General features: G+C 64.7%; 52 protein-coding genes and 2 tRNA genes (2 of these 54 only partly in view). 17 read left to right on the forward strand and 37 right to left on the reverse strand.

Annotated elements, in window-relative coordinates:
* Nucleotides 1-2,402: the 3' portion of a glycerol-3-phosphate 1-O-acyltransferase PlsB gene (gene plsB / locus F0A17_RS10720; RefSeq protein ID WP_149328344.1), read on the forward strand. The gene continues 40 nt to the left of window position 1, outside the view; 2,402 of the gene's 2,442 nt are visible here — the last part of the coding sequence; the start codon falls outside the window, past its left edge; it ends in the stop codon at nucleotides 2,400-2,402.
* 127 nt (nucleotides 2,403-2,529) lie between these two features.
* Here plsB and F0A17_RS10725 read toward each other — a convergent pair whose 3' ends face one another.
* The 6 genes from F0A17_RS10725 to ampD form a co-directional block, all read right to left on the reverse strand.
* A complete protein-coding gene (locus F0A17_RS10725) occupies nucleotides 2,530-3,201 on the reverse strand; it encodes a class I SAM-dependent methyltransferase (RefSeq protein ID WP_228716906.1) in 672 nt (223 codons plus the stop codon).
* Between the two features lie 47 nt (nucleotides 3,202-3,248).
* The gene (gene tsaB / locus F0A17_RS10730; protein ID WP_149328346.1) at nucleotides 3,249-3,953 is read right to left on the reverse strand and encodes a tRNA (adenosine(37)-N6)-threonylcarbamoyltransferase complex dimerization subunit type 1 TsaB; all 705 of its coding nucleotides are present in this window, start codon (nucleotides 3,951-3,953) and stop codon (nucleotides 3,249-3,251) included.
* Nucleotides 3,954-4,079: 126 nt separating this feature from the next.
* Nucleotides 4,080-4,736 carry an adenylate kinase gene (adk, locus tag F0A17_RS10735; protein ID WP_149328347.1) on the reverse strand — a complete coding sequence of 219 codons (657 nt, stop codon included), beginning with the start codon at nucleotides 4,734-4,736 and terminating at the stop codon, nucleotides 4,080-4,082.
* A gap of 238 nt (nucleotides 4,737-4,974) precedes the next feature.
* Nucleotides 4,975-7,011, reverse strand: a complete 2,037-nt coding sequence (aceF, locus tag F0A17_RS10740; protein ID WP_149328348.1) for a pyruvate dehydrogenase complex dihydrolipoyllysine-residue acetyltransferase — start codon at nucleotides 7,009-7,011, stop codon at nucleotides 4,975-4,977.
* 60 nt (nucleotides 7,012-7,071) lie between these two features.
* Nucleotides 7,072-9,744, reverse strand: coding sequence for a pyruvate dehydrogenase (acetyl-transferring), homodimeric type (aceE, locus tag F0A17_RS10745; protein ID WP_149328349.1), 2,673 nt, complete (start codon nucleotides 9,742-9,744; stop codon nucleotides 7,072-7,074).
* A gap of 337 nt (nucleotides 9,745-10,081) precedes the next feature.
* The gene (ampD, locus tag F0A17_RS10750; protein WP_149328350.1) at nucleotides 10,082-10,636 is read right to left on the reverse strand and encodes a 1,6-anhydro-N-acetylmuramyl-L-alanine amidase AmpD; all 555 of its coding nucleotides are present in this window, start codon (nucleotides 10,634-10,636) and stop codon (nucleotides 10,082-10,084) included.
* 78 nt (nucleotides 10,637-10,714) lie between these two features.
* On the opposite strand from ampD, the gene nadC reads away from it, so the two are divergent.
* On the forward strand, nucleotides 10,715-11,569 hold the full coding sequence (gene nadC, locus F0A17_RS10755) for a carboxylating nicotinate-nucleotide diphosphorylase (RefSeq protein WP_149328351.1): 855 nt from the start codon (nucleotides 10,715-10,717) through the stop codon (nucleotides 11,567-11,569).
* A 38-nt stretch (nucleotides 11,570-11,607) separates the two neighbouring features.
* On the opposite strand, the gene F0A17_RS10760 is transcribed toward nadC, so the two are convergent.
* Nucleotides 11,608-12,135, reverse strand: coding sequence for a GNAT family N-acetyltransferase (locus F0A17_RS10760; protein WP_149328352.1), 528 nt, complete (start codon nucleotides 12,133-12,135; stop codon nucleotides 11,608-11,610).
* A gap of 92 nt (nucleotides 12,136-12,227) precedes the next feature.
* Between F0A17_RS10760 and tsaA the strand changes: the two genes are divergently transcribed.
* Both tsaA and F0A17_RS10770 read left to right on the forward strand, forming a co-directional pair.
* Nucleotides 12,228-12,992: a tRNA (N6-threonylcarbamoyladenosine(37)-N6)-methyltransferase TrmO gene (tsaA, locus tag F0A17_RS10765; protein WP_228716877.1), complete on the forward strand. Its 765-nt coding sequence runs from the start codon at nucleotides 12,228-12,230 to the stop codon at nucleotides 12,990-12,992.
* 49 nt (nucleotides 12,993-13,041) lie between these two features.
* Nucleotides 13,042-13,383, forward strand: a complete 342-nt coding sequence (locus tag F0A17_RS10770; protein ID WP_149328353.1) for a hypothetical protein — start codon at nucleotides 13,042-13,044, stop codon at nucleotides 13,381-13,383.
* An 89-nt stretch (nucleotides 13,384-13,472) separates the two neighbouring features.
* On the opposite strand, the gene purC is transcribed toward F0A17_RS10770, so the two are convergent.
* The 4 genes from purC to dapA are packed head-to-tail and all read right to left on the reverse strand — an operon-like array spanning nucleotide 13,473 to nucleotide 16,947.
* The gene (gene purC / locus F0A17_RS10775) at nucleotides 13,473-14,186 is read right to left on the reverse strand and encodes a phosphoribosylaminoimidazolesuccinocarboxamide synthase (protein ID WP_149328354.1); all 714 of its coding nucleotides are present in this window, start codon (nucleotides 14,184-14,186) and stop codon (nucleotides 13,473-13,475) included.
* A gap of 45 nt (nucleotides 14,187-14,231) precedes the next feature.
* A complete protein-coding gene (locus F0A17_RS10780; protein ID WP_228716878.1) occupies nucleotides 14,232-15,044 on the reverse strand; it encodes an MBL fold metallo-hydrolase in 813 nt (270 codons plus the stop codon).
* Nucleotides 15,044-16,012, reverse strand: a complete 969-nt coding sequence (locus F0A17_RS10785) for an outer membrane protein assembly factor BamC (protein ID WP_228716879.1) — start codon at nucleotides 16,010-16,012, stop codon at nucleotides 15,044-15,046. The genes F0A17_RS10780 and F0A17_RS10785 overlap by 1 nt, the downstream gene beginning before the upstream one ends.
* A 50-nt stretch (nucleotides 16,013-16,062) precedes the next feature.
* Complete coding sequence (gene dapA, locus F0A17_RS10790; RefSeq protein ID WP_149328355.1) at nucleotides 16,063-16,947, reverse strand: 4-hydroxy-tetrahydrodipicolinate synthase; 885 nt, start codon at nucleotides 16,945-16,947, stop codon at nucleotides 16,063-16,065.
* A 228-nt stretch (nucleotides 16,948-17,175) separates the two neighbouring features.
* On the opposite strand from dapA, the gene F0A17_RS10795 reads away from it, so the two are divergent.
* A complete protein-coding gene (locus F0A17_RS10795) occupies nucleotides 17,176-17,652 on the forward strand; it encodes a peroxiredoxin (RefSeq protein WP_149328356.1) in 477 nt (158 codons plus the stop codon).
* A gap of 34 nt (nucleotides 17,653-17,686) precedes the next feature.
* On the opposite strand, the gene F0A17_RS10800 is transcribed toward F0A17_RS10795, so the two are convergent.
* A complete protein-coding gene (locus F0A17_RS10800) occupies nucleotides 17,687-18,796 on the reverse strand; it encodes an AI-2E family transporter (protein ID WP_149328357.1) in 1,110 nt (369 codons plus the stop codon).
* The gene (locus tag F0A17_RS10805; RefSeq protein WP_149328358.1) at nucleotides 18,793-19,041 is read right to left on the reverse strand and encodes a sulfurtransferase TusA family protein; all 249 of its coding nucleotides are present in this window, start codon (nucleotides 19,039-19,041) and stop codon (nucleotides 18,793-18,795) included. Before F0A17_RS10805 ends, F0A17_RS10800 begins: the two co-directional genes overlap by 4 nt.
* Nucleotides 19,042-19,182: 141 nt before the next feature.
* Between F0A17_RS10805 and F0A17_RS10810 the strand changes: the two genes are divergently transcribed.
* Nucleotides 19,183-20,646, forward strand: coding sequence for a M48 family metalloprotease (locus F0A17_RS10810; RefSeq protein WP_149328359.1), 1,464 nt, complete (start codon nucleotides 19,183-19,185; stop codon nucleotides 20,644-20,646).
* A gap of 115 nt (nucleotides 20,647-20,761) precedes the next feature.
* On the opposite strand, the gene nadA is transcribed toward F0A17_RS10810, so the two are convergent.
* From nadA to F0A17_RS10845, 7 genes are all read right to left on the reverse strand, one after another.
* Entirely contained in the window at nucleotides 20,762-21,790 is a 1,029-nt protein-coding gene (gene nadA / locus F0A17_RS10815; protein ID WP_149328360.1) for a quinolinate synthase NadA, read from the reverse strand.
* 234 nt (nucleotides 21,791-22,024) lie between these two features.
* Nucleotides 22,025-22,100 (reverse strand) — tRNA-Lys (locus tag F0A17_RS10820).
* Between the two features lie 16 nt (nucleotides 22,101-22,116).
* A tRNA-Lys gene (locus tag F0A17_RS10825) sits at nucleotides 22,117-22,192 on the reverse strand.
* Nucleotides 22,193-22,270: 78 nt separating this feature from the next.
* Complete coding sequence (gene rluB, locus F0A17_RS10830) at nucleotides 22,271-23,128, reverse strand: 23S rRNA pseudouridine(2605) synthase RluB (RefSeq protein ID WP_149328361.1); 858 nt, start codon at nucleotides 23,126-23,128, stop codon at nucleotides 22,271-22,273.
* Nucleotides 23,125-24,030, reverse strand: a complete 906-nt coding sequence (gene scpB / locus F0A17_RS10835) for an SMC-Scp complex subunit ScpB (protein ID WP_149328362.1) — start codon at nucleotides 24,028-24,030, stop codon at nucleotides 23,125-23,127. The genes rluB and scpB overlap by 4 nt, the downstream gene beginning before the upstream one ends.
* The gene (locus F0A17_RS10840) at nucleotides 24,027-24,977 is read right to left on the reverse strand and encodes a segregation and condensation protein A (RefSeq protein WP_228716880.1); all 951 of its coding nucleotides are present in this window, start codon (nucleotides 24,975-24,977) and stop codon (nucleotides 24,027-24,029) included. Before F0A17_RS10840 ends, scpB begins: the two co-directional genes overlap by 4 nt.
* A 93-nt stretch (nucleotides 24,978-25,070) precedes the next feature.
* On the reverse strand, nucleotides 25,071-25,607 hold the full coding sequence (locus F0A17_RS10845) for a bactofilin family protein (protein WP_149328363.1): 537 nt from the start codon (nucleotides 25,605-25,607) through the stop codon (nucleotides 25,071-25,073).
* Between the two features lie 236 nt (nucleotides 25,608-25,843).
* Here F0A17_RS10845 and F0A17_RS10850 point away from each other — a divergent pair, with 236 nt between their 5' ends.
* Nucleotides 25,844-26,383: a bactofilin family protein gene (locus F0A17_RS10850; RefSeq protein ID WP_228716881.1), complete on the forward strand. Its 540-nt coding sequence runs from the start codon at nucleotides 25,844-25,846 to the stop codon at nucleotides 26,381-26,383.
* 69 nt (nucleotides 26,384-26,452) lie between these two features.
* Here F0A17_RS10850 and F0A17_RS10855 read toward each other — a convergent pair whose 3' ends face one another.
* The gene (locus F0A17_RS10855) at nucleotides 26,453-28,246 is read right to left on the reverse strand and encodes a DEAD/DEAH box helicase (protein WP_149328364.1); all 1,794 of its coding nucleotides are present in this window, start codon (nucleotides 28,244-28,246) and stop codon (nucleotides 26,453-26,455) included.
* Nucleotides 28,247-28,765: 519 nt separating this feature from the next.
* Here F0A17_RS10855 and F0A17_RS10860 point away from each other — a divergent pair.
* Nucleotides 28,766-29,260, forward strand: a complete 495-nt coding sequence (locus F0A17_RS10860) for a hypothetical protein (RefSeq protein ID WP_149328365.1) — start codon at nucleotides 28,766-28,768, stop codon at nucleotides 29,258-29,260.
* A gap of 139 nt (nucleotides 29,261-29,399) precedes the next feature.
* On the opposite strand, the gene purL is transcribed toward F0A17_RS10860, so the two are convergent.
* The gene (gene purL, locus F0A17_RS10865) at nucleotides 29,400-33,362 is read right to left on the reverse strand and encodes a phosphoribosylformylglycinamidine synthase (RefSeq protein WP_149328366.1); all 3,963 of its coding nucleotides are present in this window, start codon (nucleotides 33,360-33,362) and stop codon (nucleotides 29,400-29,402) included.
* A gap of 153 nt (nucleotides 33,363-33,515) precedes the next feature.
* Between purL and mltF the strand changes: the two genes are divergently transcribed.
* A complete protein-coding gene (gene mltF / locus F0A17_RS10870) occupies nucleotides 33,516-34,982 on the forward strand; it encodes a membrane-bound lytic murein transglycosylase MltF (RefSeq protein ID WP_149328793.1) in 1,467 nt (488 codons plus the stop codon).
* 20 nt (nucleotides 34,983-35,002) lie between these two features.
* Here the strand turns inward: mltF and tadA are convergent, their stop codons facing one another.
* The gene (gene tadA, locus F0A17_RS10875) at nucleotides 35,003-35,491 is read right to left on the reverse strand and encodes a tRNA adenosine(34) deaminase TadA (RefSeq protein ID WP_149328367.1); all 489 of its coding nucleotides are present in this window, start codon (nucleotides 35,489-35,491) and stop codon (nucleotides 35,003-35,005) included.
* Nucleotides 35,492-35,553: 62 nt separating this feature from the next.
* Here tadA and F0A17_RS10880 point away from each other — a divergent pair, with 62 nt between their 5' ends.
* On the forward strand, nucleotides 35,554-36,375 hold the full coding sequence (locus F0A17_RS10880) for an acyl-CoA thioesterase (RefSeq protein WP_149328368.1): 822 nt from the start codon (nucleotides 35,554-35,556) through the stop codon (nucleotides 36,373-36,375).
* A 365-nt stretch (nucleotides 36,376-36,740) separates the two neighbouring features.
* On the opposite strand, the gene F0A17_RS21010 is transcribed toward F0A17_RS10880, so the two are convergent.
* The 5 genes from F0A17_RS21010 to F0A17_RS10905 form a co-directional block, all read right to left on the reverse strand.
* Nucleotides 36,741-37,154 (reverse strand): con-10 family general stress protein, encoded by a 414-nt coding sequence (locus F0A17_RS21010; RefSeq protein WP_149328369.1) that lies wholly within the window; start codon nucleotides 37,152-37,154, stop codon nucleotides 36,741-36,743.
* Between the two features lie 161 nt (nucleotides 37,155-37,315).
* Entirely contained in the window at nucleotides 37,316-37,801 is a 486-nt protein-coding gene (locus F0A17_RS10890; RefSeq protein ID WP_149328370.1) for a helical membrane plugin domain-containing protein, read from the reverse strand.
* Nucleotides 37,801-40,773 (reverse strand): formate dehydrogenase subunit alpha, encoded by a 2,973-nt coding sequence (gene fdhF, locus F0A17_RS10895; RefSeq protein ID WP_149328371.1) that lies wholly within the window; start codon nucleotides 40,771-40,773, stop codon nucleotides 37,801-37,803. The genes F0A17_RS10890 and fdhF overlap by 1 nt, the downstream gene beginning before the upstream one ends.
* A 201-nt stretch (nucleotides 40,774-40,974) precedes the next feature.
* Nucleotides 40,975-42,252 (reverse strand): Y-family DNA polymerase, encoded by a 1,278-nt coding sequence (locus F0A17_RS10900; protein WP_149328372.1) that lies wholly within the window; start codon nucleotides 42,250-42,252, stop codon nucleotides 40,975-40,977.
* Entirely contained in the window at nucleotides 42,249-42,707 is a 459-nt protein-coding gene (locus F0A17_RS10905; RefSeq protein WP_149328373.1) for a LexA family protein, read from the reverse strand. Before F0A17_RS10905 ends, F0A17_RS10900 begins: the two co-directional genes overlap by 4 nt.
* Nucleotides 42,708-42,855: 148 nt before the next feature.
* On the opposite strand from F0A17_RS10905, the gene F0A17_RS10910 reads away from it, so the two are divergent.
* Entirely contained in the window at nucleotides 42,856-44,133 is a 1,278-nt protein-coding gene (locus F0A17_RS10910; RefSeq protein WP_149328374.1) for an MgtC/SapB family protein, read from the forward strand.
* A gap of 14 nt (nucleotides 44,134-44,147) precedes the next feature.
* On the opposite strand, the gene F0A17_RS10915 is transcribed toward F0A17_RS10910, so the two are convergent.
* Complete coding sequence (locus F0A17_RS10915) at nucleotides 44,148-45,353, reverse strand: RNA polymerase sigma factor (protein WP_228716883.1); 1,206 nt, start codon at nucleotides 45,351-45,353, stop codon at nucleotides 44,148-44,150.
* A gap of 10 nt (nucleotides 45,354-45,363) precedes the next feature.
* Entirely contained in the window at nucleotides 45,364-45,723 is a 360-nt protein-coding gene (locus F0A17_RS10920; RefSeq protein WP_149328376.1) for a YciI family protein, read from the reverse strand.
* A 195-nt stretch (nucleotides 45,724-45,918) separates the two neighbouring features.
* Here F0A17_RS10920 and F0A17_RS10925 point away from each other — a divergent pair, with 195 nt between their 5' ends.
* Complete coding sequence (locus F0A17_RS10925) at nucleotides 45,919-46,230, forward strand: cupin domain-containing protein (RefSeq protein WP_149328377.1); 312 nt, start codon at nucleotides 45,919-45,921, stop codon at nucleotides 46,228-46,230.
* 13 nt (nucleotides 46,231-46,243) lie between these two features.
* Here F0A17_RS10925 and F0A17_RS10930 read toward each other — a convergent pair whose 3' ends face one another.
* Together F0A17_RS10930 and F0A17_RS10935 are read right to left on the reverse strand one after the other, a co-directional pair.
* Nucleotides 46,244-46,885, reverse strand: a complete 642-nt coding sequence (locus F0A17_RS10930; RefSeq protein WP_149328378.1) for a nitroreductase family protein — start codon at nucleotides 46,883-46,885, stop codon at nucleotides 46,244-46,246.
* The gene (locus tag F0A17_RS10935) at nucleotides 46,882-47,862 is read right to left on the reverse strand and encodes a DMT family transporter (protein WP_149328379.1); all 981 of its coding nucleotides are present in this window, start codon (nucleotides 47,860-47,862) and stop codon (nucleotides 46,882-46,884) included. Before F0A17_RS10935 ends, F0A17_RS10930 begins: the two co-directional genes overlap by 4 nt.
* Before the next feature lie 69 nt (nucleotides 47,863-47,931).
* Here F0A17_RS10935 and F0A17_RS10940 point away from each other — a divergent pair, with 69 nt between their 5' ends.
* Complete coding sequence (locus F0A17_RS10940) at nucleotides 47,932-48,426, forward strand: MarR family winged helix-turn-helix transcriptional regulator (protein ID WP_149328380.1); 495 nt, start codon at nucleotides 47,932-47,934, stop codon at nucleotides 48,424-48,426.
* 33 nt (nucleotides 48,427-48,459) lie between these two features.
* Here the strand turns inward: F0A17_RS10940 and ogt are convergent, their stop codons facing one another.
* Together ogt and F0A17_RS10950 are read right to left on the reverse strand one after the other, a co-directional pair.
* Nucleotides 48,460-48,984, reverse strand: coding sequence for a methylated-DNA--[protein]-cysteine S-methyltransferase (gene ogt, locus F0A17_RS10945; protein ID WP_149328381.1), 525 nt, complete (start codon nucleotides 48,982-48,984; stop codon nucleotides 48,460-48,462).
* Complete coding sequence (locus F0A17_RS10950) at nucleotides 48,968-50,461, reverse strand: DNA-3-methyladenine glycosylase 2 family protein (protein ID WP_149328382.1); 1,494 nt, start codon at nucleotides 50,459-50,461, stop codon at nucleotides 48,968-48,970. Before F0A17_RS10950 ends, ogt begins: the two co-directional genes overlap by 17 nt.
* A 209-nt stretch (nucleotides 50,462-50,670) precedes the next feature.
* Here F0A17_RS10950 and F0A17_RS10955 point away from each other — a divergent pair, with 209 nt between their 5' ends.
* From F0A17_RS10955 to F0A17_RS10965, 3 genes are read left to right on the forward strand one after another with little or no spacing between them, the layout of a single operon-like run.
* A complete protein-coding gene (locus F0A17_RS10955) occupies nucleotides 50,671-51,135 on the forward strand; it encodes a GNAT family N-acetyltransferase (protein WP_149328383.1) in 465 nt (154 codons plus the stop codon).
* Between the two features lie 16 nt (nucleotides 51,136-51,151).
* Nucleotides 51,152-51,754, forward strand: a complete 603-nt coding sequence (locus tag F0A17_RS10960) for an FMN-binding negative transcriptional regulator (protein WP_149328384.1) — start codon at nucleotides 51,152-51,154, stop codon at nucleotides 51,752-51,754.
* On the forward strand, nucleotides 51,751-52,488 hold the full coding sequence (locus F0A17_RS10965; protein ID WP_149328385.1) for a GNAT family N-acetyltransferase: 738 nt from the start codon (nucleotides 51,751-51,753) through the stop codon (nucleotides 52,486-52,488). Before F0A17_RS10960 ends, F0A17_RS10965 begins: the two co-directional genes overlap by 4 nt.
* A 6-nt stretch (nucleotides 52,489-52,494) precedes the next feature.
* On the opposite strand, the gene pdxR is transcribed toward F0A17_RS10965, so the two are convergent.
* From pdxR to F0A17_RS10985, 3 genes are all read right to left on the reverse strand, one after another.
* Nucleotides 52,495-54,033, reverse strand: coding sequence for a MocR-like pyridoxine biosynthesis transcription factor PdxR (gene pdxR, locus F0A17_RS10970; protein WP_149328386.1), 1,539 nt, complete (start codon nucleotides 54,031-54,033; stop codon nucleotides 52,495-52,497).
* Nucleotides 54,034-54,280: 247 nt separating this feature from the next.
* The gene (locus F0A17_RS10980; RefSeq protein WP_149328388.1) at nucleotides 54,281-54,787 is read right to left on the reverse strand and encodes an SRPBCC family protein; all 507 of its coding nucleotides are present in this window, start codon (nucleotides 54,785-54,787) and stop codon (nucleotides 54,281-54,283) included.
* A 24-nt stretch (nucleotides 54,788-54,811) separates the two neighbouring features.
* Nucleotides 54,812-55,435, reverse strand: a complete 624-nt coding sequence (locus tag F0A17_RS10985) for a LolA family protein (RefSeq protein WP_223111530.1) — start codon at nucleotides 55,433-55,435, stop codon at nucleotides 54,812-54,814.
* Nucleotides 55,436-55,555: 120 nt separating this feature from the next.
* Between F0A17_RS10985 and nfo the strand changes: the two genes are divergently transcribed.
* On the forward strand, nucleotides 55,556-56,054 hold the 5' portion of the coding sequence (gene nfo, locus F0A17_RS10990) for a deoxyribonuclease IV (RefSeq protein ID WP_149328389.1). Its footprint extends 347 nt past the window's final position; the window shows 499 of its 846 coding nt (coding positions 1-499); the start codon lies at nucleotides 55,556-55,558; its stop codon lies off the right edge, out of view.

The raw sequence follows: 56,054 nt of genomic DNA on the forward strand, positions 1-56,054 counted from the left end.
CGTTGAGAGGCCTGATCGAAGCCTGGGTGGAAACTCGGCTGGTCGAACCCGAGCCCACTGAACTGGCACTCGACCCGACACTCCCCACGCTCTATGTGCTGCCCCACCCCGCGCTCTCCGACGCGCTGCTGCTGGCCAGCCTGAGCCAACGGCATGGCTTGCCACCGGTTCGAGGACACTACCGTCTCGGCGACCGGGAATTGCCGGCCTGCGTGGCCCTGCCCGCGCAGCAGCGGCGACTTTGGCGACGTGCCGCCAAGCGCGAGGCCCCCTTTCGCCTCGCCCTGGAGCACTTGGCGGCACATCCTGAAGCCGACGTACAACTGGTGCCCGTCAGCATATTCTGGGGACGCGCCCCGGGGAAGCGTTTCGGCTTCTGGCGCATGCTGGCCGCCGACAGCTGGCAGTTGACCGGGCGGCTACGTCGGGCGCTATCGGTCCTGGTCAACGGCAAGAGCGTCGAGGTGCACTTCGGTGCCCCGCTGCGCCTGCGCGACCTACTCGATGCGCGCGGCCCCGCCGTGGCCAACCGCAAGGGTGCCCGCCTGCTGCGCGTCCACTTCCGTCGCATGCGCACCCGAGTGCTGGGCCCCGATCTCTCCCATCGCCGCACCCTTATAGAGGGCGTGGCGACAAGCCCCGAAGTGCGACGGGTGATTCGCGAGCAGGCCGAACGCGAGAAACGTTCACCCGAACGACTGCAGCGGCGTGCCCTGCGCTATGGACGCGAGATCGCCTCCAACATGACCTACCCGGTGCTGCGTTTTCTCGACGGCGTGCTGCGGCGACTGTGGAACCGCCTGTACGACGGTGTCGAGGTGCGCGGCCTGGAGCGGGTCAAGGCACTCGCCGGCGACCATACGCTGGTTTACGTACCCTGCCATCGCAGCCATATCGATTACCTGCTGCTTTCCTACGTGCTTTACCGCGATGGCCTGATGCCACCTCACATCGCCGCGGGGCGCAACCTGAACATGCCGCTGATCGGCCCGCTGTTGCGCCGTGGCGGAGCCTTCTTCCTGCGCCGCAGTTTTCGCGACAAGCCGCTCTATGCCGCGGTCTTCAACGAGTATCTGCATCGCCTGCTCGAGCGTGGCCATCCGCTGGAATATTTCATCGAGGGCGGCCGTTCACGAAGCGGTCGCATGCTGGAGCCACGCCCCGGCATGCTGGCGATGACGCTGCGCTCGTTTCACCGCAGCGCCACCGGCACCAGTCCGTCTCGGCTGGCCTTCATCCCGGTGTATGTCGGTTACGAGCGTATCATCGAGAATGCCAGCTATCAGCGTGAACTGCGGGGCGGAAAGAAACGCAAGGAATCGCCGTTGGCGCTGCTTCGCGTCCTCGGTCAACTGCGTCAGCCCTTCGGCCGGGTAGCGGTCAATATCGGCGAGCCGCTGTCGCTTGGCTCGTGGCTCGACGACACCGAACGCGACTGGCGTGCTTCTTCGGCCGAATCGAAACCGCCCTGGCTGAATACGGCAGTTTCGCGACTCGGCAACGAACTGGCGCAGAGGATCAACGCGGCAGCGGCGCTGAACCCGGTCAATCTCGTGGCTCTGGTGCTGCTCACCGCCCCCCACCGCGCCATCGAGGCGAGTCTCATGCGTCGCCAGCTCGCCCTGCTGGTTACCCTGCAGCGGCGCCACTCGGGAGGGCAACACGCCAGCCTACCGAAAGGGGAGCCGGAGGAATGGATCGAGCACGTCGTGGCGTTGGGCATGGTCCAGCGCCGCCAACATGCGCTGGGCGACATACTGATGGCCACGCCGGAGCAGGCCAACCTACTGGTCTGGTATCGCAACAACGTGCTGCATCTCTTCGCCCTGGCCGGTCTGACGGCCTTCGCTTTTCGCCATACGCCACGCCACGATCTCGCCAGCCTGCGTGCCCGTCTCGCGCCGCCCTGGCCGATCCTCTCTCGCGAACTGTTCCTCGAAGCGATGCCGCTGGAACAAGCCCTCCCCGACATGCTGGCGGCCCTCGAGGCGGAAGGCCTGCTTCACCGTAACGAAGCCGGCTGGCAACGCCCCGAGGCGCTGGGAGATGCGGAACGGCTCGATCTGCTGGGTCGCTCGATGCAGCCATCGCTCGAACGCGGTTACTTGCTGCTGTCGAGCCTGCTCGGCCAGCCACCCGGTGAGCTGGGCCGTGAAACCCTCACCGAGCGTAGCCAGCAGTTGACCGAGCGCCTGGCAATGCTGTCGGGGCGGGATGCGCCGGAATTCTTCGACCGCAAGCTGTTCGCCAGCCTGATCGGCAACCTCGAGGCCGAAGGCTGGCTGTGGGAGCGTGACGATCGGCTATGGTACGACGAGCGGCTGCGCACCGCCGCGCAACAGTCGCGTGAGCTGTTCGACCCGACACTTCGGCACAGGCTACAGCTCGTCAGCCATGGTTAGGAAAACATTGACGCAGTGCCTGCGCGAGCGAATCGCTGCACTATCGCCGTCATCGCCGGCGGCTACCCGTCGGGTCAGCCGAAATCTGTGCAGGTCATTCCCCCACGAATTCGTGCGCGAATTGGCATCATGCCTTGAGGGAGCGGTGGACGTAGAGGTCATAGCGGCTGGTCTTGCCGTCGATGACATGATGGGGCGCCGGCCCTTCGATGGGCGGCGCCTTGCGCGGCCGCTTGACCACCACGCGGTGGGTGGCGACGTCCAGCGCTGCCTCGAGCAACCGAGGGGCATCGCTGTCATTTCCCGCCAGCTCGCGGAACAGGCGCATCTCTTTTTTCACCAGCGCCGACTTTTCGCGATGGGGAAACATGGGGTCGAGATGAACGACTTGAGGGGCCACCGTGCTGGCGGCGACCAACGCGGCGAGTTCATGGGTGGCATCGCCATGGGCCAGGTGCATGCGGGCGACAATCGCTGCCGTCTCCGGATCCCGGGCGGCGCGCGCCAGGCCATCCGCCAACAGGGCGTGGATCGACGCGACGCGCTCGATCAGCAGTACCTCGGCCCCGAGGCTCGCCAGCACGAAAGCGTCTCGCCCCAGGCCGGCGGTGGCATCGATCACGCTGGGGGTGATGCCCGCGGCAAGACCGCAGGCCCGTGCGACGAGTTGGCCGCGACCGCCACCGAAGCGCCGCCTGTGGGCGGCGCGCCCCTCGACGAAATCGACTCTCAGCGGCTTGCCGTAGCGGGCGGGGTCGCCGGCCAGCACCAGGCCGCCCGCCTCCCGCCGCAGCGTCAGCTCGCCACGACCGAGCGCACCGTCACGAAGCGAAGCGTCCGCCCCGCTCACCCGCCTTTCTGCCACGCCACCTGGTCGCGCAGATAGATCGGCTGGACCTCGTGGGCCATATGCCCGCCATTCGCCGCGTAGTCGCGTGCCGCCAGTACCACCATTTCTTCGGCAGCCGGCTCGGATTCGGCGTCGCGCTGCGTAACGCCTGCCTGTACCTCGGCCGGCATCGCCTCCCATAGCCACCAACCGGAACCGATGCCATACCACCCCGCTTGGCTTGCCTTTTCAGGCAACTGCAGGCGCTGCGGCGGCATCACCGCCTCATCGAGCAGCGCCTCGGTGATACCATCACGGCAGCGCCAGGCGGCGGCGTAGACCTCACCCATGCGCGCATCCATGGCCGTGACGACGTGCTCGACGCCGTGACGGCGATGCGCCGCGAGAGCCAGCGCCTCGAGTGTGGAGACGCCCAGCAACGGTCGATCCAGACCATACGCCAGCCCTTGGGCCACCCCGGCGGCGATGCGCAGCCCGGTGAAGGAACCCGGGCCGCGACCGTAGGCCACGGCGTCCAGATCGGCAGGCGACACGCCTGCCTCGGCCAATACCTCGTCGACCATCGGCAGCAAGCGGCGAGTATGCTCACGGGGCGTCAGGGCAAAACGGGACACGAGCCGCTCTTCGACACCGTCGCGCTGGAGCAGCAGAGCGGCGGAACAAGCGCTGGAAGAGGCATCGAGGGCCAGCAGTATCGGCATAGGGAATATCGCGTCTGAGCATGGACGGACCATTATACGCCGCCGCGCGATGCGGGACGATGACCAGCCTACAACGAGCATGGCCCGCCGAAGCGGGCCATTGCCGGGCTTAACGGGACGAGAACCTCACTCCCCCAGCGCCTCGATCACCTTCTGCGTGATCGCGTCGACGCTGCCCACGCCTTCCACGCGGTGGTAGGCGGGCGCCGCTTCCGGCTCCTGCTGGGCCCACTTCCGGTAGTAGTCGACCAGCGGCGCGGTCTGCTCGTGATACACCGATAGGCGGTTGCGCACGGTGGACTCGCGGTCGTCGTCGCGCTGAATCAACGCCTCACCGGTGACGTCGTCCTTGCCCTCCTGCTTGGGCGGGTTGTACTCGACGTGGTACACCCGGCCGGAGCCGGGGTGCACGCGACGACCCGCCAGGCGCTTGACGATCTCCTCGTCCGCCACGGCGATCTCCAGTACATGATCGATTTTCACCCCTGCGTCCTTCATGGCATCGGCCTGGGGGATGGTGCGCGGAAAACCATCGAACAGGAAGCCGTTCTCGCAGTCGGGCTGGGCGATGCGCTCCTTGACCAGGGAGATGATCAGGTCGTCGGACACCAGGCCGCCGCTGGTCATGATCTCCTTGACCTTCACGCCCAACTCGCTGCCCTCCTTGACGGCCGCACGCAGCATGTCGCCGGTGGAGATCTGCGGAATCTTGTACCGCTCGCAGATGAACTGGGCCTGGGTGCCCTTGCCAGCCCCCGGCGCGCCCAACAGGATCAAACGCATCTCGCTGCTCCTTGAGAGAGTGAAAATTCTTGTGAGTAAACGGAATGTCATGAACGATAACCGCGGCGACGGCACCAGACAACCACAGGCTGCCGGGCGAGCCCCACGCACCCAACCAAAGCTGCTGCCTTTTCAGTCAATTAAGGCCAGGTTGCACTTTGGTCTCCCACCCTAAAGTGGGGGTCGTAAACACCGACGGCGCCCCGGAGGGCGCCGCCGATGCTGTTTCCGGCAATCGTCACATCAGCAAGCGCCGGATGTCACTCAACGCCGCCGCCAGGAAGGCGGTGAAGCGCGCCGCGTCGGCGCCGTTGACGGCCCGGTGGTCGTAGGAGAGGGACAGCGGCATCATCAGCCGCGGCTCGAAATCGGCGCCGTTCCACACCGGTTTCATCTGCGCCTTGGAGACCCCCAGGATGGCAACCTCCGGAGCATTGACGATCGGCGTGAAGGCGGTGCCGCCGATGGAGCCCAAGCTCGAGATGGTGAAACAGCCACCGGTCATCTCCTCGCGCTTGAGTTTCTTCGACTGCGCCTTGCCCGCCAACTCGACACTCTCCTTGGCCAGTTCGATCAGCGACTTGCGATCGGCGTCGCGGATCACCGGCACCATCAGCCCGTCCGGCGTATCTACGGCGACACCGATATGGACGTATTTCTTCCATACCAGGGTCTCGCCATCGCTCTTCAGGCTGACGTTGAACTGGGGGAACCTGCGCAAGGCGAAGGCGCACGCCTTGATCAGGAACGGCAGCGGCGTGAGCTTGGCGCCCTGGGCCTCGGCCTCGGCCTTCATCGACTTGCGGAAGGCTTCCAGCTCGGTGATGTCAGCCTCGTCGAACTGGGTGACATGAGGCACGTTGAGCCAACTGCGATGCAGGTTGGTCGCGCCCATCTTGAGCAGGCGCCCCATCGGCTTCTCTTCCACCTCGCCGAACTGGCTGAAGTCCTGGTCCGGCACCGGCGGGATGCCGGCCCCACCGGTCGCCGCCGGCGCGGCGGCTGCCGGCGCTTTCGCCTGGCCCGCCATGACCTGCTTGACGTAGGCGTGAACGTCTTCCTTCAGCACCCGTTCCTTAGGCCCGCTCGGCTTGACCAGACCCAGGTCGACACCCAGCTCGCGCGCCAGCATGCGCACGGCGGGGCCGGCGTGGACCAGCTTGCCGTCACGCGGCTTGTGCGCCGCCATCTGTGCCTCTGGACTCGGCGTACCGGCCGGCGTCGGCTCGGCCTGGGAGGGCGAAGCCGGCTTCTCACTCGGCTCGCTCGGTGCCTTGCTGGCTTTCGGCGTCGCCGCTCGGGGCTTGGCGCCGGCCACCTCGACATAGCCGATCAGGTCGCCCTCGGAGACGGTGTCACCCTCCTTCACGGTGAGTTCGATCAGCTTGCCCTTGTAGGGGCTCGGCACATCCATGGAAGCCTTGTCGGACTCCAGCGTGATCAGCGGATCTTCCTCGTCGATCTCGTCGCCGGCGCTGACCGCGATCTCGATGATCGGCACGTCGCTCGAGCCGGAGAGATCGGGCACGCGGATCTCCCTGCGCTCGGGCTCGCCACTCGTCGCCTCCTCCTCGGCCGGGGCCTCGGCCTGTTCGGCGGGCCCTGCGGTAGTCTCGACGGCTTCGGGTTCGGTCTCGTCAGGCGCCTCGCCACCTTCTCCGTCAATTTCCATGGAGCCGATCACGTCGCCTTCGGAAACGGTGTCGCCCTCCTTGACGTTGAGCTTGACCAGTTTGCCGCTGTAGGGGCTCGGGACATCCATAGAGGCCTTGTCGGACTCCAGGGTAATCAGAGGATCCTCTTCGCTCACCTCGTCGCCTTCGGAGACGGCGACTTCGATCACCTCGACGTTTTCCGAACCGCCCAGGTCGGGCACCCTGACTTCGACGGTACGCCTGCCGCCGCCGGGGGCCTTCTTCGCCGCCGGCGTCTCCTCGTCATCCCGGGACGCTTGGCGGGGAGCCTCCTCGCGCTTGGCACCGGGCTTCTCCTCGGCTTTCTCTTCCTCTTCGCTACCGGCATCCTCGCTGCCACCGCCCTCCACCTCGAGTTCGACGATGTCGTCGCCTTCGGAAACGGTGTCGCCTTCCTTCACCAGCACGCGGACGACCTTGCCCCCCTTGGGCGATGGCACGTCCATGCTGGCCTTGTCGGACTCCAGCGTGATCAGGGTGTCTTCGGGCTCGATGACATCCCCTTCGGATACGGCGATTTCGATGATTTCGACATCTTCGCTGCCGCCGATGTCGGGAACTTTGATGATTTCGCTACTCAAGGTCGCGCTCCTTCCAAATCGTGCCTGGAACAGGCGGGCCCACGCCCGCCTGGCACCGGATCAGCTCATCAGCGGATTGGGCTTGTTGGGATCAATGTCGTATTTCTTGATCGCCTCGGCGACGACCTTGCGATCCAGCTCGCCGCGGTCGGCCAGTGCCTTGAGTGCCGCTACGGTGACGAAGTAACGATCGACCTCGAAGAAGTGGCGCAGCTTCTCGCGCGTGTCGGAGCGGCCATAGCCGTCGGTCCCCAATACATGGTAGTCGGTCGGCACCCAGGCACGAACCTGATCGGCGAACAACCGCATGTAGTCGGTCGAGGCGATCGCCGGCCCCTTGCGGCCTTCCAGGCAGCGCGTGACGTGTGGCTTGACCGGCTCGTCGGCCGCGTTGAGAAACGCCTCGCGCTCGAGCAACAGCGCCTCGCGGCGCAGCTCGTTGAAGCTGGTGACGCTCCAAACGTCGGCACCCACGCCCCACTCGTCAGCGAGAAGTTGAGCGGCGGCCTCGACCTCGCGCAGGATGGTGCCGGAGCCAAGCAGCTGCACATGCCCCTTGTCGCCCTGATGCTCGCGCAGCAGGTACATGCCCTTGATGATGTCTTCGGCCGGCACTTCCTCGAGTTCGGGGTGCTCGTAGTTCTCGTTCATCACCGTCAGGTAATAGAAGCAGTTCTCCTTGTCGGCGAACATGCGTTTCAGGCCATCCTGCACGATTACCGCCAGCTCGTGGGCGTAGGTGGGATCGTAGCTGCGGCAGTTGGGAATGGTCGCCGCCTGCAGGTGGCTATGACCGTCCTGGTGCTGTAGCCCCTCGCCGTTCAGCGTGGTGCGTCCCGCGGTCCCCCCCACCAGGAAACCGCGCGCCTGCAGGTCGCCGGCGGCCCAGGCCAGGTCGCCGACGCGCTGGAAGCCGAACATGGAGTAGTAGATATAGAACGGCAGCAGCGTCAGGTTGTGGTTGCTGTAGGAGGTGGCAGCCGCCATCCAGGCCGACATGGCGCCCGCCTCGGTGATGCCCTCCTCGAGGATCTGCCCCTTCTTGTCCTCGCGGTAGAACATGATCTGGCCTTTGTCGACGGGCTCGTACTTCTGGCCTTCGGAGGTATAGATGCCGAGCTGGCGGAACATTCCCTCCATGCCGAAGGTACGCGCCTCGTCGGGCACGATGGGCACCACCTGCTTGCCGATCTTCTTGTCCTTCACCAGGCCGTTGAGAACACGCACGAAGGCCATGGTCGTGGAGATCTCGCGCCCCTTGGAACCGGCCAGTTGGGTGGCAAAGGTCTTGTCCTCGAGCGAGGGAATCGGCAGCGCCTCGAAATCGCTGCGACGCTGGGGCAGATAGCCGCCCAGGCGCTCGCGCTGCAGGTGCATGTACTTCAGCTCGGGCGAGTCGTCGTCCGGCTTGTAGTAGGGCACTTCCTTGAGCTGCTCATCGGTCAGCGGAATGCCGAAGCGATCGCGGAATTTCCGCAGCGCCTCGTACTCCATGGTCTTGACCTGGTGGGCTTCCATGGAGGCTTCGCCCTCGCCGCTGCCCATGCCATACCCCTTGACGGTATGCGCCAGGATCACGGTGGGACGGCCGTTGGCGTTGTTGACCGCCTCGTGATAGGCCGCGTAGACCTTGAACGGATCGTGCCCGCCACGGTTGAGACGCCAGATATCCTCGTCGGACATGTCCTTGACCATCTCGGCGGTTTCCGGGTACTTGCCGAAGAAGTGCTCTCGGGTGTAGCTGCCATCGATGGCCTTGTAGTTCTGGTATTCGCCGTCGACCGCCTCGTCCATGCGCTTCTGCAGGATGCCTTTCTTGTCCTTCTCGAACAGCGGATCCCATAGCCGGCCCCAGACCACCTTGAGCACGTTCCAACCGGCACCGCGGAAGACGCCCTCGAGCTCGTCCATGATGCGGCCATTGCCGCGCACCGGCCCGTCGAGGCGCTGCAGGTTGCAGTTGACGACGAAGATCAGGTTGTCGAGCTTCTCACGACTGGCCAGATGAATGGCACCCAGCGACTCCGGCTCGTCGCACTCGCCGTCGCCCATGAAGCACCAGATCTTACGATCGTGCATCGCCCTGAGCTCGCGTGAATCGAGGTATTTCATCACATGAGCCTGGTAGATCGCCTGAATCGGCCCGAGCCCCATGGAAACCGTGGGGAACTGCCAGAAATCCGGCATCAGCCAGGGATGGGGATAGGACGACAGGCCATCGCCGTCGACTTCCTGGCGATACTTGTCCATCTGCGCTTCGGTGAGGCGCCCTTCCAGGTAAGCACGAGCATAGATGCCGGGCGCCACATGCCCCTGGATGTAGACCAGATCGCCTTCGAAGTCGCCATTGGGCGCCCGGAAGAAATGGTTGAAGCCCACATCGTAGAGCGTGGCGGCGGACATGAAGCTGGCGATATGGCCGCCTAGCCCCGGGTTGGCCCGATTGTTGCGAATGACCTGGGCGATCGCGTTGTAGCGGATCAGCGAGCGGATGCGCCGCTCCATGAACAAGTCACCCGGCATCGGCGCTTCGCGGTGCACCGGGATGGTGTTGCGATGCGGCGTGGAAATCGAGAAGGGTGCCTGCATGCCGTCGCGGCGCAACCGGTCGGCCAGGCGTGTCAGCAGGTACCGAGCGCGTTCCTCGCCCTCGCGATCCAGGACCGACTCCAGGGAATCCAGCCATTCCGTGGTTTCGATCGGATCGAAATCTTCTCTTGCCTCCAGACTCATAGACGTCTCTCCGAGTGACAATGTGATGTCAGATGGCCCCAGGCGTAGCGATGGGGCGTGTCTCACTACTGACGATCAGGGGAATGCCAGGCCGCGACGCGGCTCTTGTAGTCATTTTACAGAAGCATATGCAACGAATGGCGTAGAACATACCGTAAAGTGGCTTCCCTGCCAATCGGGAAGGAATGGAATTTTTTTCCATATTTGCTACATTGCATTGCAACACAAGCTGTTACGTCACCTCGTACCGTTCCTCTACCTCATATGCCTTGTATGTAATAAAACTACTGTATGAATTATCCGAGTGAGCGATTGAAGCACTCAGCGAAGGGACGACCTAACGCCCCAGCCAGTATCGGAAATAGGCCCAATCGAAGACGGGCCCCGGGTCGGTCTTGCGCAGCGGCGCCACGCGTGCATGGCTGGTGATACGCGCCGGATCGATGGCCGGATACGTCGCCATCAGCGCCTGCACCGCCGCTGCCAGCGCTCGATACTGTGCGTCACGATAGGCACTGATCTCATCGCCTTCCAGTTCGATACCCACGGTGAAATCGTTGAGCGCACGACGCGCCTGCCCCCTGTCGATCCAGCAGGAACGCCCCGCGTGCCAGGCTCGTCGTTCGAAGGGCACGAACTGCACGCACTCGCCATCGCGGCGAATCAAGAGGTGTGCGGAAACACGCAGTCCGGCAATAGCCGGAAAGTACGGATGGGCGCCCGGATCGAGCGAGTTGGTGAAAAGTTGCTCGATGTGCGCCCCGCCGAACCGACCGGGCGGCAAGCTGATCGAATGCAGCACGATCGCCGAGACTTCGCCGGCGGGACGCTTGTCCTGGTTGGGCGACGGCACGCGGCGCGCCGCATCCAGCCAGCCCTTGTCGATTCGCATGGTATTCCCCTGACGTCCTCACTGATGTTTCCCTATAATGGCGATCTCGATGCTCCATGAACATTGAAAAGGCCTGCCATGCATTATCAGGACGCCCTAGTCGAAGCGATCCGCGAAGCTGCCGCCCACTTGCTGGCCGAGGATGTGGGTCCCGGCGACATCACCGCGCAGCTTATCCCCGAATCGCAGCGAGCCATGGCGCGCGTCATCACGCGCGAGGATGCCATCCTGTGCGGCATGGCCTGGGTCGAAGAGATTTTCCGCCGCCTCGATCCGAGCGTCCGCCTGCGCTGGAACGCCGCCGACGGCGACCGCTTGGAAGCCGGCCAGTGCTTCCTCGAAATCGAAGGCTCCGCCCGCTGCCTGCTCACCGGAGAGCGTGCCGCCCTCAACCTGCTGCAGACGCTCTCCGCCACTGCCACTCGGACCCGCCGCTACGTCGACCTGCTCGACGGTACCGGCGTGCGCCTGCTCGACACCCGCAAGACGCTGCCCGGCATGCGCCTGGCACAGAAGTACGCGGTGACGTGCGGCGGGGGCCACAACCACCGAATCGGCCTCTACGACGCCTTCCTGATCAAGGAGAACCACATCGCGGCCTGCGGTGGCATCGCGGCTGCCGTCAAGGCGGCACGCCGCATCGCCAGCGACCTGCCAGTGGAACTGGAAGTCGAGAATTTCGATGAGCTCGACCAGGCCCTGGCGGCGGGTGCCGACATCGTCATGCTGGATAATTTCTCGCTCGACGACATGCGCGAGGCGGTGCGGCGCAACGCCGGTCGGGCCACGCTGGAAGCCTCCGGCAACGTCGACGAAACCACCCTGCGCCAGATCGCCGAAACCGGCGTCGACTGCATCTCCAGCGGCGCCCTGACCAAGGACATCAACGCGATCGATCTGTCGATGCGTATCGTCGAGCTGCACGATCTCTGAACGCATCGGCCGGTGCCTGTCGCCGGCACGCAACGGTTTCAGGTTTCGATAACCGTCAGGCGTCTCTCGAGGCGTCTCCTCTCGAGCCGCGCCCCCTGCCGCATCACCCCTTCGACGCCGAGGTCACGCCAGCCGCGGCGCAGCAAGGTTTCGGCCAGTAACAGGCTGGCGTCGACGGTCACCCTGTCGACGCCGTGCTCGATCAGCATCCGCTCGGCGTGCACCAGCAGCGTAGAACCGATGCCCCGCCGTACGAGTGAAGGCCACACGTAGAGCGACTCGATGTGCCCCTGGGGAAGGTCGAGCTCCAGGAACCCCACGCAACGTCCGTCACAGGTTGCCACCAGCGTCATATAGAACGCCTGGCGCGCCGCCCAGGCGCTGGCCTCCCGTGGCATTGAGCCGGCCCACGCCTCGCGCTCGGGCATGCTGTAATGGGCCGCGGCGCCCTGCATCACGGCGTGATGGAAGACCTCCGCCTGATCGGCACCGTCACGGGCCTGAGCCTGGCGGTAGCGAATCCGCGGCGTCCGAGCCTGCTGTGACGAGACGTCACTTGTCGTCATCGATTCCATCTCGTTCATGCCCTGAGTGAACTACCCCGCCTGCAGGGTACACAAGCTCGCCGCCGCGGCCAATGGCGGGCATAATCGTCGCCATGACACCCTCTTCTCTTCTTGCCGCCCACTATACGATGCAGCCCATCGGTCATATCGCGAGCGACTTTCCCGACAAGTTCGGCGTACCTCGTCAACCCGGCCTGGCACCGGCCGCCCGTGCTTCGCTGGTCCTCGTCCCGCCGTTCGACGACCCCTTGGCGATACGCGGCCTGGACACCTTCAGTCACCTGTGGCTGACCTTCATCTTCCATCTGAGCCCCGAGCCGAGCACGGCATGGACGCCGCTGGTGCGTCCGCCGCGCCTCGGCGGCAACACCAAGGTCGGCGTGTTCGCCAGCCGCAGCACCCACCGGCCCAACCGGCTGGGGCTATCGCTGGTGGAACTTCGCGATATCGACACCCATCGCGGCATACGCCTGGTGCTGGGCGGCTGCGACCTGGTCGACGGCACCCCGGTGCTCGACATCAAGCCCTATCTGCCTTGGGCCGAGGCCCGCCCAGAAGCCCGAGCCGGCTATGCGCCCGAGGCGCCCCCACAACTGGCGGTGCGTTTCTCCGACGAGGCCGACGCGGCACTGGATGAACGGGACGATGGCGACTCACTGCGTGAACTGATTCGTCAAGTGCTGGCTCAAGATCCCCGTCCGGCCTATCACAGGAGAACGGCGGAGCGAATCTATGGCGTCCGGCTGCGTGACGTGGATGTACGTTTCCAGGTCATGGAGGCTGCTTTGGGGCAAACCGTTCTGCGAGTCGTCGAAATCGCGCCTTCCCCGCCGCGCTGTGATACCCGGCCCGTTTGACCTACGCTGAGCTGCATGAACCCGATCACAAACGCGAGGGGAACTGGCCATGCCTTTGATACTGGAAGGCTTCGTCGCCCTGAGAGTCAGCGGCGGCGGCAAGGAGAGCATTCGCATCGATGCCGATGATTTCACTTACCGTGAAGGCGGCATGAGAGTTCTGGGCGATCAATGCACCAAACACGAATTTCTCTATACCTACGACGAAGATCCTCGCTTCGGGTTGACACTCACGGCGACGGCACTGAACGGTGACGTGGAGGAAAGCAGCCTGCTCATCGATGCGAGGGATGACATCGAAGTCGAAGAGGAGCAGAACACGATCGTCGCCACTTTCGATCATGATCCGGATCAGGACGACGAACCGCTGACGCCGGTGTCCAGCAACTGAAACGGCGCACTCCCCGCCTCCGAGTCAGCGACTCGTCAGGCTCCGGAAAGGCGCCGTTGGCTCAGCCTGGACAGTGACCGCCGCTCCGGTCAGTCGAAGCCGATCCCAATGCGTCGGCCCACTTCCTCATAGGCCTCGATCACGCCGCCCAGGCCTTGGCGGAAGCGATCCTTGTCCATCTTGTTGCGCGTCTCGGCGTCCCACAGGCGACAGCCGTCCGGCGAGAACTCGTCGCCCAGCACGATCTGGCCCTGGAACAGGCCGAACTCGAGCTTATAATCCACCAACAGCAGGCCGCCGTCGGCGAAGAGCTGCTTGAGCACCTCGTTGACCTTGAAGGTGAGCGCTTTCATCTCGGCGAGCTGCTCGGACGTGGCCCAGCCAAAGGTCTCGGCCAACGATTCGTTGATCATAGGATCGTGCAGCGCATCATTCTTGAGGAACAGCTCGAAGGTAGGCGGCACGAGCTCCTTGCCCTCCTCGACACCAAGGCGTTTGACCAGGCCGCCGGCCGCGAGGTTGCGCACCACGCACTCCACCGGAATCATCTCGAGCCTCTTGACCAGGCTTTCGGTGTCGGACAGGCGCTTCACGAAATGGGTGGGAATGCCCGCCCCCTGCAGCGTTTCCATGATGAAGGCGTTGAAGCGGTTATTGACCATGCCCTTGCGCGCCAGGGATTCCATGCGCTCGCCGTCGAAGGCGCTGGTGTCGTCGCGAAAGTGCAGCACGAGCAGGTCGGGGTCGTCGGTGGCATACACCGACTTGGCCTTGCCGGCGTAGAGTTCTTGGCGCTTTTCCATGGGTGTCTCCAATAAGGATGAAGGCATGACCTGAAGGGTGGCAATTCAGTTGATCGCCTGCCAGTGCAGCCCGCGATCCTGGGCGGCGACGATCAGGCGCGACGCATCGCCGTCGAGCAGTGGCGACAGGGCCTCAAGGGCAAGCTCGGGACGGTTGTTGTGTTCCGAAAGGTGCGAACAGACGATACGCTGCAGGCGATCCAGGCCCAGGCGCTGGAGCAGCGCCGCCGCCTGGACGTTGGCCAGATGCCCCCAATTGCCGCCAACGCGGCGCTTGAGCCGTGGTGGATAGGGCCCGATTTCGAGCATGTAGCGGTCGTGGTTGCATTCGAGTATCAAGGCATCGCAGCCGCTGAAGGCTTCGATCACGTGCTCGGTGGGGTGCCCCAGGTCGGTCAACACCCCTAAGCGACGATCACGCGATTCGAAGCGGAACTGGACGGGCTCGCGAGCATCGTGGGGCACGGTGATCGGATCGATCACCAAGCTCCTGATGGCGAAGCGCGACTGAGGGATGATCCAGTGTCGCTGCGGCACCTCACCAAGCCTCCCCGAGAGCCAGGTGCCCGGGGTGAGGTAGACCGGCATCCCGTGGCGACGGGCCAGCGGCCCTACCCCGCGCAGGTGATCGCCGTGTTCATGGGTGACCAGCACCGCATCGAGCTGACGCGGATGCACGCCAAGCCTGGCCAGCCGACGTTCGGCCTCGCGCAGACCGAAACCGCAATCCACCAACACTTGCGTCTCGCCGTCGCTGATCAGCGTGGCGTTGCCCTTGCTGCCGCTACCCAGCGAGGCGAAATTGAGCTTGCCCATGTCCGCGGTCGATGCCGTCTTGACGGTTTGCAGCAAATGCATCAGCGCAACAGGCCCGACACCCGCTCGAGCAGATCGCGTGCATCCTCGTCGGAGAAGGCGCGCTCGCTTTCGTTGACGGCCCGCAGTACGGTGCGCTGCGGCCCTTCGGATTCGAGTACCAGGCGGATGTTCTGCGACATCTGGCGAACGTCCGGGCTGAAGATGATTTGCAACGGATTGCGGTCGCGCTCGGTGAGCGTCATGTAATCGACCAGGAAGTCATGCCGTGCGGGGTTCTGCTCGAGCAGTTCGCGACGCCCCTCCACGGTGAAGTCGGCTTCGAGCTGATGGCTCAGCTCGGCCCAGACGCGGTCGATGTCGAGCGGAATGATGACGCCCCACTCGCCGTCGGGAAGCCGCTCGATGCGCAGGCGATCCTCGCTCGCGATCTGCTGGCCGGCCAGCGAAGCGGCGCTTGCCGTGGCAGTGCGAGCGCTGAAGTGCTGCTCCAGCGCATCGAGGCAGGCTGTCACCGAGCGACCATTCTGGTCGCAACGCACCTCGCTGTCGCCGGCACGCAGTCCGGGGCGGACACTCAGTTGGCCTTGGGCGGTTTCCAGCACGCCACGGCGATCGTCGCTCGCTTGTACCTGCAATCCCCGAGCGCGGGCGAAATCCTGCAGCTGCGGCCAGACCATGCTCGGATCGGCGCCCACCACCAGCCAGCGGTCGTTACCGATCTCGCGCCGCTCGACGAAATCACGCTCCGCGCCGCCCGACATCAGGCGTTCGGGGCTCGGCGCGCGAAAGCGCTTGTCGCTCCGATGCAGATCACTGCTGGCTTCCGGTACCGGCATGGCGTCCCGGTAACGCTGCTCGTTGCGCCCCTCCGGCAGGACCAGGGGCGCACTGCGCTGGGCCTCCACATAATCGATGTTGCGATCGTCATAGAAGCCTTCTCGGGCACAGCCGGCGGTGGCCAAGGCAACGGCCGCCACCAGCGGCATCCATTTCAGCGCAGAATTCATGCTTCCACCTTGCAGTCAGTTATCGGGACCTCGGGGTCGACCCGCGAGCGTCAGTCTTCGATGACGCCGGCCAGTTGCAGGGCCTCATCTACCGTCGCATGATACTTCTCGGACAGCCATGTGAGTGGCAGGCGTATGCCCGGCTCGATCAGCCCCATGCGATGCAGTGCCCACTTGACCGGGATCGGGTTCGATTCGATCCCCAGGTTGGTATGCAGCGGCATCAGTCGGGTATTGATCTGATGAGCACGGTCGGCGTCTGCCGCCACCGCGGCAACGCAAAGTTCATGCATGGCCTTGGGAGCGACGTTGGCGGTCACCGAGATATCGCCGTTGCCCCCCATCAGCATGAACTCGCAGGCGGTGCCGTCATCGCCGGAGTAGAGCATGAAGCCGCTACCTTTGAGACGAGCGATGAGGTCCTCGGCGCGCTCCAGGTTGCCGGTGGCGTCCTTGAGCCCGACGATGCCGTCGACCTCGGCCAGGCGCATGACGGTCTCGTTGTAGAGGTCGGCGCAGGTGCGGCCGGGCACGTTGTAGAGAATGACCGGCAGTCGGCTGCCTTCGGCCACGGCCTTGAAGTGACGATAGAGGCCTTCCTGGGTCGGCTTGTTGTAGTAGGGACACACCGATAGACAGTAGTCGGCCCCCACTTCGCTGGCATAGCGCGCCAGCTCCACGGCTTCGGATGTCGCGTTGGCACCGGTACCGGCGATTACCGGAATGCGTCCATCGACCTCTTCCACCACGGCCCGAATCACATCGAAGTGTTCGGCGAACGACATGGTGGTGGGCTCACCGGTGGTGCCCGCCGCAACGATGCCGTCGGTGCCGTTGTCCAGATGGAAATTCACCAAGCGGCGCAACGCCTCCCAGTCGATGTCGCCATTGGCCTTCATCGGCGTCGCCAGGGCGACGATACTGCCAGTGATCATCCTGTCGTTCCTCTACGCATGAGCCGCTCTGCTGCACCAGGGCGCCGCTCGCCAGCACACCCTCGATGCAAAGGGTAAATGGTACTCAGGCGGCACAAGCGTGTACAGCACGGCGGATAGCTCTTTGACAGCTCGGACCGGGTTGCGTGTAATCGGGCCTCGCGAGCCGGCACCTCCGCGCCGGCCTTCCCGTCCGTCCCACATGGGCCATCACCGAAAGGAGCCCCCATGACGCTTGTCATCGGCCAACCCGTACCCGACTTCACCGCCCCCGCCACCGGCGACAACACGATTACGCTCTCCGACCTGAAGGGACGCCAGGTGGTCGTCTATTTCTATCCCAAGGCCAGCACACCCGGCTGCACGACCGAGGGAGGCGACTTTCGCGATCGCAAGGCGGATTTCGATGCGGTCAATACGACCGTGCTGGGCGTCTCCCGCGACGGCATACGCGCCCAGGAGAATTTCAAGGCCAAGCAAGGCTTCAACTTCGAACTGATCTCCGACAAGGACGAAACGGTTTGCCGGCTGTTCGATGTCATCAAGCTCAAGAAGCTCTACGGCAAGGAGCACCTCGGCATCGAGCGCAGCACTTTCCTGATCGACGCCGAAGGCAGGCTGGTCCGCGAATGGCGCGGGGTCAAGGTGAAGGGGCACGCCGACGAAGTGCTGCAGGCCGCCCAGGCACTGCACGCCGGCAGCTGATTCCGTCACCCGGCCGGCAAGAGACGCGCCCTGCCTATTTGCCGGCCGGCTCCTCCAGCTCGATCACCTCGCGCGAATCATGATAATGCCGAATCCCCCGCGGCCAGGCATACACTAACGCCTTGAGCAGGGTGGCCAGCGGGATGGCGAAGAAGATACCCCAGAAGCCCCATACGCCGCCAAAGAACAGCACCGCCAGGATGATCGATACCGGATGCAGGTTGACCGCCTCCGAAAACAGGATCGGTACCAGCACGTTGCCATCGAGTGCCTGGATCACGCCATAGGCGATCAGCACGTAGAGGAACTGCTCGGACATGCCGAAGTGGAAGCCGGCCACCGCCGCCACCGGCAACGTGGCCACCGCGGCGCCAATGTAGGGCACCAGCACCGAGAACCCCACCAGTACCGCCAGCAGCGCCGAGTAGGGCAGACCGAAGAAGGCGAAGGTGAAGAACGACACCGTGCCGACGATGAAGATTTCGATGAACTTGCCACGTACGTAGTTGGCGATCTGAGCGTCCATCTCCTGCCAGATGCGCGTCATCAGGGTGCGCTGCTGTGGCAAAAGCGAAAGCGTGAACCCCACGAGTTGCTGACGATCCTTGAGCAGGAAGAAGACCAGGATCGGCACCAGCACCAGGTAGATGATCAGCGCCAGAATATTGCCCAGCGACGCCAGCGATAGGGTCAGGGCACGCTGTCCGAACTGGGTGAACTCGCGCCCGGCCACGGCGATCCACTCCTGGACCTGGTCGGGTGTCACCAGATTGGGGTAACGCTCCTGTACCTCATCCAACCAGCGCTGACCGCTGGCGAACATGCGTGGCGTCTCCTGAACCAGCCCCACGAGCTGATTCCAGATCAAGGGCATCAGGATGAAGGCCAACGCCAGCAGGACGCCGATGAAAGCGAGAAAAACGATGATCACCGCCAGCAGGTGCGGCACGCCCCGCCGCGTCAACGCATTGACCGCTCCCTGCAGCAGGAAGGCAATCACCAGAGCGGTGAAAAACGGTGCCAGCATGTGGCCGAACAGGATCACCGCGGCGAACCCCAACACCAGCAGCACCAGTAGGATGACCGCCTCTTCATCGGAGAAATAGTGGTCGATCCAGCCCTTGAATACCTGGCGTAGGGTCATGTGGTGGGCTCCGCGCCCTTGCGTAGCCAGTAGTGGTAAACCTCGCCGCGCTCCTCGCGCGCCACCAGCTCGTGAATGCTGTTCTCGGCGAAGGTTTCGAAATCCCGCCAGGAACCGGCATCGGTCGCCCTGATTTCAAGCAACTGCCCGCCACTCAGACGGGCCAGCGCCTGTTTGGCCTTGAGCAGCGGCAGCGGGCAAGGCAGGCCGCAGGCATCGAGCACGTCATCTGGTTGCAGCGCCATGGTGTCCCCCGGAGAAAGAATGAACTGCCGCGATGACCCTTTGTGCTTGCACAAAAGGGTGAAACCCCTGAGATTTAAAGGCACTTTGCAGGCCGAATCAATGTCGGATGGATAACCGACGCCGCTTCGAAGAGACAGCACATGCTGCGCAACCCACGAACCCATCTGAGCCGCGGCGCCATCGCGCTGACCCTGAGCTTGGCGCTGGTCGTCCCCGCCCCCGTCGTCGCGGTGGATGACTATGGCCTGCCAAGCCTCACCGGCAGCAGCCAGGCCGTGACCGGCGAAGAATTCCGCCTCGGACGTGCCTGGCTGCGCCAATTCCGCGCCCGGGCTCCTCTCTGGCAGGATGCCATTGCCCAGGATTACCTCGAGTCGCTGGTGACGCGACTGATGCCTTACAGCGAGCTCACCGATACGCGCACGGTGGTGACCCTGGTGGATAGCCGCGCCCTGAACGCCTTCGCCGTGCCGGGTGGCGTGATCGGCGTCAATGCCGGGCTGTTCGCCTTCGCCGATGAAGAGGATGCCGTCGCCTCGGTACTGGCGCACGAACTCGGCCACCTGTCACAGCGCCACTATGCGCGCGGTCAGGCGCGCGCCGAGCAGACCCAGCTGCCCGCCATGGCGGCCATGCTCGCCGGCATGCTAATCGCTGCCGGCGGCGGCGGCGATGCCGGCATCGCCGCCGCCATGGGCTCCCAGGCTGCTTTCATTCAGGATCAGCTGGCCTATTCGCGGCGCTTCGAGCAGGAAGCCGACCGCATCGGGCTGCAAGCCATGGCGCAGGCCGGGTATGACCCACAGGCCATGGTACGGATGTTTCGCGCCATGCAGCGTCAGGTCAGCCTGCAGGGAGGCAACCCGCCGGAGTTCCTGCTCACGCACCCGCTTACCGAATCGCGTATCAGCGACGCCGAATCGCGCGCCTCCCAGATCGAACCCGCCCAGGCCCGCGAAGACGATCCGACCTATCACCTGATCCGCGCGCGGGCGCTGCTGACGGTTCACGAACGTGACCCGCAGCAAGCCGCCACGCGCCTGGCTCAAGACGACGCCCCGGAAGCGGCCAGGCGCTACCTGGATGCCCTGATCGCCGCCGAGCGAGGTCAGGTCGACAGCGCGCTCGACGAGCTCGATACGCTGGCCCGGGAGCTACCCGATCTTGCCATGATCCCGGCCAGCGCGGCCGAAGTCGCCTTCGATGCAGGACGCTACGACGTTGCCATCGAGCGCAGCCGGCGCCTGCTGCGGCTCATGCCGGGCTATGTGCCCGCTACCCAGCTGCTCGGCGAGGCGATGCTGCAGCGCGACCCCGATGAAGCATACCGCCTGCTGCGCGAGCTGGCCGATCGACGCCCCGAGGATCCACAGGTTTTCACCTTGCTGGCGGAAGCCGCCGGGCGCAGCGGTCGCGAGGCTTGGGGACATCTGGCCCGGGCCGAGCACATGCAGCTCACCGGCGAGATCGACCGCGCCATCCGCCAGCTCGACGTGGCCCGCCGAGTTGCGGAGCAGAGCGGAGCCACCAACGCCGCGGCACGCATCGAGCAGCGGCGGGAGGATTTCGTGGGCTATCGCGAAACGATGGAGAAGTTTCAGTAGCTGAAAGCGGGAAGCTGGAAGGCTGCATCATGCGACCAGCGCTGACATCAAGGGCTGTCTTCCAGCTTCAGGCTTACAACCACGAAGCGGGCGACCTTCCCGCGCTAAGCAACGCCTAGCGCTGAAAGTTGAGCATGCGCTCCAGCGGCTTGAGCGCGCGAGCACGCAGCTCGGCGTCGACGAAGATCTCGCCGCTGCCCTCCCGCAGAGCGCCGGCCAGATTGTCCAGCGCGTTCATCGCCATCCACGGGCAGTGCGCGCAGCTGCGGCAGGTGGCACCATTCCCCGCAGTGGGCGCCTCGAACAGTGTCTTCTCGGGCACCATCTGCTGCATCTTGAAGAAGATGCCGCGGTCGGTGGCAACGACCAGCTTGTCGTTGGGCAGTTCTCTGGCCGCCCTGATCAGCTGTGAAGTCGAGCCAATCACGTCGGCGAGCTCCACCACCGAGGCGGGCGACTCCGGATGTACCAGCACGGCGGCGTCAGGATAGAGCGCCTTTAGATCCTCGATACCCTTGGCCTTGAATTCTTCGTGCACGATGCACGCGCCGTCCCACAGCAGCATGTCGGCGCCTGTCTTCTGCTGAATATAGCCGCCGAGATGCTTGTCCGGCGCCCACAGAATCTTCTCCCCACGGGCCTGCAGATACTCGATGACGTCCACCGCGATGGAAGAGGTCACCACCCAGTCGGCACGCGCCTTCACCGCCGCCGAGGTGTTGGCATAGACCACCACGGTACGGTCGGGGTGCTGATCGCAAAAGGCACTGAACGCGTCGGCGGGACAGCCAACATCGAGCGAACAGGTCGCTTCCAGCGTCGGCATCAGCACACGTTTCTCGGGAGATAGAATCTTGGCCGTCTCGCCCATGAAGCGCACCCCCGCCACGACCAGGGTATCCGCCTCGTGGCGAGCGCCGAAACGGGCCATCTCGAGGGAGTCGGCCACGCAGCCGCCGGTTTCCTCGGCCAACTGCTGGATGGCGTCTTCGGTGTAGTAATGCGCCACCAGCACCGCATTGTTGGCCTCGAGCAGGCGCTTGATCTCGTCGATGCGAGCCTCGTCCTGGGCAGGAAGGCGGGTGGGGCAATAAGCGCGGGCCAGGTGCTCTCGCACCTCGACTCGGGAAGTCATGATCGTCATCGTGTCTACCACTGCGACTGGCAGGGGCTCCCCCTGCATGTACCGGGTGCATCGCGGCTCGCGCGCTCCGCACGGACGATGCGCCTTGGGCCGGACGGCGTCTCTCGCCATCGTGCCCGTGGGATTATCTTACACCATACGCACGGGGCCTTGGATACCCGTCTGATTCGCCAACGTTGGCATCAGCCCCAAACGCAAGACGCCCCCGCCTCGAAGAGGCGGGGGCGCAGAAGCTGGTGGGTCGTGTAGGATTCGAACCTACGACCAATTGGTTAAAAGCCAACTGCTCTACCAACTGAGCTAACGACCCGAGCACAGGCCCGGAATGGTGGGTCGTGTAGGATTCGAACCTACGACCAATTGGTTAAAAGCCAACTGCTCTACCAACTGAGCTAACGACCCTTCCGAACGGGTGCAGATATTACTGATCGCACCTTTGGCTGGCAAGGATTTTTTTGACCCACGGCCTATGACGCTCCGTTATCGCCCCTGGGTATTCTTGGGCTTGCGCATCGCCTGTACCGGGCGACGCTTGTTCTTGTCGCGGCTCCAGCGGTTCTTCTCGTTGGGGGTCAACTCGGGCACCTTACGCGGCGCCAGACCGGCGGAAAGAGCCAGGTCGTCGATCTCGTCCTGGGAAAGCTCCACCCATTCCCCCGCCTTGGCCCGCTTATCGAGGAAGATATTGCCGTAGCGTACCCGCTTGAGCCGACTGACGGTGAGCCCTTGGGATTCCCACAGCCGGCGCACCTCGCGATTGCGCCCTTCCATGATCACCACATGAAACCAGGTATTGATGCCCTCGCCGCCGAACTCCTGCACGTCGGTGAAACGCGCCGGACCATCATCGAGCATCACGCCCTCGACCATGGCTTTCACGTGTTCCTTGCGCACTTCCCCCATCACGCGCACGGCGTATTCACGCTCGATCTGGGTGGAAGGATGCATCAGCCGGTTGGCCAGCTCGCCGTCGGTGGTGAACAGGAGAAGCCCGCTGGTATTGATGTCCAACCGGCCAATGGCGATCCAGCGCTCGCCCCTCAGGCGCGGCAGGCGCTCGAATACGGTGCGCCGCCCTTCGGGGTCCTTGCGCGTGCACAACTCACCTTCCGGCTTGTTGTACATGATCACGCGGCGCGGCGTTTCCTCGGCCCCACGCAGGGCCACCGGGCGGTCGTCGAAGGTCACCTTGTCGCGCATCTCGATGCGATCGCCGAGCGTGGCGACTTTGCCATTGACCTTGACGCGGCCGGCTTCGATGGCCGCTTCCATCTCGCGGCGCGAACCCAGTCCGGCACGGGCCAGGACCTTCTGCAGTTTTTCGGTATTGCTCGTCATGTGTTGTCGGGTTTCTCATCATCGGTGGATTCCGCCCCCGCTCCGCCGTCATCGTCGACGCTGGTGCGGGCACGTTCGGCCAGGCGCGCTTCGAGATCGGCGAAGCTCAGCCCTGGCCTGTCGGACGCCTTCCCGGCGTGTGTCGCGTCGGCCGTCCCGGCCGTCGTCTCGCTAGCGCTCTCTTCCCTACCCTCTTTCGCGGCCACCTCATCTCCAGCCGCAGGCTCGTTTTGCTCACCCGCGCCCCCGGTCGAGGCGCCGGGTTCCTCGGTGTTCCTCTCTTCGTTCTCTTCGCCCGCCTCGTCGGCCTGGGCCAGCAGGCGACTTGTCGGCGGTGGCGCCTCGTCCTCGAAGACCGGTTCCGCCATGCCCTTGAGTTCATGCATGGGCGGCAGTTCATCCAACGTCTTCAGGCCAAAATCGTCGAGGAACTGACGCGTGGTGGCATAGACCGAAGGGCGGCCCGGCACGTCGCGGTGCCCGACCACGCGAATCCAGCCCCGTTCGGCCAGCGTGCGCATGATCGAACTGCTCACCGCCACGCCACGAACCTCCTCGATATCGCCCCGGGTCACCGGTTGACGATAAGCGATCAGCGCCAGGGTCTCCAGCAGGGCGCGAGAATAGCGCTGCGGACGCTCGTCCCATAGCCGCGAAACCCATGACGAGAGTCGCGAGCGAATGCGCAACTGGTAACCCGAGGCGGTCTCGAGCAGTTCCAGTGCGCCACACTCATGGCGTGTCGCGACCCGCTCCAGCGCCTCGCGCAAGTGGCGACGACGCGGCCGCTCATGATCGTCGAACAGGCCTTCAAGACGCTCCAGAGAGAGCGGTTCGGCCGCCGCCAGCAGCGCCGCCTCAAGGATCTCATCGAGGCTGTCGGGCAGTTCCATGGCGGTCATGCTCGTTCATCCCCCCGCGGCGGGCCCGCCTCCTCCGCTTCTTCGGCGAAGGGGCTTTCGATATCGTACTCTTCGCCTTCCCGCATTTCGTCTTCCTGGGCCTCACGCGGCGTTCGGGCACGCACATGGATCGGCGAGAGCGGCGCGTTCTGCACGATCTCGATCATCGCCTCCTTGGCCAGCTCGAGGATGGCCATGAACGTGACGATCACCCCGGCACGCCCTTCTTCCAGAGTGAACAGCGCCTCGAACGGCGTATAGTGCTCGTGGTGGAGCCGTTCCATGATCGCCAGCATGCGCTCACGGGTCGAGAGCACTTCGCGCCCCACCTGGTGAGCCTGGTTGAGCTCGGCCCGACGCAGGATGCCGGCCAGCGCCCCGAGCAGTTCGTCGAGTTCCACTTCAGGATGAATCACCCGCGCCTGGAGCGGCGGCAGCGCCGCACGTGCCGGGAACCAGTCACGCCCCACCCGGGGAAGTTCCGCCAACGCTTCGGCGGCACTCTTGAGTTGCTCATACTCCTGCAGGCGACGGATCAGCTCGGTGCGAGGGTCCTCTTCCTCTTCGTCACCCGCCTCCTTCGGCGGGCGCGGCAGCAAGGTGCGCGACTTGATCTCGGCCAGCATGGCAGCCATCAACAGGTACTCACCGGCCAGCTCGATTTCCATTGCCTTCATCAGTTCGACGTATTCGATATATTGCCGGGTAATGGCCGCCACATCGATGGCGAGAATATCCAGGTTCTGACGTCGAATCAGGTACAGAAGCAGATCGAGCGGCCCCTCGAAAGCCTCGAGGAATACCCGCAGCGCCTCCGGCGGGATGTAGAGATCCTCGGGTAGCTCGGTGATAGGCTCGTCGAAAAGCCTGGCGAGCGCCTCCGTCCGGGCGGCGGTGTCATGCGTAGCGTGCTGCTCGGGAGCAGCCGTATGGGGCATCTCGCTCACGCGGGGGCGGCCTCCCGGCCGGACTTGTCTGAAGATCGATCACGCAGTCTACCAAGAGCACGAGGCAGAGAGTAAGTCCGGCTCAACCCGCCGTCACCCGGCAACCTCTCCCTGAAGACTTGCGCCGGCAAGACATTCCAGGCGCTTGGCCTCGATGACGCCCCGTACACGAGCCCGCGACCGCAGCGTGACCTTGTCCCCCGCCTTGAGTCTTCCCGCCACTTGTCCATCGACGCTGATTTCGCGCCCCTCAAGATACGATGCCACCCTTCCGCTCATCGTCACCCTGACGTGATGGTCCTTGGCGACAACGGATCCTTCTATGACGCCCTTGATCATTACCGGCTCATCGGCAATGAGCTTGCCCGACACTCGCGTAGCCACACCGATACGACTCCCCTCGGCGCCACTCCGGGCAACGGATTTCGCCCCGGCGCTTTCCGTCCCGTTAACCGGTTCATTCATCGCCGCGACCGGCAATAGGCCCTGCCGGGCGATGCAAGCTGATGCACCGCTCCCCGGCGTAGCGGAACCCGCGGCGCGACTTTTCCTCTTGCGCCGTCCCCCATCCCAGATGATCAAGGTCATGGCAACCACGCCAAGAAAGATAAGCCAAGTCTGAATACCCATTTTCCTTCTCCATGCTCTGCGTGTCCCTTATAGGCGCCCAATCCCGAGCACAGTGACGAGAATAGGGCACCGGATCCCGCACAGCTCCGCGCTTTGGCACCACTGGAAGCAAGCTAGGCTGTTTGGCTGAACGTCGATACGACGACCTGCCCTTCCGAAAAGGTTCGGTGCCCGATAGACGAGGACCGTCCAAGTACAGCGCGGGGCGTCAAGACCCTTACTGTCAGGAGGCCTGCATGTTCCACAAGGCAAAGCAGCGTGAGCCGGAAGCAACGGCGACAAGCGTCGCAACGGATACCAGCCGGGCCCCATCGCCGCGACAGGAGATGGCCGCCGTGACACAGCCCGGTGCTTCGGTGATCGGCACTCATACCCGAGTGCAGGGAGACATCGAGGCCGACGAGGATCTGACCGTGGAGGGACACGTCAAGGGAACGATCACCTGCAAACAGCATACCGTCACCCTGGGGACTAGCGGCCAGATCATAGGTGACGTATATGCTCACACCCTGCATGTCTCTGGCGAGGTCGAGGGCAACCTCGTGGCATCGCATCGCGCCACGATCCACATGGGCGCCAATGTCAGGGGGACGCTCGTCACGCCATGCCTGATGCTCGAGGACGGCAGCACTTTCCATGGCGCTATCGACATGGATCCCGACAGCGACACCCTCAAGAATGCTTTCAGCGGAATTGCCGACCGCGGCCAGACGCTCGCCTCGCCTGATTGCGACGACAGCGACGCCGACGCGCCCGATGCAACGCCCGCGCCATGAAGTCATGATGCGATACCGGCAGGCCGAGCGAGCGTCCTAACCGACGCTTGGCGGCAAACGGATCGCCCCTCACTCCGCCGCTTCGGCCTGACGATAGCGCCCGGTGTAATCGAACAACTTCTCGCGCACTTGCCAGTGACGGCCCACCTTGCGCCCCACCACGAAGTCGGGATGGCGCAGGCGCCGGCGCTCGGCGATCACCTCTTCCGCGCTCATTGGCTGCCAGCGCGCCCCGGGGGCGCGCAGGTGATCGCGCAGGAACACGGCTCCGAAGGCGGCACGCTGGGCCGCCGTCTCCAGGGCGAACCATTCGGCCAGCGTCGTACCGTCCTCGTCGTGGTAGGTCACCTTGAGTCGCGGCAGGCCGCGGCCGTTGACGGTAGCGTCGAGCTGCATGCCGGCCACCCGAAGCACCCTGGCATCCTTGAGACGCAGCGCCTCCTTGAGTTTGTCGTCGGCGTCGACCAGCAGGGTCTCGCAGCCGTGGCAGCGCCGCGCGGCGATGTCGTTCTCGGCCCCGCACTGCTCGCATACCTTGAAGCGGAAACGAAACTCGCACTGGCTGCGCTTGCCCGATACCTCCTCGATGAGCCCTTGGCAGCGCCGACCGAAGTGCTCAATGACGATCTCTCCCGCCTTACGCCCCCAGAACAGGTTGGCGTGGCCGCAAGCGGGACATTCGACCTGCACCGGTTCGGTATCCGTTGCCGGTTTGGGGCTGCCCACTTCCGGCGCATAGAGATCCCAGGGGTTGCCCGCATAATCGAGAACCAGGCAATCGTCCTTGCCCGGCGCGAGCCGCAGCCCGCGACCGACAATCTGCTGATACAGGCTCACCGACTCGGTGGGCCTCAGGATCGCGATCAGATCCACGTGGGGCGCATCGAAGCCGGTGGTAAGCACCGCGACGTTGACCAGGTACTTGAGTTCGCCCGCCTTGAAATCGGCGATCATGCGCTCGCGCTCGGACAGGGACGTCTCGCCCGTCACCAAGGCCGACTGCCCGGACGGCAGATAGCCCAGGACCTCCTCGGCATGGGCGACACTGGCGGCAAACAGCATCACGCCCCGGCGATCACGGGCGCGCTCGACGATCTCGGCGACGATGCCCGGCGTCGCACGGTTACCCGCCACCACACGGTTGAGCTCCTCCTCTCGGAACAGACCGCTGGACGCCGGCCGCAGCGCCGAGAAGTCGTAGCGCTCGACAGCGACATCGATGCGCACCGGACGCGCCAGGTAACCCTGCTTGACCATCAGCCGTAGCGGCTGCTCGAACACGCAGTCGCGAAAGAAGCAATCGTCCCCGCCGCGCACCATGCCGTGGTGGTGGCGGTGATAGATAAAACCCTGCCCCAGGCGATAGGGTGTGGCGGTAAGCCCCAGCACCTTGAGACGTGAGTTGTGCCGCTTGAAGTGGTCGATGACCCGGTGATAGGTCGAGTCCTCCTCGGGCGAAACCCGGTGGCACTCGTCGATGATCAGCAGGGTAAAGGTACCGTCATCGAAGCGATCGAGATGGCGGACTACCGATTGCACCGAGCCGAACACCACTTGGCGCGCGGCCTCCTTGCGCCCCAGCCCGGCGCTGAAGATGTCCGCCTCGAGGCCGTAGGCCAGGTACTTGGCATGGTTCTGCTCGACCAATTCACGCACATGAGCCAATACCAGCACTCTTCCCCGTGCCAGGCGTGCCAGCTCGGCGATCACCAGCGACTTGCCGCTGCCGGTCGGCAACACGACTACCGCCGGCTCGTCAGAGCCGCGGAAATGCGCGACCACGCGCTCGACCGCCTCACGCTGGTAGAGGCGAAGGGTCGGCGGCGGATGGGCGCTGTGGACAGATGCGGTTGGCAAGGGCATGAAACGGCCGAACAGGATTACGGTAAGTCATCTTACCCGTCGCCGCGCCCTGCGTCAGGGCCCGTCGGGAGTGGGAAAAGAGGCACAGCGAACGATTGCCAGTCCAGGCCATTGGTCTCCTGAGCCGGCTCGGGGCGACCTCGCCGGCCGAATCCTCGTCACTGGCGCTCAGCGTCCCCGGACATGAAATTTTTCCACGCCGTTGGCTCTTGAATCTAGGGGGAAAAGTCGCTTTTCAACGGCTTATTCAAACTCATGTTTTATCGTAGAACAGGTAGATTCCGCACGTCTCGTCTATAGTGTGCATTCAGAGCCGTGTCAGACGAAGGCCTAAGCCACGATTGGGCAATGGGGTGTCGGTGGGATTGGTTTTCGTCATACCTGTGAATGGATTTGCTGGGAATTCGCGCTGAAATTTCGCGATTCTTGATGAAGATCAAGTGAACTGGAGGCACCGTCGGGACAGGATGCGCCCGAAGGGAAGCATTGACGCTTCGCTCCGTCAAAGAGGACACCGCCATGCCGGAAATACCAACAAAAATTGCCAGATTGGTGCTGGTGCTCGATGAGCTGTTGACGTTGGCAGAGGCTCATGAACGAGCCGAACTGACACGCTATCGACGACTCGCTTTCAGCTTCCTGCCCTACGATACTGCCATCAGCCGCCTGATGGCCTCCCTCGGGATTCAGTGCGAGATGCGCATCGATGAATTGCGTCGTGTCTCGCACCAACTGGGGCTGACCGACTCCGCCATGGCACAGGGTTCATCGAGTTCCGCCATCCCCCACGCTTTCGTCAGTGATCCGGCCATGGCGCAGGATACACTGCGCCAGGCCGTCCAAGACGCCGACTATTCGCTGCGCTTCCACAAGCACCTTCGCGAGGCTAGCGCCATACCTTCCCTGTTCCCGGTGATGACCGCCATCATCAAGCAGAAGCAGGCGGAACACGCCGTCCTGGAGAGCTTCCTGGCCACCCGCGACGACGCCGAGCGGGAAGGAATGCGCGCCTAGGAACCGGCATTGCCTGTCGAATGGCTAGCCGGGCACGCCTCGAAGAAATACCACGCAACGAATCCACGCGGCGTACCCAACGCAACCTATCAACGAAGAGGCGGCCCGCAGGCCGCTTCTTCGTCTTCGTCACTCGTGCTCAACCCAACCAGACCCGGGCGTTGCGGAACAGGCGCATCCAGGCGCCGTCACGGGTCCAATCGGCCGGCCGCCAGGAGTGGGTCACCGCGCGTACCACCCGCTCCGGGTGAGGCATCATGATGGTAACGCGGCCATCCGGTGTGGTCAGGCCGGTAATGCCCGAGGGCGAGCCATTGGGATTGGCCGGGTATTGGGTGGTCACCTGACCGTAATTGTCGATGTAACGCAGCGCTACCTGGGCGCTTCCCTGCATGCTGCGCAGGTGCGCGCTGTCGCGGAACTCGGCGCGCCCCTCACCGTGGGCCACGGCGATCGGCAGGCGCGAGCCCTCCATGCCGGCCAGCAGGATCGAGGGGCTCTTCTCCACTTGTACCATGGATACCCTGGCTTCGAACTGCTCGGACTCGTTGCGCACGAAGCGCGGCCAGTTCTCGGCGCCGGGAATCATCTCCTTGAGCTGGGAGAACATCTGGCAGCCATTGCAGACACCCAGCGCGAAGCTGTCGCTGCGGGCGAAGAACGCGGCGAACTGTTCCCGCGCCCGAGCGTTGAACCGTACCGACTTGGCCCAGCCACCGCCGGCGCCCAACACGTCGCCATAGGAGAAGCCACCGCAAGCCACCAGCCCCTTGAAGCTCTCGAGATCGATGCGTCCCTCAAGAATGTCGCTCATGTGCACGTCCACCGCCTCGAAACCGGCGTGGTCGAAGGCCCAGGCCATCTCCAACTGACCGTTGACGCCTTGCTCGCGCAGGATCGCCACCGCCGGGCGCGCCACGCTGACGAATGGCGCGGCGATGTCCTCGTCGACGTCAAAGGTAGGGGTAGCCGAGAGTCCCGGGTCGCGACCGTCGAGCAGGCCGTCGAATTCGTTCTTGGCGCACTCGGGGTTGTCGCGCAGGGACTGCATGCGATAGCTGGTCTCGGTCCAGGTGCGCTGGGCCAGCAGCCGGGTGGTCTCGAGCAGCGGCTCCTCGAACAGGGTCACTCGCACCTGATCGTCGTAGCGCGGACGAGCGATCACACCGCAGGTCTCGATGCCGGCTGCGGCGAACTGCGCCAGCACTTCCTCGGTATGCCGGCGATTGACCTGGATTACCGCCCCGAGCTCCTCGGCGAACAGGGCATCCACCGCCTGGGTGGGCTCGTCGATCAGCCAATCGAGCTTGATCTCGAGGCCGGCATGCGCGGCAAAGGCCATCTCCAACAGTGTGACCAGCAGGCCGCCGTCGCTGCGGTCGTGGTAGGCCAGCAGCTTGCCATCGGCGTTGAGTCCCTGGATCACGGCGAAGAACGCCTTGAGATCCTCCGGATCGTCGAGGTCAGGACACTCATTGCCGAGCTGGCCGTAGACCTGCGCCAGCGCCGAGCCGCCCAGGCGGTTCCTGCCGCCGCCCAGGTCGATCAGGATCAGGTCGCTCTCGTCCTGCTCCAGGTTGATCTCCGGCGTCAGGGTGCGCAGCGCATCGGTGACCGGCGCAAAGCCGGTGACCACCAGTGTGAGCGGTGACGTCATGCTCTTTTCCTCGGCGTCCTCACCGTCGCCGACCTGCCAGGCGGTACGCATCGACATGGAGTCCTTGCCCACCGGAATGGCAATGCCGAGCTGCGGACAGAGCTCCATGCCCACCGCGTGGACGGCGTCGTACAGTGCCTGGTTCTCGCCCACGTGATCGGCGGCACTCATCCAATTCGCAGAGAGTTTGATGTCGCCGAGCTTGGCGATGGGAGCGGCGGCCAGATTGGTAATGGTTTCGGCCACCGCCAGGCGGGCACTGGCGGACGAGTCGATCAGCGCCACCGGGGGGCGCTCGCCCATGGCCATGGCCTCGCCGGCGCAGGTGTCGTAGCTCGCCGTGGTCACCGCGACATCGGCCACCGGCACCTGCCATGGGCCGACCATCTGGTCGCGGGCCACCATGCCGGTTATGGAGCGGTCGCCGATGGTGATCAGGAAGCTCTTGGACGCCACCGTGGGCAGGCGAAGCACACGCTCCATGGCTTCGCGCAGGTCGAGGTTGTCGAGCATCACCCCCGGTAGTTCGAGGCTCTCGCGCTCGAATTCGCGCCGCATTTTCGGCGGCTTGCCGAACAGCACGCTCATGGGCAGGTCGACCGGCTTCGTGGCGATGGACTGAGCCTCGAAGTGCCCGTCACGCACTTCCAGGTGATGCGCCTCGATGGCTTCGCCGACCACGGCATAAGGACAGCGTTCGCGCATGCACAGCGCAGCGAAGGTGTCGAGATCCTCCGGCGCTACCGCCAGCACGTAACGCTCCTGAGCCTCGTTGCACCAGATCTCCAGCGGGCTCATGCCCGGCTCGGCGTTGGGCACCGCACGCAGCTCGAAGCGGCCCCCGCGCTGGCCGTCCTTGACCAGCTCCGGCAGGGCATTGGAGAGCCCGCCGGCACCGACGTCGTGAATGAAGCGGATGGGGTTGGCGTCGCCCAACGCCCAGCAGCGGTCGATCACCTCCTGGGCGCGCCGCTCGATCTCGGCGTTTTCGCGCTGCACCGAGGCGAAGTCGAGGTCGGCGCTGGAGACACCGGATGCCATTGACGAGGCTGCACCGCCGCCCAGGCCGATCAGCATGGCCGGCCCGCCCATCACGATCAGCTTGCCGCCGACGGGAATCTCGCCCTTGGCAACGTGCCTTTCGCGAATGTTGCCATAGCCGCCGGCGATCATGACCGGCTTGTGGTAGCCGCGGCGCTCGATGCCCCCCACGCCCAGCGTGTCCTGCTCGTAGGTGCGGAAGTAGCCGGTGAGATTGGGACGGCCGAATTCGTTGTTGAAGGAGGCGCCCCCGATGGGGCCTTCCAGCATGATATCCAGTGCCGACTGCATGCGTTCGGGCTTGCCGTAGTCGAACGCCTCCCAGGGTTGGACGAACTCGGGAATGCGCAGGTTGGAGACGGTGAAACCGGTCAGGCCGGCCTTGGGCTTGCCACCGATGCCGGTGGCGCCCTCGTCGCGGATCTCGCCGCCGGCGCCGGTGGCCGCCCCCGGATAGGGAGCGATGGCCGTCGGATGGTTATGGGTCTCCACTTTCATCAGGATATGGACCGGCTCGCGATGCACGCCGTAGACGGCACGCTCGGCGGCCTTGCCGGTCAGCGGTGCAGCGAAGAAACGCCCCGCTTCGCTGCCTTCGATCACCGCGGCATTGTCGCTGTAGGCGGATAGGATGCCATCGGGCGACGCCTGGTAGGTGTTCTTGATCATCTTGAACAACGAGTGGCTCTGCGCCTTGCCGTCGATCACCCAGTCGGCGTTAAAAATCTTGTGCCGGCAGTGTTCCGAGTTGGCCTGGGCGAACATCATCAGTTCGACGTCGGTGGGATTGCGGCCCAGATCGCGAAAGGCGTCGACCAGATAATCGATCTCGTCGTCGGCCAGCGCCAGCCCCAGGCCGACGTTGGCCTGCTCCAGCGCCTCCCGGCCCCCCTCCAGGATAGCCACCTGCCCCAGCGGTGCCGGTTCATGATGGGCGAATAGCCGAGCCGCATCGGAGGCATCGGTAAGCACGGTCTCGGTCATGCGGTCGTGCAGGACATGCAGGATCGCGGTGAAGGCCGTTTCCGACATCGGCGCCTTGAGCACTACCCGGTAGGCGATGCCGCGCTCGATGCGCCGTATCCGGCCCAGGCCGCAGTTGTGGGCGATATCGGTGGCCTTGGACGACCACGGCGACTGCGTGCCGATGCGCGGCACCACCAAACACAGCTGACCCTCGGCGCCCGCGTCCCCCTGCGGAGCCTCGTCCTCGCGTCTGGCCCCGTAATCGAGCAGTTGGTCGAGCACGCCCCGCTCGTCTTCGGTCAGTTCACCGTCATGATCCACGAAATGCACATAGGCGGCGTGCAGGGACTCGACCTCGGGAACCCGTGCGCGCAAGGCAGCCAGCAGCTTGTCGTGACGGAAAGCGGAAAGGGCAGGCGCGCCTCGAAGTTCGAGCATGTCTTGAAGCCTCTGAAGCAAGCGGAGGAAGGGCCGCAGGGCGGCGAAGAAAGCCGCTATGATACTGGAAACGGAGGGTGGGACGAAATGCGGCGGATGACAGTCGCCGCTCGGGCCGTTATGGTGGCACCCTCATCGCCGATCATCGTCCAGATGCCTGTATCTTCGAGTCGTCTTCCACCGAGCCGCTTGCGTCTCGCTGCCCTGCTGTTGCTGGGAAGCGTGTTGTGCCTGTTTCCCTTTCGCCATCACAGTCCATCCGACGGCGTGCTGGAGACGGTGCGCGAGCGCGATTTCATCAACATCCATACGCGCAACACGCCCACGACCTATTATGAAGGCCGTCACGGCCCCACCGGCTTCGAGTACGAGCTGATGCGCCGCTTCGCCGACCATCTCGGCGTGAGCCTGTCGCTGGATGCCCGGCACAATGCCGACAGCGTCCTGAGCGCCGTGCGCGAGGAAGGCGATCTGGGCGCCGCCGCCCTGCCGCTCGACCCGACTCAACAGGGGCTGCTCTTCAGCCGGCCCATTCTGGAATTGCAACCGGTGCTGGTCTATCGTCGCGGCCTGCGGCCGGTCAGCGAGCCGGAGTCGCTCGCCGGTCTCTCGATCGGCACCATCAGCGGTTCCGGCACTGATCGTGTACTGCGCGAATTGCAGGCGGAACATCCCGAGCTGGGCTGGCGCGAGACATCGGAGCTGGAGGTCGCCGAGCTGCTCAGCCGGGTAGAGGATGGCCGGCTGGACGCGGCAGTGGTCTACGACCACCAGTTTCGCATCAACCGCATTTTCTTTCCCGGCGTCGAGCGTGGCTTTCTCCTCGGCAAGCCGCTCTCCATGGCCTGGGCCTTTCCCGCTCGTGGTGGCCTGGGGTTGCAGCAGGAAGCCAACCGCTTCCTTGACGGGCTGCAACGCGAGGGAGAGCTCGATCGGCTGATCTCCCGCCATTTCGGTCACGACGATTACCTGGAATACGTCGGCGCACGCGTTTTCATCGGTCATCTCAGCGAACGGCTGCCCACCTATACCGAACTCTTTCGCGAGGCGGCGCGCAACACCGGCTTCGATTGGAAGCTGCTGGCGGCGCTGAGCTACCAGGAGTCGCATTGGGATCCGCAGGCCACCTCGCCCACCGGGGTAAGAGGATTGATGATGTTGACCCTGCCCACCGCCAAGGAGCTCGGCGTGAACGATCGTCTCGATCCGGCCGAGAGCGTCAACGGCGGGGCGCTCTATTTGCGCCAGTTGATGGATCGGTTGCCCGGGTCGATCCGGGGAGAGGACCGGCTTTACATGGCCATGGCCGCCTATAACGTCGGGCTTGGACACCTGTACGATGCGCGCAAGATTGCCGAGGAGCTCGGCGACGATCCCGATCGTTGGGCCGACGTGCGCGAAGCCCTGCCGCTGCTGCAGCAGCAGGAATGGCATAGCAAGACCCGCCACGGCTATGCCCGCGGCGGCGAACCGGTCATCTACGTGCGCAACATCCGCCGTTATTACGAGATACTGACCTACGTCGACCGCAGCCAGCAGCAGTTCCTTCAGCTCGCCGAACCGGGATCGGACGAGGCCGCCGCCCCTCCGTTCTTCGATATCGTCGCCCCCATTCTCTAGCGCCACTCGGGCGCGGAGAACTAGCGACAGCGAGGTTCGACCGTCTTGTCGCTGCTATCCCGGCGAGCCTCGAAGAACGTCTTGAGCAGTCGTGATGCCCGCACCGCGAGCACGCCTCCCTGAACGATCACCCGGTGGTGGTGCCATGGCTGGGCGAACAGGTTGGCTTTCGACTCCACCATGCCGGTACGCGGCTCGGCAGCACCGTAGACCACGCGAGCGATGCGAGCATGGATGATCGCACCGGTACACATGAGGCAAGGCTCGAGCGTGACATAGAGGGTGCAGCCATCGAGGCGATAGTTGCCCAGGCGAGCGGCGGCAGCGCGCAGCGCGCGCACCTCGGCATGGGCGCTGGGATCATGGCGCGAGATCGGCGCGTTGAAGCCCGCCCCGACGATCTCCCCCGTCGCATCCACCACGACCGCCCCCACCGGCACTTCACCGGCCGCCAAACCTTCGTGCGCCTGGTCCAGCGCCCGGTGCATGTAGAATTCGTCACTGCGCATCGGCCAGGACTCCGTTATGCTGATGCCTGAAACAACCGTATGAGTCGCCCCTGAGGAAGCCCATGACCGACGCCCTGAACGAGCTCGTCGCCCTGCTCGGCCTGGAAGAGATCGAGGAGAACCTGTTTCGCGGCCGCAGCCAGGATCTTGGCCTGCCGCAACTGTTCGGCGGCCAGGTACTCGGCCAGGCGCTCTCGGCCGCCACGCACACGGTGGACCCCAGCCGCCAGGCACATTCGCTACACGGTTACTTCCTGCGCCCCGGCGATCCCCATCGCCCGGTAGTCTATCAGGTCGACGCCGTACGCGATGGCGGCAGCTTCACCACTCGGCGCGTCATCGCGATCCAGAAGGGGCGCCCGATCTTCTTCTGCAGCGCCTCTTTTCATGGCGAGGAGCGGAGCATGGCCCACCAGATGGCCATGCCCGAACTCGCCCTGCCCGAGGCACTGGAACGGGATCCCAGCGCTCGTCTGGAGCGTTTCCCCGGCCATCCCATCGAATTTCTGCACCTCGGGGACGAAGCCGAACCCGGGCAACCCTCACGCAAGCGCCTGTGGTTCCGGTTGACGGGTGAGCTTCCCGCCGATCCCGCCCTGCATCGCTACTTGCTGGCCTACAGCTCCGACTTCAATCTCTTGACCACGGCGCTGGTACCTCACGGCATCACCTTTCGCGACCCACGCCTGCAGATTGCCAGCCTCGATCACGCCTTGTGGTTTCACAGCGACGTGAAAGTGAACGACTGGCTGCTCTACGATATGGACAGCCCCTGGGCCGGCGGTGCCCGCGGCTTCGCTCGCGGCAGCCTCTATGATCGCCATGGCCGGTTGGTCGCCTCCTCGGCGCAAGAGGGGCTCACCCGCCTGCGCGCCCCCCACTAGCGCCGGCCCTCGACCGACCGGCATAAGGCTAATGGCGTAGCCTCGCAAACCTGGCGTCCAGCGACCGTTGCGACCATGCCCGAGATCGTTTCCACGGCCCGGGCAACGAAAACCTTCGTTCATGGGTCGACTGGCTCCCATCCGGTTCCACCTGCCCGCGCCGCTGCAACCGACCTCATGGCGTGGCCGCTGGGAAAGCGCGCGATTTAGAGCGACTCGTGAGGCACCAGGTCGGGGCGAGGACGGTCATAACCGGTCTTCATCAGCAAACTCAGCAGCCTCTCTTCCTTCAGACCGCCATAAAAAGAGGCCGCCACGGCTAGCGCCGTGACGGCCTCGTCCTTTTCGAGCTTCAGGCACTAATATTAGCGGTTTCCACCTCCGCTGTTCTTACCGCCCTTCTGGCCAGCTTCAGAGGCCTTCTGCGGGTCGTTGGCAAAATTACCACCGCTATGCTTGCCGCCTTTCTGGCCGGCTTCAGATGCCTTTTGCGGGTCGTTGGCAAAGTTACCACCGCTATGCTGGCCGCCTTTCTGGCCGGCTTCCGAAGCGCGTTCAGGATCATTGGCGAAGTTGCCACCGCTTTGCTGGCCGCCTTTCTGACCGGCCTCCGAGGCGCGCTCAGGATCGTTGGCGAAGTTGCCACCGCTCTGCTGACCGCCCTTGTGTCCTATTTCCTCGTAGAATTCACGATCATGCGTTTTGGCCGTGGTTTCACCGCCTTTTTTGCCTGCTTCGTTGACTGACATCTTGCCTTGATCGTTGCGTTTATCCGCCATGGTTTTGCCTCCTTTCCGTTTCACACGGCTTCGTGAATGGCGATACTTCCTTGCTGTGTGTTCTTCAACATAGGAAGCGGTCCGCACTTTCCGCAAGCCTATGCGAGCGTCTTTCTGTAAGGCTTTGTCAAGTTTAACTTCTTTCCTTTTCATTAGGCTCATCAAGGCCCTTCGGTGGGCTTGCCGGTAAACTCTGTGACCGGCATTTCCGTATCCCTGTCGAGCCGCTCGGCGAAGGCCTTGAGTCCGTCGACCAAAGGCAGGAGCGCCTGCCAGAGCTCATCGTCGTTCAGCATTCGATAGGCTCCGCTCACGCCCGGCGCTTCATGTCCTTCCTTGTGCGGCGTGTGCCGAGCAATCCGATCGAGGGCATCCTTGACGGCAAACGTCACCTTGTAGAATCGCTCCGGAGGAACATCCGAGAGCATCATTGCCAGCACCGATACGTTCTGTATCGCATTGAGCGTTCCCGGCTTGCTCAAGCCGTCGAGCAGCACCTTGGCGATCTGTGGATTGGCGGCCACCAGGTCGTTGGCGAAGCGCAGCACGCCATGTTCATGCAGCGTTTCCAATAGCTGATCGAGCTCCTCGCGAGCCGTTTTGCCGATCCTGGGCGGCGTTACATCGTGCGAGATTCGTTCGGCCATCAGATCTTCCTCGGGTTGGTTGGCGTTTGCGGTGGCAGGTAGTACTCCTCCTGAGCCCACTTGATTTCAACCTCGACACCCCGGCTAGGCGTGCGTCGACCATAGCGATAATTGGTGGTTGGCAATGGCGGTTCACTGCGTCTGTCGAGCACCTCGAGCTTGACCGCCGTCTCCTTGTAAGCAGGAGTATGCACGTCGGGATCGTGATGCTCGCCGGTCAGGGCATTGACGCCAGGCTTACCGAAATGAATGGGCAGGAACAGCGTATGCCCCGCCACGCGATTGGTAATCACCGCCGGAAATTCGATGCTGTCCCTACGTGAGCTCAGGCGAACCCAAGTGCCCTCCTCAATGCCTCGCTCGGCGGCAAGCTCGGGGCTGACCTCGACGAAGCCATGAGGGACCTGCCCCCAGATTCCCGTAGAACGACCGGTCTGATTAGCGCCTTGGAATTGTTCGAGCATGCGCCCATTATCCAGCGAAAGATCGTATTCCTCATCGGCGGCTTCCTCGGGCGGCTGCCATTCCAACGGATGGAGATTGGCATTGCCATCCTCGTTGGGAAAGCCGTCGGTATACAACAGCGGCGAATCGGTGCCATCCGCCGCTACCGGCCACTGCAATGACTTCCAGCCCGCCAGGCGTGCATAGGTGACGCCGGCGAACATCGGTGAAATACGCGCGCACTCCGCCATGATCTGCGAAGGATGGGTATAGCCCCAATCATGGCCCATGCGCGCCGCCAGCTCGGTGAGGATGCGCCAGTCCGGCCGACTGTCGCCCAAGGGTTCGAGCACCTGATAGGAACGTTGGATACGCCGTTCGGTATTGACGTAGGAGCCTTCCTTCTCGACGCTCGGGCAAGCGGGCAGCACCACGTCGGCAAATTCGGCGGTGCGGCTGAGAAAGAGGTCCTGCACCACCATGAAATCGAGTTCCTCGAATGCCGAGTGGACGTTGTGGGTGTTGGCATCGGAAAAGGCAGTCTCCTCACCGATGATGTACATCGCCTTGATCGCGCCCTTCTCGGCCGACTGCACCATCAGAAAATTGCCTTCTCCCACCTGGTCGGAGAGCCGTTCAGGCCTCACGCCCCAGCCCTTGGCCCAGCGTTCACGCGCCGCCGGGTCGGAAACCTTCTCGTAGCCCGGGTACATATTGCGCAGACAGCCGAAGTCGCTCGCTCCCTGAACGTTGTTGTGACCGCGCATGGGGTAACCGCCAGTGCCGGGTTTGCCATAGTTGCCGGTGACCAGCAGCAGGTTCGATAACGCAGTGCTGGTATCGGAGCCATGGCTGTGCTGGGTGATACCCATGGCCCACAACAGACAGACGCTCCGGGCACGGCCAATCGTTTCCGCCGCCTCGATCAGATCATCGCGAGCGATGCCGGTCAGTGATTCGGCGTACTCCAGCGTGAATGGCGCCAACGATTGGCGGTACTCATCGACATTGTTGACCCAGCGCTCGAGAAAAGGCCTGTCGGCCAGGTCGTTGTCGAACATGTAGCGAGACAGTGCCGAGGCCCACACCAGGTCGGTACTGGCATTGGGACGCAGGTAGAGATCGGCGCGCTCGGCCATCTCGTGCTTGCGCGGGTCGACCACGATCAGCTTCTGTCCGCGGAGCTTGTGGGCGGCCTTGATCTTCGAGGCGATTACCGGATGATTCTCGGCAGTGTTGCTGCCCACGATGACCACGACCTCGGCCCGCTCGATATCCTGGATCGAGCCGGCATCGCCACCATAGCCAACGGTGCGAAACAGCCCCTTGGTCGCCGGGTTCTGACAATAGCGGGAAGAGTTGTCGACGTTGTTCGTGCCGATGATCAGGCGAGCGATCTTCTGGGTCAGATAGGCCTCTTCGTTGGTGGCCTTGCTCGAACCGATGAAACCGAGGCTGTCGGGCCCGTGGGTATCGCGGACTTCCAGCAGCCGACGCGCAACGAGGTCGAGTGCCTCGTCCCAGCCGGCTTCGCGAAACCTCCCGTTCTCGCGGATCAGCGGCATGGTCAGACGCTTTTCGCTGTTGACGAAATCCCAGGCGAACTTGCCCTTGATGCAGGTGGAGATACCATTGGCCGGTGCCTCCGGGGTCGGCTGAACCTTGAGAATGTGACGGTCGCGGGTCCACATCTCGAACGCGCACCCAACCCCGCAGTAGGTGCACACGGTCTTGGTTTTCTTGAGCCCTGGCTGGCGCCACTGCGAATCCATCTCGGAAAGCCCCGATACCGGTGTAGCTCCCATCGTGGTTTCCAGGGTTTTGACCACTTCGATCATGGGGCGCTTGAGCGACCAGGGCATGTCGGTGAACGGCCCGGCATGCTGATTCATGCTGTTTTCCAGCAGCGCGTTGCAGGGGCAGACCGTCACGCAGTGGCCGCAGTGCACGCAGCTCGAATCGTTGATTTCCTTGCCACCGTCCCATAGCACACGAGGGTTCTCGCTAGCGAAATCGATGGTCAGCGTCTCGTTGACCTCGACGTTCTGACACGCCTCGACGCAGCGACCGCACAGGATGCACTGGTCGGGGTCATAGGTGTAGAACGGGCTCGAGGTGTCCTTGGGGTAGGGCTTGCGTTTGAATTCATAGCGTTGGATGGGAATCTGCATGTCCACCATCGTGTTGTGCAGCGCGCAATCGCCGTTGTTGTTCTCGCATACCGTGCAGTACAGTTCGTGCTTGGCCAGCAGACGATCCATGCCCTCCTCTCGGGCAGCCCGGGCCTGCGCGTTCTGACTCGAGATGCTGAGTCCCTCCTCGGCGCGCAGGGCACAGCCCCGCTTGAGCTCGCCGTCGACTTCGACCCAACAGGCGTCACACGTTTCCAGCGGACCGAGGGAGGGGTGGTAACAGACATGCGGCAGGTCGATGCCGTACCGCTCGAGGAGATCGACTAATGGCGTTCCCGGTGGCCCCGAAAGTTTCTGGTCGTCGAAGACAAGGGTGCAATTCCTTTCCTTAGCCATATCAGTGCTCCTAGCCACGATCGATGACGCAACGGCCCTGAGACGGCCATCACTCTTTTTTTGCCATGGGCTTTCTCTCTGCGAATTCAGCCGGTACCTGTTGAAGCTAGACAACCCCCGGTCGGATGTCGAAAGGGGAAACCGCCGGCGCGCCTTGCCATGTGAAACCACTTCGCACGCTTCGGCGGTGCCAACGAACGCCTACCCCGTCCGGACCCGCATCAGTTCATCCCAGCGCGTGGTATAACGCCCGGTGCGTCGTTGGCAGCGCAGCGCCCAGGCACTGTCGGCGTGGGGCAGGCCGAAGCGCACGGTATCGCGTCCCATCTCGCGATTGAGCCGGTCGAGCGTGGCCATCAGCCGCCGGTTGCGGTCACGGCGCCAAGCATCCTTCGGTTCGTCTAACAGCGAGAGTTGGCGTCGCTCGGCGTCCATCAGGTCGAGTAGCATCACACCGCATTTCTGGTAGCGATGCCCTTCGAGAAAGATGGCCGCCAGTGCCCGGCGAGCCGCCTCGAGCAAGGCCGGCGTCGCGTCGCTGGGCTCCTCCAGCGCCACGACCTGACTGTTGGTGTACTGCGGATCGCACACTCGGTGAGGATCGGTGCGCAGGAAGACCAGTACCGCCTGCGCCAGGCTCCCCTGGCGGCGCAGCTTCTCGGCGGCGCGCGTTGCATGCTGGCGAACGGCCGCCTGCAGGTCGCCAAGTTCGCCGCTCAGCCGCCCGAACGAGCGCGACACCAGAATACGCTGGCGCGGCGCGTTCACATCCTCCAGCTCGATGGCCGGGTGGCCGCGCAGTTCCCAGACGATACGCTCCAGCACCACCGAAAAGGCGCTGCGAATCTGCTTGGGGTCGGCCTCGCGCAATTGCCATGCCGTCTCGATGCCCATCAGGGCGAGCCGTTCGCCGGTTCGCCGAGCCACGCCCCACAGTTGGGTGACAGGCAACTGCTGCAATACCCGGCGAGTCACGTCGCTGTCGGCATCGAGCCGGCAGACCCCTTCGTAGGCCGGCATCCGCTTGGACAGCCGATTGGCCACCTTGGCCAGAACGCGGGTCGGTGCCACGCCCACCCCAACCGGAATACCGGTCCACTGACGCACCGTCTCGCGTAGCCGATGGCAGTGGGTTTCCAGCGCACCGGGGTCGAAGCCGGTAAAGCCGACGAAGCTCTCGTCGATGGAATAGGGCTCCACATCGGGAGAGAACTCGGCCAGTACCCGGTTCACACGTCTCGAGACATCGCCGTAGAGGGCGTAATTGCTCGACAGCAGCACCGCCTGGCGGCGAATCGCGGGTGGCAGCAAGTGCAGCGGCGCCCCCAATGCTACGCCCAGCGCCTTGAGTTCGCGGGAGCGCGCCACCACGCAGCCGTCGTTGTTCGACAGCACGCCCACCGGCAGGCCTTCCAGCCGCGGGTTGAAGACCCGCTCGCAGCTGACATAGAAGTTGTCCCCGTCGACCATGGCGATCATGGCGATGCTCCCGGCAGCGCATGGATCACGTAGGTCACCACACCCCAAACGTGGCACTCGCGCCCCTCCAGCGGTATCGGGGCGAAGCGCGGGTTGCTGGCCAACAACACGGTACGGTCTCCTCGGCGCGCCAATCGCTTGACGGTAGGTTCGCCGTCCACGGCGATCACCACGACACGGCCGGGACGCGGCTCCAGGCCGCGATCCACTACCAGCAGATCGCCGTCGTGGATACCGTCGCCCAGCATCGAGTCGCCCTCGGCTCGTACGAAGTAGGTGGACGCCGGGCGTCGTACCACGTGGTCGTGCAGGTTGAGATCGACATCGAGATGATCGTCGGCGGGACTGGGAAAACCGGCCCGGACCCGGCAGCCCAGCAGGGGTTGACCACGAGCGCCGGTTGGCGCTGCGGCCCGGCCGACGACAGGCAGCGCGGGGAAGGGAGCGAGCGACATGGAAAGCACCTTTCAAACTGTATTCCCATACAGTATTTGCCATCCCTCCTTCGGAAGGCAACCGTTCTCACCGTCGCCAGGCACCGGATTGATCAAAGCTTCGTTACGGCCCACTCTGAATGGCAGACCTTCCAGGGATGGAGACGCAATGGAAGAAGCCACCCGTGAGTTTCTCTTCACCCATGAGAATTTCATCGAACTTGGCGTGGCGCTACTGCTGGGGGCGCTGATCGGCATCGAACGTGGCTGGGTCGCGCGTGAGCGCGAATGGGGCGAGCGGGTCGCCGGAGTGCGCACCCATGCCCTGGTGGGATTGCTCGGCGGTATCGCGGCACTGCTGGCGGAAAGCCTGACGCGCTGGGCCTTCCCCCTCATCTTCCTGGCCGTGGCGATCATCGCCCTGGTCGCCTATCGCGAACGCATGGATCAAAGCCGGGACTACAGCATCACCGGCCTGGTCGGGCTGTTGCTGACCTTCTGCTTCGGCGCCCTGGCAGTCGCCGTGGATACGGCCCTGGCCACGGCCTGTGCGGTGGTCACCGCGTTGATTCTCGACAACAAGCGAGAGATCCATGGCCTGTTGCACAAGTTGCAGGCCAACGAACTCGATGCCGGCCTCAAGCTGCTGCTGATCAGCGTGGTCGTGCTGCCCTTGCTGCCCAACGAGGACATGGGCCCCGGGGGAGTGCTCAACCCCTACGAGATCTGGTGGCTGGTAGTCCTGATCGCCTCGATCTCCTTCGTCGGCTACTTCGCCGTGCGGCTCGGCGGCACCGAGAAGGGCATCCTCTTCACGGGCCTGTTCGCCGGGCTGAGTTCCTCCACCGCGCTGACGTTACAGTATGCCCGCCAGGCCCAGCGTGATCCGTCGCTATCGCCGATGCTCGCGGCGGGGATTCTGCTCGCTTGCGGCACCATGCTGCCGCGCATTCTGCTCTATGCCGCTCTCGTCGGCCCCACCCTGCTGCCGCAGCTTGTGGTGCCGGTCGCTGTCATGGGCGTCACTCTCTACCTTCCCGCCCTATGGTTATGGCGTCGGCATCGCCGCGCGCTAAAGGCCGATCGTCCCATGACCCAGAATCCGCTGGAGCTGCGCCTGGCACTCATGCTCGGTGCCCTGCTGGCTGCGGTCATGCTGCTCGGCGAGTGGTTGCAGGCCTGGCTCGGCAGCGCCGGCATCTTCCTGCTGTCCGCCGTCTCCGGTATCGCCGACGTGCACGCCATCACTCTGTCGCTGAGTCGCCTGGCGCTGACCTCCATAGAGGCTCACACCGCCATGCTGGGCATCGTACTGGCCGCCTCGGTGAACAACCTGTTCAAGGTGGTACTGACCGCCACGGCAGGCAACGCTCGCCTGTCCCGTTACATCGCCTTGCCGATGTTGACCTCCGCCGTGGCGGGGCTCTCCTCGGCCTGGCTGATATAGCGCCTCGGTGGCGATCAGCTCTCCAGCACTTCTTCCAGGCGACGCTCGAGAAAGCGCCGCTCGGCGTCATGCGTCACCAGCTTCAGCGCCTCGCGGTAATGTGCCGCGGCCTCGTCATGGCGCCCCAGACGACGCAGCAGGTCGGCGCGGGTTGCCGACAGCAGATGGTAGTTGGGCAGATGGATCGCCTCGAGCAGCTCGAGGCCGGCCTCCAGCCCGTCGGCCATGGCGATGGCGACCGCGCGGTTGAGTGCCACCACAGGTGTCGGCTGCATCACGTAGAGCAGGCTGTAGAGGGCGGCGATGCGACGCCAGTCGGTTTCCTCCGACGTCGCTGCCCGGGCATGCAACGACGCGATGGCGGCCTGCACCGCATAGGGACCGAAGGAGCCGCCACGCAACGCTTCCACGACATGGGCGAGCCCCTCCTCAATGCCGTCCCGGTCCCAGCGTGAGCGGTCCTGGTCCTCCAGTAGCACGATGTCGCCGTTGTCGTCGGTGCGGGTATCGCGTCGCGCGTCGTGCAGCAGCATCAGCGCCAGCAGACCGCGTGCCTCGCGCTCGGCCGGCAACAACCGAACCAGCAGGCGTCCCAGGCGGATCGCTTCGCGGCAGAGGTCGGTACGCACCCAGTCGTCGCCGAAACTGGCAGCATAACCTTCGTTGAAGATCAGGTAGATGACCGCCAGCACCGACTCCAGACGCTCCTCCAAGGTGTCCTCGTCGGGCACCTCGAAGGGAATGCCGGCGTCGCGGATCTTGGCCTTGGCGCGCACGAGCCGCTGGGCCAGGGTCGGCACCGGCACCATGAAGGCACGCGCGATCTCTTCGGTACGCAGCCCGCCCAGGGTGTGCAGCGTCAGAGCCACCTGGGCCGGTCGCGCCAGAGCCGGGTGGCAGCAGGCGAAGACGAGCCGCAGACTGTCCAGCGGTTCGACCTCGGGGTCACGCTCGAGCAGCTGCGCCAGATACTGGCGAAGCTCGTCGCTCTTGCGCTCGCGCATTTGCTGATGGCGCAGCTGATCGACGGCCTTGTGGCGAGCGGTGGCAATCAGCCAGGAGGCGGGATTCGGTGGCCAGCCTTGCGCCGGCCACTGGATCATCGCTGCCTCGAAGGCCGCCTGCACGGCATCTTCGGCCAGCTCGAAGTTGCCGAAACGGCGAATCAGGCTGGCCAGAACGCGACCATACTCGCGACGATAGAGGTCGTCCAGGCTCACGTTCGGCACATCACAACCGATAGGCGGGATCCACGGGCCGCACCTCGACCGAGGCCCCAACCCGTAGCGGCGGAATGCGCCGGGCCAGCTCCAGCGCCTCATCGAGGTCGCGGCACTCCACCACATGGAAACCGCCCAGCTGTTCGCGACTCTCGGCGAAGGGACCGTCCAGCGTCACGACCTTGCCGTTCTGCTCACGCAGCGTAGTAGCGGACGCAACGGACTGCAGGCGGGCACCGCCACGGTAGTGCCCGCTGGTGACCATCTCCTGGATCAGCGCGTTGTAATCGTTCATCACCGCATCCCGCTCGGCGTCGGGCAGTCCCTCCCACAGCGCTTCGTCGATACAGCACATCAGCATGTATTGCATGGTCATCTCTCCTCAATCAATAGCATGACAGCTCATGACTGTCCGATGAGTCATCGAACCAGGGCACTGCGAATCGACAGCCCGTATCGCCTGCCACGGGAGCCTGGACTTGCCTTCTCACCCGCTGGCATAGGGTCTTTGCCCTCGGTTCAAGAGAAGATAACATGCTTTTTCGAGACCTTACCGAGGCCCACCATGGAGATCACCCGCGGGCGGAATTTCACCGCCGAACGCGCCTGGGGCGCCAAGACCATCGCCAGCATGAACGGCATCACCACTCGCCTGCACTGGACCGACCAGCCCTACCGCTGGCACGTCAACGACGGCGAAGAGGTATTCGTGGTGCTCGATGGCCGCGTCGAGATGCGTTATCGCAGCGAAGGCATCGAACATGCACAGCGACTGGAAACGGGCGATATCTTCTACGCCTCGGTGGGCACCGAACATGTCGCCTGTCCCATCGGCGAGGCCCGCGTGCTGGTGATCGAAAAGGAGGGCAGCGTCTAGTCGAACGGGGCCGTCAGACTCCGCTCCACTCCAGGACGACCCGCTCACGTGGCCAGCGCACCTTGGCCAGCCCGGCCAGGCGATCGCGTCCGATGTCGCGATAGCCGAGCGCCAACAGCACCACGCTGCGAAGCCCCTTCTCCTCGAGTCCCAGCAATGCATCCAGTGCCGGCGGATCGAAGCCCTCCATGGGAGAAGCATCGACCCGCTCCGCCGCTGCGGCGGTCAGGGCCGTGCCCAAGGCAATATAGGCCTGCCGCGCCGCCCAGTGATGCCTCCCCTCCGGCGTGGCAAAACCGGCAACGGCAGCGTGGAGGGACTGCCGATATCCTTCCAGCTCCTTCGGGTCGAGGCCTCGGGCCGCGGCGGTCAGCGCGATCAGCTCATCCACGTGCCGACCGTCCACCTCGGTCCAAGTGGCAAAAATGAGCAGGTGGGAGCATTCGCTGACCTGGGGCTGGTCGCATGCCGCGCATCGGATTCGCTCGCGCAGCGTCGGGTCTTCGACCACTAACACCGTGTAGGGCTGGAGACCGTATGACGATGGCGCCAGATGCACGGCTTCGAGAATGGAATCAAGGGATTGCCGGGGTACCTTCCCGTCGTTCATACGCTTGGCGGCATAACGCCACTGCAGGGCTTCCATCAAGCTCATGCGCTTTCTCCCGAAGTCGAAGTGGCAGGACGCTCCGCCGAGATCGGCGTGCGTAGTGCGCGATGCGGGTCGGCGGCCCGATTCCCGCGATGAAAGACGATGGCACCGCACACGACCAGTGCGCCTGCCAACGTCAGGTGAGGCGGCATCGCCTCTCCCAGCAGGGTAACGGCGATCAGCGTGCCGACCAGGGCCGCCACCATGCCGATCTGGCTGAGGTAGACGGGGCCGGCGATCTTTTGCAGCACGAAGTAGAAGACGTAGAGCACCGTGAAAACCATGACTTCGGCGAGCAGCAGCCAAACCACCTCGGCCGAACCGAGCAGTTGGCCCGTCTGTCCCGCTTCCAGCGTCAGCGCAAAGGGCGCCAGCGCCAGCGCACCGGCCAGCAGCATCAGCGCGGCGAGGTAGACCGGTCCCGCCTCCCCCGGCCAGCGCAGGGTGCGATAGATATTGCCCAGCGCGATAATCAGTGGAATCGTCAGTACCAGCACCACCCAGCCCTGGGCACCCGACATGCCCCCCGCCTTGGCCCACGCCAGCAGCACCCCACCCGTCAGGCCCAGCAGGACGCCCAGCAGACGCAGCGGATGCAGGCGCTCCAGCCCCAGCCCCACCGCCAACATCCAGGTGACGAGGATGGGAAAAGCGAAGCTGAGCGATACGAAGCCGGCACCCACATGGCGTACCGCCAGGAAGCCCAGCGCATTGGGCAGGGCAAATAGCGCGCCCGAGACCAGTGCGTACTCCAGCGTTCGCCGGTTGAGCGACATCGGTTGGCGCTGCAGCGCCGCCAGGCCCAGCAGCACGACTCCCGCCCCCACCACGGCCATCATGAGGAAGCTCAGGCGAGGCGCGCCGGCACCATCGGCGAGCTTGGCCACGACCAGCGACAGCGCCAGCAGGCTTCCGACCAGCAGCAGGCAGCCCAGAGCGTACCCGCCGTTGCGGTTGCGTGATATCGATGGATTCGCCATGATCGGCTCCTCTAGCACGTCAAGAAGAATCTTGACGAAAAGTATCTTGATAGGAAGATAAATGCTCGCATGAACCGCGTCAAGCAGGCAATCGCCCAGTGGCAACGAGAAATGCCCCAACTCGATCTGCTGCCGATGGAAGTGGTGGGGTACATGAAGACGACCCAGCAGCTCACTCAGGCCCGGCTGCAGATCTTTTTCAAGGAGTACGGCCTGCAGACGGGAGAGTTCGATGTACTGGCCACATTGCGCCGCTCGGGCGCACCCTATCGGCTGGGACCGACGCAGCTGTTCGAGGCGCTGATGGTCTCGTCGGGGGGAATGACCAGCCGGCTGGATCGGCTGGAGAAGGCGGGTTGGATCGAGCGCTCGCCCAACCCCGAGGATCGGCGGGGCACGTTGGTATCGCTGACCGATGAAGGGCTAGAACTGATGAACCGCATGCTGCCCCGGCACGTGGAGAACGAAGCGAAGATGCTCGCTGCGCTCAGCCGCGAGGAACAGGCGACATTGGGCGAGCTGCTGGGCAAGTTGCTCGAGAGCCTTGCCAGCGACGACGCCTGAGCCGAGCCAACCTGGCCCAGGCATCGGACGAGGCTAGAAGAGCGCCAGCGTCGCGCCGCTCAGGCGCTGCTCATGCGCAACCAGCCAGCGCTTGCGCGGCAACCCACCGCCGTAGCCCGTCAGGGTGCCATTGGCGCCGATCACGCGGTGGCACGGCACCACGATGGCGATCGGATTGGCGCCGTTGGCCAACCCCACGGCGCGGCTGGCACCGGGTCGCCCGACCCGCGCCGCCAGCTCGCCATAGCTGAGCGTGGCGCCCATGGGAATCTGGCGCAGCGCCTGCCATACCTGGCGCTGAAAATCGGTGCCGCCGGTGGCGACGGGCACCGCATCCAGATGGGACGGTTCACCGTCGAAGTAAGCCTCCAGTGCCTGGCGGATCGATGCCGGTGCCTTGCCCTCGATGAATTCATAGTGGCGGTAATGGCGCGTCAGCAGGCGATGCAGGCGCTCGTCGTAGTCGTGGAATTCCAGCGCGCGCAGCACGCCTTGGGCATCGCCCACCAGGCGCAGCTCACCAACGGGGGAAGCCAGGGTATCAAGCCAGAGTTGCATCGCATGTCTCCTTCTGCCGGACCGCCGCTGCCGGCGCATCGGCATGCCACAGGTGCATCACGGCGTAGGCGCGCCACGGCCGCCAGGCCTCGGCGCGGGCGAGCAGTTCGCGCGGTGTCGGGCGCCGGCCCTCTCGGGCGAGCACGCGCTGCAGCGCTACGTCCGAAGCCAGGAAGGCGTCGCTTTCCTGCAAACCGCGCATGGCGATGTACTGCGCCGTCCACTCGCCGATGCCCGGCAATTCACGCAACCGTGCCACGCTGGCGTCGAGATCGCCGCGGCGGTCGAACAAAGATGGCCGTTCGCGGTAGGCCGCGGCCAGACGAACCAGCGCCGTGGCACGGGTCGTGGGCATACCGATCGCCTTCACTGCCTCCAAGGTAAAACGCTCGGGTACGGGGAAGAGCCGATCGAGCCCGATCTCGCCGCCATCGGTCAGCCGCTCGCCCAGCCGTTCAACGAGCCGTTCGGCCAGCCGGGTCGCCGCCGTCACGCTCACCTGTTGCCCCAGGATCGCCCGCACCGCGATTTCGAACGGGTCCCAGCCACCCGGCAGCCGCAGACCGGGGCGACTCGCCACCAGCGTCGCCAGGTCCGGATCGCGACACAGGCCGCCGCGTATGGCCGCGGGATCGGCCTGCAGGTCGAACAGGCGCCGCAGGCGAACGATGAGCCCCGGCAGTTGCCCCAGTTCCGGCAGCCGGATCGTGACCCGCAGCGCCGTTGCCTCGGGTGCATGGCTCACGTCGACATGACCGACGGTGCCGCCCAGGCGAACGACGCGGCGATACGTCTGCCCCTCGACCCGCTCGAGACCTCTGATCGCCCGCCGTGCCAGGAATGCCAGCATCGCCTGCCAGTCGTAGGGTGGCCGGTACGGCAACAGCAACGTCAGGCCCGGCGCGTTCATGGCCACGTCGCGTCGACCGCGCAGGGCGCTCGGCGGGCGACCGAAGAGCGCCTGGAAGACCTCATTGAAGCGGCGCACGCTGCCAAAACCGCTGGCCAGCGCCACGTCAGTGAGCGGCAGGTCGGTCTGATGCAGCAGTTGCTTGGCCAGCAGCACCCGGCGGGTCTGGGCCACGGCCAGCGGCGAGGCGCCGACATGACGCCGGAACAGTCGGCGCAACTGGCGCGAGCCGAGTCCCAGACGCTCGGCCAGCGCCTCGACGTCGCCGTCGTCCAGCGCGCCCTCCTCGATCAGCCGCAGCGCTCGGGTCACCGTGGTCGAAGTGCCGGCCCAAGCGGGCGAATCCGGCGCACTCTCCGGCCGACAGCGCAGGCAGGGCCGAAAGCCCGCCTCCTGCGCCGCCGCGGCCGTGCCGACGAAGCGGCAATGCTCGGGCCGGGGCGCAGGCGCCGGGCAGATCGGACGGCAGTAGATGCCCGTGCTGGTAACACAGGTGAAGAAACGCCCATCGTAGCGGGAGTCTCGCGCCAGCAGCGCCTGATAGCAGGTTTCGGGAGTCAGGTTCATGGCTCCATTCTAGCGCCGACGCAGCGACCGACCGGCGGTTTTCGGACGCGAATGTTCAACGGCACTACGGAACGCTCGGCCCGGCAAGCCGATACGGGCTGTCGCCTGAGCGACGAAGTGGTTCCCCAAAACGCTACCGAACTGGCTCTTAGCAAGGGGCCATCCAACCCTCACACTGGAAGATACCCAACGCAACGAGAGGAGCCCCCATGGCCATCCGTGCTGCCACTCCCGACGACCTTGCCCCGCTCAGCGGACTGCTTGACGACTACCGACAGTTCTACCACCAGGCACCCGATATCGAAGGTGCCCGACGATTCCTGCAGGCACGCCTGGAGCGTGGCGACTCCCATATTCTGGTGCATGAGGGAGCGCAGGGTAAGTTGGAGGGCTTCGTGCAGCTCTACCCGCTGTTTTCCACCGTGCGCCTGGCGCCGCTGTGGCTGCTCAACGATCTCTTCGTGTCGCCCTCGGCGCGTCGTAGCGGAATCGGCCGTGCCCTGATGCAGGCTGCCCGGGAGCTGGCCGAATCCCGGGGCGTCGGCCACCTCAAGCTCGCCACGCTGATCGAGAACCGCACCGCCCAGGCCCTCTACGAATCCCTTGGCTGGCAGCGTGACACGATCTTCCATCACTACGGCCTGCTGCTCGAGACGACAGCGAGCCGGGTCTGACGAACGCGGAGGCGCCATGTACGTTCCCTCATCGATGCGGCTCAAGCGCGAGCAGGCCTGGGACCTGATCGACCGCCATGGCTTCGCCGCGCTGGTCGGCGACGATCTGGAAGCCACCCACCTGCCGCTGCTGCTGGACCGCAGCGCCGGCGAACTGGGTACCCTCTACGGCCACTTCGCCCGGGCCAATCCACATTGGCACTCGCTCGGCGGTCGTCGAGCCCTGGCGATCTTCTCGGGCCCGCACGCCTACATCTCGCCAAGCTGGTACGCCTCGCGTCCCGCCGTGCCCACCTGGAACTATGTGGCGGTGCATGCCGCGGGGACTCTCGAACTGCTCGATGCCGAGGCCACACGCGCCCTGCTCCACCGCGCCATGGCGCACTACGAGCCGACGCTACCCGACCTTGAGCCGGACTATTTCGAGAAGATGCAGGCCGGTGTCGTCGGCTTTCGCATCCAGGTCGAGACGCTGCAGGGCAAGGCCAAGCTCGGCCGCCAGCGATCCCAGGCCGACCAGTCAGGTGTGGAAGATGCCCTGGCCGAGAGTCGCGACCTCGAAGCCCGACAGCTACGGCGCTATATGCAGCGTCTGGCGAACGGAGAACATAGCGCATGACCCCTACCGAGAGGCACTGCAACAACCACGGGCAACCGGTCGGCACCCCGCTGTCCGACTGGCAGACGGCCCTCCCCATCCGGCCCAAGATCCTCGTGGGCGGGCGGGTCCACCTCGAGCCGCTATCGGCCGAGCGCCATGCGGACTCGCTGCATGCCGCCTTCATGACACCCGGCGAAGGGCCACACGATGCGCCCGAGGCGCGCTGGACCTACTCAGGCGGCCTGCCGTTTCGCAGCGCCGCCGAGCATCGTGACTGGCTCGAGGCGCGCGCGGCGAGCCGGGACCCGCTGTTCTTCGCCCTGGTCGACCCCGTGAGCGGCCGGGCCCTGGGCCTGGCCAGCTATCTCAATATCGTGCCGGAGCACGGCAGCATCGAAGTCGGCCACCTGCACTTCACCCCGCCGCTGCGGCGTACGCCGGCGGCCACCGAAGCCATGCTGCTGATGATGCGCTATGCCTTCGCCCTGGGATATCGCCGCTACGAGTGGAAGTGCGATGCGCTCAACGCCGCGTCGCGTCGTGCCGCCGAGCGACTGGGCTTTCGCTTCGAGGGAATCTTCCGTCAGCATCGGGTGGTGAAGGGACGCAACCGCGATACGGCCTGGTTCTCGATGCTCGATGGAGAGTGGCCGGCGATCGAGGCGCGCCTCGATCGCTGGCTCTCGCCGGAAAACTTCGACGCCCGGGGCAAGCAGTTGAGTTCGCTGTCGGCGTTGCCGCTGCACGTTTGAGGGGCATTACCCGCGCCTCGATTCACACCACGCCAGGGCCAGCCATTTCCCCGCACGTTCGATCTCGGCTTCGGGCGTGCCGGCGTAGCCCAACACCAGCCCGGGGCGCCCCGGGGGCTTCAGGTAATATCGCGACAGCGGCGAGAGCGTGATGCCTTGGTCGACGGCGCGCTCGACCAGCGTCCTTTCGAGCGCCGGCTCATCGAGCCAGGCGACCAGGTGCATCCCGGCCTGGCCGGCGGAGAGGGCGAGCCCCTGCGCCACGGCCGGCGCCAACGCCTTGCGCAGCCGCGCCTGGCGCCGGCGGTAGCACTCGCGCATGCGGCTCACATGGCGCGAGAAGTGGCCGCGCGCGATGAATTCGGCCAGGGCGGCCTGCACGGCATATTGCCCTTCGCGATTGAGCCGGGCGTTGGCCCGCCGGAACGGGGCGACCAGCGGCTCGGGCAGCACCAAGTAGCCCAGCCGCATGCCGGGATACATCACCTTGCTGAAGGTACCGACGTAGATCACACGCGCCCCGTCCACCAGCCCCTGGAGGGCGGCGATTGGCCGCTGACCGTAGCGGAACTCGCTATCGTAGTCGTCCTCGACGATCCAGGCACCGTAACGCTCGGCGGCCTCCAGCAGCGCCAACCGCCGCGCCAGGCTCATGGTCACCCCGCTGGGGTACTGGTGCGAGGGCGTGACATAGATCAGACGCGGACACCCCCGCCTGGCCGGCGACGCGACGCTCATGCCCTCTTCGTCCACCGCCACGGGCATCATGTCGAGCCCGGCGGCGGCGAAGCAGGCCTGAGCGCCGTTGTAGCCCGGCTCTTCGATCCACACTTCATCGCCGGCATCGGCCAGCAGCCGCGCGATGAGTTCGAAGCCCTGCTGAGCGCCCTGAACGATGAGGATCTGCTCGGGTCGACAGCGCACGGAGCGGGAATGGCGCAGATAATCGCTCAGTGCCTCGCGCAGCTCCGGCACTCCGCCCTGGGTCTGGTAATCCAGCCACGCCAGTGGCATGTGCTGCAGGTGCCGGCGCAGTAGGCGTCGCCATAGCGCTTGAGGAAAGCGATCCAACGCCGGCACGCCGGGAACGAAAGCGGCATGGCGCTGCGGCAGGATACCGCTGTAGGTCAACAGTTCGGCGCCGCGCGAGGAGAGCGAACATGGAACAGACGGCGGCGCCGCCTCCCGGGCGGCGATGGGCTCGGCACAGGCCCGCCCCTCCTGAAAGGCCAGATCGGCCACGAAGGTGCCTGCCCCCTGTCGGGTGGCGAGAAAGCCCTCGGCGACCAGTTGATCGAATGCCGCCAGCAGCGTATTGCGCCCCAGCCGCAGTTCGCGAGCCAACTGACGGGTGGAAGGCAAACGTTGCCCCCGTACCAGGCGCCCCGACTGGATCCAGTCGCGCAGGGTGCGATAGAGGTGTTGCGTCAAGGTAACGGCCTGCGCGTCTGCCAGGGCGAGGCCCAGCGCATCGACCAGCCAATCGGCACGCGTCGGGCGGTCGGTGACGGGTGGGGAACTCCCCGCTTCAAGCGCTCGATGCATTGCTCATGACACGGTTGCGACCGGCTCGCTTGCCTTGGTAGAGGTTCCGGTCGACACGCTGAAGAATGGTTTCAAGGGATTCATGGGTATCGCGGAAGGCGGCCACACCGTAGTCATCGAGATGGTAGGACGATGCTCCACGTCCGAAGTGGAGGTTGGCTGAAGCACCCACTCCTTCATTGTCTTGGGTATCGGATGCCTTGCTGAATCGCTACCGTTGCAGCATACCGCTTGCCAGCGTCGGCTGTCATGTTTCCTCGCGGAAACGAGACTCCCTTTCATGTCGATGGTCGATGAGGGGACAATCGAGGTATCGCGCCAAGCCCTTGGCTCCGCGACGCATCAGGATGCGATGATTCCAGACGATGAGCGGCCGTGCCATACGCGAGACGAGGCTCATCCAGGGGCTCACCGTATGCACCTGCCAGTGATAGTGCACACAGGTCGAGGAACCCTCCTCCCGCAGTTGCCAGCGCCCGATGCCGGCGACATCGCCGCTCGCCACTCCCTCGATCAGGCAAGGTCGCTCGACCCGGACGATACGAATATCGAAGCACAGACGGTAACCCAGCGGGCTACGCCAGACGAAGCGCTGGGTCCGACCGATGCCGTACTCGTCGCCGGCCCGGTGCTGACACACCTCGGTCAAACCATGCCACCATTCCGGCCAGCGCAGTGAATCGGCCAGTGCCCCGAAGACCACCTCGGTCGGCGCCTCCAGGAGCCAGCGAGTGTCGAGTCGGAATGCGGTCATGGCGTGTCCTGAGGCCGGATGCGCTCATGGGTGGAAATGCGAAGGAGAAAACGCAGGATCGAAGCTCACGTTTTCCAGGGTCACGCGCTCGAGGCGTTCGCCGCGCCGATCATAGCTTGCCACCCGGCGCGGGAACAGCGTCTCGTCGTCAAGCCAAAGTTCATAGCGAGCCACCTCGCCCGGCGCCCGCCCCGGCTCGGTCTCCACCACCACGTGCTGCATTCGCTGCCCGTCGAGGGCCACCGGCTCCAGACGACGGGTACTGCCATGTGCCTGAAGGCGCTGTACGTTGCGCAGCAGGGTACCGATGTCCGATTGATCGACCCGATGGCCGCGTGCGCTGCGTACCATGCGGTTGGTGGGGCGTAGCGAAAGGCCAGCGCGGCCGCCCGGTGAACCGAAGGGCCACAGCTGGACCTTGCCGGAATCGGGACGGTAGATCATTACCGCCCCGCGGTAGGGCGATTCCATGTCCATGCGCACGTAACCGGGGCGGCGATAGCTGTAGTGGATGATTTCTTCGCCACGCTCGCCCTGGCTTCGCAGGGTCAGCCGGTAGCCCTCCAGCGCATCGACACGCGCCAGGGACGCGGCGATGGGATCGTCCTCCGCGGCGGCAGTCATCGAGACCAGAACGAGTGGCAGCATGAACGTCTCCTTGCCCTTCTGACTCTTGCCTTTCTCATTAGAGACTAGCAGGGTCTCGCGGGGTGACGAGAAACGGCCCGTGCTATGGTAGAAGCGTTCCCTACGTCACGGAGACACCCGATGAAATACCTTGGCGCCCACGTCAGTGCCGCCGGTGGGCCCGATCAGGCCGTGCTGCGCGCCGTGGAGATCGGCGCCGACGCCTTCGCCCTGTTCACCAAGAACCAGCGCCAGTGGCGTGCCAAGCCGCTCGACGATGCCACCATCGAGGCGTTTCGCCGTGCCTGCGAGACCCATGGCTTCGGCCCCGGTCAGATCCTTCCCCACGACAGCTACCTGATCAACCTCGGCCACCCCGACGCCGAGGGGCTGGCCAAGTCGCGCGACGCCTTTCTCGATGAAATGCAGCGCTGCGAGCAGTTGGGGCTGACCCTGCTCAATTTCCACCCCGGCAGCCACCTGAAGAAGATCAGCGAGAGCGAATGCCTGACCCGCATCGCCGAGTCGATCAATCATGCCCTCGACAAGACCCGCGGGGTTACTGCCGTGATCGAGAACACCGCGGGCCAGGGTACCAACCTGGGCTGGCGCTTCGAGCACCTCGCCGAGATCATCGAAC

Origin of the sequence: Billgrantia pellis, from assembly GCF_008297955.1 — a bacterium.
Taxonomy (GTDB): Bacteria; Pseudomonadota; Gammaproteobacteria; order Pseudomonadales; family Halomonadaceae; genus Halomonas; species Halomonas pellis.

Coding starts and splice junctions, on each gene's coding strand:
- tsaB (WP_149328346.1), bottom strand. CDS start 3,953: ATGCCGATACTGCTGGCCCTCGATGCCTCTTCCAGCGCTTGTTCCGCC.
- adk (WP_149328347.1), bottom strand. CDS start 4,736: ATGCGTTTGATCCTGTTGGGCGCGCCGGGGGCTGGCAAGGGCACCCAG.
- aceE (WP_149328349.1), bottom strand. CDS start 9,744: ATGAGTCTGGAGGCAAGAGAAGATTTCGATCCGATCGAAACCACGGAA.
- ampD (WP_149328350.1), bottom strand. CDS start 10,636: ATGCGAATCGACAAGGGCTGGCTGGATGCGGCGCGCCGCGTGCCGTCG.
- nadC (WP_149328351.1), top strand. CDS start 10,715: ATGCATTATCAGGACGCCCTAGTCGAAGCGATCCGCGAAGCTGCCGCC.
- F0A17_RS10760 (WP_149328352.1), bottom strand. CDS start 12,135: ATGACGACAAGTGACGTCTCGTCACAGCAGGCTCGGACGCCGCGGATT.
- tsaA (WP_228716877.1), top strand. CDS start 12,228: ATGACACCCTCTTCTCTTCTTGCCGCCCACTATACGATGCAGCCCATC.
- F0A17_RS10770 (WP_149328353.1), top strand. CDS start 13,042: ATGCCTTTGATACTGGAAGGCTTCGTCGCCCTGAGAGTCAGCGGCGGC.
- purC (WP_149328354.1), bottom strand. CDS start 14,186: ATGGAAAAGCGCCAAGAACTCTACGCCGGCAAGGCCAAGTCGGTGTAT.
- F0A17_RS10780 (WP_228716878.1), bottom strand. CDS start 15,044: ATGCATTTGCTGCAAACCGTCAAGACGGCATCGACCGCGGACATGGGC.
- F0A17_RS10785 (WP_228716879.1), bottom strand. CDS start 16,012: ATGAATTCTGCGCTGAAATGGATGCCGCTGGTGGCGGCCGTTGCCTTG.
- dapA (WP_149328355.1), bottom strand. CDS start 16,947: ATGATCACTGGCAGTATCGTCGCCCTGGCGACGCCGATGAAGGCCAAT.
- F0A17_RS10795 (WP_149328356.1), top strand. CDS start 17,176: ATGACGCTTGTCATCGGCCAACCCGTACCCGACTTCACCGCCCCCGCC.
- F0A17_RS10800 (WP_149328357.1), bottom strand. CDS start 18,796: ATGACCCTACGCCAGGTATTCAAGGGCTGGATCGACCACTATTTCTCC.
- F0A17_RS10805 (WP_149328358.1), bottom strand. CDS start 19,041: ATGGCGCTGCAACCAGATGACGTGCTCGATGCCTGCGGCCTGCCTTGC.
- F0A17_RS10810 (WP_149328359.1), top strand. CDS start 19,183: ATGCTGCGCAACCCACGAACCCATCTGAGCCGCGGCGCCATCGCGCTG.
- nadA (WP_149328360.1), bottom strand. CDS start 21,790: ATGACGATCATGACTTCCCGAGTCGAGGTGCGAGAGCACCTGGCCCGC.
- rluB (WP_149328361.1), bottom strand. CDS start 23,128: ATGACGAGCAATACCGAAAAACTGCAGAAGGTCCTGGCCCGTGCCGGA.
- scpB (WP_149328362.1), bottom strand. CDS start 24,030: ATGACCGCCATGGAACTGCCCGACAGCCTCGATGAGATCCTTGAGGCG.
- F0A17_RS10845 (WP_149328363.1), bottom strand. CDS start 25,607: ATGGGTATTCAGACTTGGCTTATCTTTCTTGGCGTGGTTGCCATGACC.
- F0A17_RS10850 (WP_228716881.1), top strand. CDS start 25,844: ATGTTCCACAAGGCAAAGCAGCGTGAGCCGGAAGCAACGGCGACAAGC.
- F0A17_RS10855 (WP_149328364.1), bottom strand. CDS start 28,246: ATGCCCTTGCCAACCGCATCTGTCCACAGCGCCCATCCGCCGCCGACC.
- F0A17_RS10860 (WP_149328365.1), top strand. CDS start 28,766: ATGCCGGAAATACCAACAAAAATTGCCAGATTGGTGCTGGTGCTCGAT.
- purL (WP_149328366.1), bottom strand. CDS start 33,362: ATGCTCGAACTTCGAGGCGCGCCTGCCCTTTCCGCTTTCCGTCACGAC.
- mltF (WP_149328793.1), top strand. CDS start 33,516: ATGCCTGTATCTTCGAGTCGTCTTCCACCGAGCCGCTTGCGTCTCGCT.
- tadA (WP_149328367.1), bottom strand. CDS start 35,491: ATGCGCAGTGACGAATTCTACATGCACCGGGCGCTGGACCAGGCGCAC.
- F0A17_RS10880 (WP_149328368.1), top strand. CDS start 35,554: ATGACCGACGCCCTGAACGAGCTCGTCGCCCTGCTCGGCCTGGAAGAG.
- F0A17_RS21010 (WP_149328369.1), bottom strand. CDS start 37,154: ATGGCGGATAAACGCAACGATCAAGGCAAGATGTCAGTCAACGAAGCA.
- F0A17_RS10890 (WP_149328370.1), bottom strand. CDS start 37,801: ATGGCCGAACGAATCTCGCACGATGTAACGCCGCCCAGGATCGGCAAA.
- fdhF (WP_149328371.1), bottom strand. CDS start 40,773: ATGGCTAAGGAAAGGAATTGCACCCTTGTCTTCGACGACCAGAAACTT.
- F0A17_RS10900 (WP_149328372.1), bottom strand. CDS start 42,252: ATGATCGCCATGGTCGACGGGGACAACTTCTATGTCAGCTGCGAGCGG.
- F0A17_RS10905 (WP_149328373.1), bottom strand. CDS start 42,707: ATGTCGCTCGCTCCCTTCCCCGCGCTGCCTGTCGTCGGCCGGGCCGCA.
- F0A17_RS10910 (WP_149328374.1), top strand. CDS start 42,856: ATGGAAGAAGCCACCCGTGAGTTTCTCTTCACCCATGAGAATTTCATC.
- F0A17_RS10920 (WP_149328376.1), bottom strand. CDS start 45,723: ATGCAATACATGCTGATGTGCTGTATCGACGAAGCGCTGTGGGAGGGA.
- F0A17_RS10925 (WP_149328377.1), top strand. CDS start 45,919: ATGGAGATCACCCGCGGGCGGAATTTCACCGCCGAACGCGCCTGGGGC.
- F0A17_RS10930 (WP_149328378.1), bottom strand. CDS start 46,885: ATGAGCTTGATGGAAGCCCTGCAGTGGCGTTATGCCGCCAAGCGTATG.
- F0A17_RS10935 (WP_149328379.1), bottom strand. CDS start 47,862: ATGGCGAATCCATCGATATCACGCAACCGCAACGGCGGGTACGCTCTG.
- F0A17_RS10940 (WP_149328380.1), top strand. CDS start 47,932: ATGAACCGCGTCAAGCAGGCAATCGCCCAGTGGCAACGAGAAATGCCC.
- ogt (WP_149328381.1), bottom strand. CDS start 48,984: ATGCAACTCTGGCTTGATACCCTGGCTTCCCCCGTTGGTGAGCTGCGC.
- F0A17_RS10950 (WP_149328382.1), bottom strand. CDS start 50,461: ATGAACCTGACTCCCGAAACCTGCTATCAGGCGCTGCTGGCGCGAGAC.
- F0A17_RS10955 (WP_149328383.1), top strand. CDS start 50,671: ATGGCCATCCGTGCTGCCACTCCCGACGACCTTGCCCCGCTCAGCGGA.
- F0A17_RS10960 (WP_149328384.1), top strand. CDS start 51,152: ATGTACGTTCCCTCATCGATGCGGCTCAAGCGCGAGCAGGCCTGGGAC.
- F0A17_RS10965 (WP_149328385.1), top strand. CDS start 51,751: ATGACCCCTACCGAGAGGCACTGCAACAACCACGGGCAACCGGTCGGC.
- pdxR (WP_149328386.1), bottom strand. CDS start 54,033: ATGCATCGAGCGCTTGAAGCGGGGAGTTCCCCACCCGTCACCGACCGC.
- F0A17_RS10980 (WP_149328388.1), bottom strand. CDS start 54,787: ATGACCGCATTCCGACTCGACACTCGCTGGCTCCTGGAGGCGCCGACC.
- F0A17_RS10985 (WP_223111530.1), bottom strand. CDS start 55,435: ATGCTGCCACTCGTTCTGGTCTCGATGACTGCCGCCGCGGAGGACGAT.